The 55,510-nt window shown below is 45.0% G+C and carries 42 protein-coding genes, 1 tRNA gene and 5 pseudogenes; 14 read left to right on the forward strand and 34 right to left on the reverse strand.

Annotation, left to right across the window (positions count from 1 at the left end):
* The 5 genes and pseudogenes from JGK20_RS16510 to cynS form a co-directional block, all read right to left on the reverse strand.
* Positions 1-1,478: hypothetical protein (locus JGK20_RS16510; protein ID WP_293231411.1), on the reverse strand; the 1,478-nt coding region annotated here is incomplete at its 3' end.
* Positions 1,478-2,266, reverse strand: coding sequence for a hypothetical protein (locus tag JGK20_RS16515; RefSeq protein WP_293204955.1), 789 nt, complete (start codon positions 2,264-2,266; stop codon positions 1,478-1,480). The genes JGK20_RS16510 and JGK20_RS16515, both read right to left, overlap by 1 nt.
* Before the next feature lie 94 nt (positions 2,267-2,360).
* A pseudogene (gene clpX, locus JGK20_RS16520) lies at positions 2,361-3,607 on the reverse strand (ATP-dependent protease ATP-binding subunit ClpX).
* Between the two features lie 173 nt (positions 3,608-3,780).
* Positions 3,781-5,013 (reverse strand): transposase, encoded by a 1,233-nt coding sequence (locus tag JGK20_RS16525; protein WP_293181255.1) that lies wholly within the window; start codon positions 5,011-5,013, stop codon positions 3,781-3,783.
* 258 nt (positions 5,014-5,271) lie between these two features.
* Positions 5,272-5,715, reverse strand: coding sequence for a cyanase (cynS, locus tag JGK20_RS16530; RefSeq protein ID WP_293181252.1), 444 nt, complete (start codon positions 5,713-5,715; stop codon positions 5,272-5,274).
* Between the two features lie 32 nt (positions 5,716-5,747).
* Between cynS and JGK20_RS16535 the strand changes: the two genes are divergently transcribed.
* Positions 5,748-5,954, forward strand: a complete 207-nt coding sequence (locus JGK20_RS16535) for a hypothetical protein (protein ID WP_293231414.1) — start codon at positions 5,748-5,750, stop codon at positions 5,952-5,954.
* Positions 5,955-6,293: 339 nt separating this feature from the next.
* Here the strand turns inward: JGK20_RS16535 and JGK20_RS16540 are convergent.
* Positions 6,294-7,488 (reverse strand): annotated as a pseudogene (locus tag JGK20_RS16540) (transposase).
* Between the two features lie 223 nt (positions 7,489-7,711).
* On the opposite strand from JGK20_RS16540, the gene JGK20_RS16545 reads away from it, so the two are divergent.
* Positions 7,712-8,059 carry a hypothetical protein gene (locus JGK20_RS16545; RefSeq protein ID WP_293181249.1) on the forward strand — a complete coding sequence of 116 codons (348 nt, stop codon included), beginning with the start codon at positions 7,712-7,714 and terminating at the stop codon, positions 8,057-8,059.
* Positions 8,060-8,091: 32 nt separating this feature from the next.
* Here JGK20_RS16545 and JGK20_RS16550 read toward each other — a convergent pair.
* Positions 8,092-9,305 (reverse strand): annotated as a pseudogene (locus JGK20_RS16550) (transposase).
* 262 nt (positions 9,306-9,567) lie between these two features.
* Between JGK20_RS16550 and JGK20_RS16555 the strand changes: the two are divergent.
* Positions 9,568-11,703: an ATP-binding protein gene (locus JGK20_RS16555; RefSeq protein WP_293192290.1), complete on the forward strand. Its 2,136-nt coding sequence runs from the start codon at positions 9,568-9,570 to the stop codon at positions 11,701-11,703.
* 222 nt (positions 11,704-11,925) lie between these two features.
* Here the strand turns inward: JGK20_RS16555 and JGK20_RS16560 are convergent, their stop codons facing one another.
* On the reverse strand, positions 11,926-12,447 hold the full coding sequence (locus JGK20_RS16560; RefSeq protein WP_293204962.1) for a hypothetical protein: 522 nt from the start codon (positions 12,445-12,447) through the stop codon (positions 11,926-11,928).
* A 161-nt stretch (positions 12,448-12,608) separates the two neighbouring features.
* Between JGK20_RS16560 and JGK20_RS16565 the strand changes: the two genes are divergently transcribed.
* Positions 12,609-12,932: a hypothetical protein gene (locus JGK20_RS16565; protein ID WP_293181240.1), complete on the forward strand. Its 324-nt coding sequence runs from the start codon at positions 12,609-12,611 to the stop codon at positions 12,930-12,932.
* On the opposite strand, the gene JGK20_RS16570 is transcribed toward JGK20_RS16565, so the two are convergent.
* A complete protein-coding gene (locus JGK20_RS16570) occupies positions 12,929-13,183 on the reverse strand; it encodes a hypothetical protein (RefSeq protein WP_293204964.1) in 255 nt (84 codons plus the stop codon). The two genes, JGK20_RS16565 and JGK20_RS16570, sit on opposite strands and share 4 nt — an antisense overlap.
* Positions 13,184-13,206: 23 nt before the next feature.
* Here JGK20_RS16570 and JGK20_RS16575 point away from each other — a divergent pair, with 23 nt between their 5' ends.
* Entirely contained in the window at positions 13,207-15,792 is a 2,586-nt protein-coding gene (locus tag JGK20_RS16575; protein ID WP_293231417.1) for a PAS domain S-box protein, read from the forward strand.
* Between the two features lie 87 nt (positions 15,793-15,879).
* Here the strand turns inward: JGK20_RS16575 and JGK20_RS16580 are convergent, their stop codons facing one another.
* The 13 genes and pseudogenes from JGK20_RS16580 to JGK20_RS16640 form a co-directional block, all read right to left on the reverse strand.
* On the reverse strand, positions 15,880-16,389 hold the full coding sequence (locus JGK20_RS16580; protein ID WP_293204968.1) for a VOC family protein: 510 nt from the start codon (positions 16,387-16,389) through the stop codon (positions 15,880-15,882).
* Between the two features lie 152 nt (positions 16,390-16,541).
* Positions 16,542-16,685, reverse strand: coding sequence for a hypothetical protein (locus JGK20_RS16585; protein WP_293181231.1), 144 nt, complete (start codon positions 16,683-16,685; stop codon positions 16,542-16,544).
* Positions 16,686-16,874: 189 nt separating this feature from the next.
* Entirely contained in the window at positions 16,875-17,360 is a 486-nt protein-coding gene (locus JGK20_RS16590; protein WP_293197127.1) for a glutathione peroxidase, read from the reverse strand.
* A 476-nt stretch (positions 17,361-17,836) separates the two neighbouring features.
* Entirely contained in the window at positions 17,837-18,730 is an 894-nt protein-coding gene (locus JGK20_RS16595; protein WP_293231420.1) for a DUF2382 domain-containing protein, read from the reverse strand.
* A 538-nt stretch (positions 18,731-19,268) separates the two neighbouring features.
* Positions 19,269-20,135, reverse strand: a complete 867-nt coding sequence (locus tag JGK20_RS16600) for a DUF2382 domain-containing protein (RefSeq protein ID WP_293231423.1) — start codon at positions 20,133-20,135, stop codon at positions 19,269-19,271.
* A gap of 338 nt (positions 20,136-20,473) precedes the next feature.
* Positions 20,474-20,989, reverse strand: a complete 516-nt coding sequence (locus tag JGK20_RS16605; RefSeq protein WP_293216670.1) for a DUF1499 domain-containing protein — start codon at positions 20,987-20,989, stop codon at positions 20,474-20,476.
* A 68-nt stretch (positions 20,990-21,057) separates the two neighbouring features.
* Positions 21,058-22,716, reverse strand: a complete 1,659-nt coding sequence (locus JGK20_RS16610; protein WP_293181216.1) for an adenylate/guanylate cyclase domain-containing protein — start codon at positions 22,714-22,716, stop codon at positions 21,058-21,060.
* The gene (locus JGK20_RS16615; RefSeq protein WP_293192299.1) at positions 22,691-25,378 is read right to left on the reverse strand and encodes a response regulator; all 2,688 of its coding nucleotides are present in this window, start codon (positions 25,376-25,378) and stop codon (positions 22,691-22,693) included. Before JGK20_RS16615 ends, JGK20_RS16610 begins: the two co-directional genes overlap by 26 nt.
* A 555-nt stretch (positions 25,379-25,933) precedes the next feature.
* Entirely contained in the window at positions 25,934-28,573 is a 2,640-nt protein-coding gene (locus tag JGK20_RS16620) for a response regulator (protein WP_293192301.1), read from the reverse strand.
* A 209-nt stretch (positions 28,574-28,782) separates the two neighbouring features.
* Entirely contained in the window at positions 28,783-31,269 is a 2,487-nt protein-coding gene (locus JGK20_RS16625; protein WP_293216679.1) for a response regulator, read from the reverse strand.
* Positions 31,266-31,661 (reverse strand): response regulator, encoded by a 396-nt coding sequence (locus JGK20_RS16630; protein WP_293181203.1) that lies wholly within the window; start codon positions 31,659-31,661, stop codon positions 31,266-31,268. Before JGK20_RS16630 ends, JGK20_RS16625 begins: the two co-directional genes overlap by 4 nt.
* A gap of 314 nt (positions 31,662-31,975) precedes the next feature.
* A pseudogene (locus tag JGK20_RS16635) lies at positions 31,976-33,243 on the reverse strand (ATP-binding protein).
* A 6-nt stretch (positions 33,244-33,249) separates the two neighbouring features.
* Complete coding sequence (locus JGK20_RS16640; protein ID WP_366039060.1) at positions 33,250-37,200, reverse strand: PAS domain S-box protein; 3,951 nt, start codon at positions 37,198-37,200, stop codon at positions 33,250-33,252.
* A 69-nt stretch (positions 37,201-37,269) separates the two neighbouring features.
* Here JGK20_RS16640 and JGK20_RS16645 point away from each other — a divergent pair, with 69 nt between their 5' ends.
* Positions 37,270-37,470, forward strand: coding sequence for a hypothetical protein (locus tag JGK20_RS16645; protein ID WP_293192305.1), 201 nt, complete (start codon positions 37,270-37,272; stop codon positions 37,468-37,470).
* 313 nt (positions 37,471-37,783) lie between these two features.
* Here JGK20_RS16645 and JGK20_RS16650 read toward each other — a convergent pair whose 3' ends face one another.
* From JGK20_RS16650 to JGK20_RS16680, 7 genes are all read right to left on the reverse strand, one after another.
* Positions 37,784-40,549, reverse strand: coding sequence for a family 10 glycosylhydrolase (locus JGK20_RS16650; protein WP_293211273.1), 2,766 nt, complete (start codon positions 40,547-40,549; stop codon positions 37,784-37,786).
* 384 nt (positions 40,550-40,933) lie between these two features.
* Positions 40,934-43,675: a DEAD/DEAH box helicase gene (locus JGK20_RS16655; protein ID WP_293231426.1), complete on the reverse strand. Its 2,742-nt coding sequence runs from the start codon at positions 43,673-43,675 to the stop codon at positions 40,934-40,936.
* 236 nt (positions 43,676-43,911) lie between these two features.
* The gene (locus tag JGK20_RS16660; RefSeq protein ID WP_293181188.1) at positions 43,912-44,418 is read right to left on the reverse strand and encodes a GUN4 domain-containing protein; all 507 of its coding nucleotides are present in this window, start codon (positions 44,416-44,418) and stop codon (positions 43,912-43,914) included.
* Positions 44,419-44,423: 5 nt separating this feature from the next.
* Positions 44,424-44,552 carry a hypothetical protein gene (locus JGK20_RS16665; RefSeq protein ID WP_293181185.1) on the reverse strand — a complete coding sequence of 43 codons (129 nt, stop codon included), beginning with the start codon at positions 44,550-44,552 and terminating at the stop codon, positions 44,424-44,426.
* Positions 44,553-44,571: 19 nt separating this feature from the next.
* Positions 44,572-45,723 carry a glycine cleavage system aminomethyltransferase GcvT gene (gene gcvT, locus JGK20_RS16670; protein ID WP_293181182.1) on the reverse strand — a complete coding sequence of 384 codons (1,152 nt, stop codon included), beginning with the start codon at positions 45,721-45,723 and terminating at the stop codon, positions 44,572-44,574.
* Between the two features lie 240 nt (positions 45,724-45,963).
* Positions 45,964-46,036, reverse strand: a tRNA-Ala gene (locus JGK20_RS16675).
* A gap of 152 nt (positions 46,037-46,188) precedes the next feature.
* Positions 46,189-46,392, reverse strand: coding sequence for a hypothetical protein (locus tag JGK20_RS16680; protein WP_293146445.1), 204 nt, complete (start codon positions 46,390-46,392; stop codon positions 46,189-46,191).
* A 236-nt stretch (positions 46,393-46,628) separates the two neighbouring features.
* On the opposite strand from JGK20_RS16680, the gene JGK20_RS16685 reads away from it, so the two are divergent.
* The 3 genes and pseudogenes from JGK20_RS16685 to JGK20_RS16695 all read left to right on the forward strand — a co-directional run bounded on the left by JGK20_RS16685 (position 46,629) and on the right by JGK20_RS16695 (position 47,705).
* On the forward strand, positions 46,629-46,898 hold the full coding sequence (locus JGK20_RS16685) for a hypothetical protein (protein WP_293184503.1): 270 nt from the start codon (positions 46,629-46,631) through the stop codon (positions 46,896-46,898).
* Between the two features lie 204 nt (positions 46,899-47,102).
* On the forward strand, positions 47,103-47,348 hold the full coding sequence (locus tag JGK20_RS16690; protein WP_293193839.1) for a DUF433 domain-containing protein: 246 nt from the start codon (positions 47,103-47,105) through the stop codon (positions 47,346-47,348).
* A pseudogene (locus tag JGK20_RS16695) lies at positions 47,348-47,705 on the forward strand (DUF5615 family PIN-like protein). Before JGK20_RS16690 ends, JGK20_RS16695 begins: the two are co-directional and overlap by 1 nt.
* A 95-nt stretch (positions 47,706-47,800) precedes the next feature.
* Here JGK20_RS16695 and JGK20_RS16700 read toward each other — a convergent pair.
* A complete protein-coding gene (locus JGK20_RS16700) occupies positions 47,801-48,031 on the reverse strand; it encodes a hypothetical protein (protein ID WP_293231433.1) in 231 nt (76 codons plus the stop codon).
* A gap of 69 nt (positions 48,032-48,100) precedes the next feature.
* Between JGK20_RS16700 and JGK20_RS16705 the strand changes: the two genes are divergently transcribed.
* From JGK20_RS16705 to JGK20_RS16725, 5 genes are all read left to right on the forward strand, one after another.
* The gene (locus tag JGK20_RS16705) at positions 48,101-48,835 is read left to right on the forward strand and encodes an NB-ARC domain-containing protein (protein WP_293231436.1); all 735 of its coding nucleotides are present in this window, start codon (positions 48,101-48,103) and stop codon (positions 48,833-48,835) included.
* A 54-nt stretch (positions 48,836-48,889) separates the two neighbouring features.
* Positions 48,890-50,539 carry a tetratricopeptide repeat protein gene (locus tag JGK20_RS16710; protein WP_293231439.1) on the forward strand — a complete coding sequence of 550 codons (1,650 nt, stop codon included), beginning with the start codon at positions 48,890-48,892 and terminating at the stop codon, positions 50,537-50,539.
* A gap of 61 nt (positions 50,540-50,600) precedes the next feature.
* Complete coding sequence (locus JGK20_RS16715) at positions 50,601-50,936, forward strand: DUF6883 domain-containing protein (RefSeq protein ID WP_293193845.1); 336 nt, start codon at positions 50,601-50,603, stop codon at positions 50,934-50,936.
* Between the two features lie 7 nt (positions 50,937-50,943).
* The gene (locus tag JGK20_RS16720; protein ID WP_293231442.1) at positions 50,944-51,186 is read left to right on the forward strand and encodes a DUF4926 domain-containing protein; all 243 of its coding nucleotides are present in this window, start codon (positions 50,944-50,946) and stop codon (positions 51,184-51,186) included.
* Positions 51,161-51,418 (forward strand): type II toxin-antitoxin system HicB family antitoxin, encoded by a 258-nt coding sequence (locus JGK20_RS16725; protein ID WP_293193849.1) that lies wholly within the window; start codon positions 51,161-51,163, stop codon positions 51,416-51,418. Before JGK20_RS16720 ends, JGK20_RS16725 begins: the two co-directional genes overlap by 26 nt.
* Before the next feature lie 214 nt (positions 51,419-51,632).
* Here JGK20_RS16725 and JGK20_RS16730 read toward each other — a convergent pair whose 3' ends face one another.
* The 4 genes from JGK20_RS16730 to JGK20_RS16745 all read right to left on the reverse strand — a co-directional run.
* Complete coding sequence (locus JGK20_RS16730) at positions 51,633-52,067, reverse strand: hypothetical protein (RefSeq protein WP_293193851.1); 435 nt, start codon at positions 52,065-52,067, stop codon at positions 51,633-51,635.
* A 3-nt stretch (positions 52,068-52,070) separates the two neighbouring features.
* Positions 52,071-52,268, reverse strand: coding sequence for a hypothetical protein (locus JGK20_RS16735; RefSeq protein WP_293184477.1), 198 nt, complete (start codon positions 52,266-52,268; stop codon positions 52,071-52,073).
* Between the two features lie 48 nt (positions 52,269-52,316).
* Positions 52,317-52,523 carry a hypothetical protein gene (locus JGK20_RS16740; protein ID WP_293184475.1) on the reverse strand — a complete coding sequence of 69 codons (207 nt, stop codon included), beginning with the start codon at positions 52,521-52,523 and terminating at the stop codon, positions 52,317-52,319.
* A 220-nt stretch (positions 52,524-52,743) separates the two neighbouring features.
* The coding region (locus JGK20_RS16745; RefSeq protein ID WP_293231445.1) for a glutamate synthase-related protein at positions 52,744-55,510 on the reverse strand (2,767 nt) is incomplete at its 5' end.

The raw sequence follows: 55,510 nt of genomic DNA on the forward strand, positions 1-55,510 counted from the left end.
GTACTGCGGATTCGCTTTAAGTTTTCCATACCTATCTCTTTAAGATTTAACAAAGACTCGTCGCTGGCTTCTACCAATTCAGACACCGTGAGGTATCCAGCAGCTTTCAATATATCAATTTTGCGCTCTGTGAGTCCATAAGGATATGCGTGAGATTTTTTTAATTTGCTAATATCTTCATTTAATATTAGCATTTCACCATGCTCAGGTAATTCAGGCAATTGAATTTTAAACAATTTACTTGTTTTGTGTAATTCTAAGGGTTCATTTCTCTCATTTTGCTCATTTAACCACCTAGTATAAATTTCATTAGTGACCCGAGCTCCCGTAGTTTTTTCCAACAATGTGCATAGATTCAAGCTATATCTTGTTCCTCGTCCCCTGGATTTCATTGCCCGTGAAACATCTCGAATTGAAATAAATCCAGTATATTCAAGTAGTTCTAACGGCTTTGATAGACGTTGTGCAATTTCTCTTAAAATAAGTACATTCTGCTTATTTTGCTCACCAGCCTGCTGAAATATTGATTCTGCAATCTCCCTTGCAGGATCGAGCATTGGTGCATATATGCCAAGTTTGGGCTTAAGCTCTTCAATCAAGGGCCAATAGTAATTACTTGCAAGGTCTATCAGTGTCTTGGTTATATGGGCTAAACTAATCTTGTGTTCTCCACAGTTTTCCGACAGACTATTCCATGCAAATATAAATCCCCTCATGTTTCCAAGTACAGCCCGTCCCATAAACCCCGCAACATTTTCTAAACCAAATTGACCAGAGAAAGACTCTTCAGGAAGCTGCTGATAAAACCTTTTTCTAATTATCTCGGCAAAGTTAGTATTATAGTCTTTTAGTTCATCATTCCTTGAAACATCGATCACCGTAGCATCATTATATACATCAAACCTTGTTCCAAAATTAGTAACTCCCGGGTAAATAGCAGCTTTACATGATATTGTACTGCTCGATAAAGTCCGAAATATATCGAAAAATTCATGCAGCGGAGCTTCCCGACCAATGTGAGCCGCGTCATCAAATAAAATAACTATCCTTTTCCCAGATGCACTCGATAAACTAGATAATTCTCTCTGAAGTGATGTGATGTTTGGCAAAGCTTCAAAGTCAAAGAGATTACCTGCTTTAATAACTGTCTTATTTACGGCATCAATTATTAGCTGACATAACATTATTTCATACTTCTTACCGTCACTTCTGAGTAATTCAAGATGACGAAGACTGATGTATATGCCAAATGTAGAGCTTAAATTATTTTCAGGATACATTCTTCTTGATGCTTCTATCATAAGCGCACTTTTTCCACTACCACGCGCCCCTTTTAATAACACTGGGCCATGAGCAATCAAATTTGAAATAAAGCGCTGCTCTTGTTTTGAGAAATAATGCAGTTTCTCAAACTCTTCAGGCGAACAATCTTCTGCGGCTAAGATCAGTGATGAATTTTCAGAAATAGCATTAACCATTAGAAAACTCCCATTTCTTGAATTTCTTTATAAGCGGTGATCGCTACTTGAATATCGAGTTTATTCACTGCATGACTGACTACAGAAACAAATAACCCAAGGGTAGCGATATTACGAACTGTTTTCTCTATCAGTTGTTGAGTTGTGTCTCGATCCAAGGCTGAACTTAAAGGAATCACCAGTTCGTGATGTATTCCTTTTGAAAGTTCAGAGTAGAGACTTGAAAAATCATTTAAAGTTTCATTATAGAATCTTTCAAAAGATTTTGTTCTAAGATTGACTATCCATTCATCCCCGCTGACATCTCTGATTGCATCCAACAGCTTATCAAAGTTAGCAGACCATATTAGTGTCTTATAATAATCTCCAAGCAAAGCTCTAGTAGGGTTTTCCAGTGACTTATCCTCCCAAAGATTATTGACCTTTTTCGCTAAAACATCACCTTGCCAATGTATAGACGACTTATTAGGCTTATCTATTTGATAATGGGGGTGCCTTTGATATTCCCTAAGTAGGAGGACTCTAAAAGGATCGAGCCTCGCAATCAGTGCGGTACATCCCAATTCCAGTATACTTCTACCTAAAAATGGGGCAAATAATGAAATTTGGTTATCACTGAGGGATTCTAGTCTTACTAGCTCTTTAACAACATTATCAATTGACGCGGATAAATGACTTAGCACCTCATCAATTTCACCTCCATCAGGAACGACATTTCCACAGAGTAGTTTGGCTAATGCTGACTGATTAGTTACTGACTCATCGACACCTGATTCATTAGAACTCATTTTATTTTACTGTAACCCGATCGACAGCTCCCAAAATTTTCACACGCAATGCGCACCTTACGGCTTGTAGGGTGCGCACCTGAAAAACTACAAATTAAGCTGTTTCGTGCTGTTGCCGCCATGCGGGATGCCACAGCAATTCGGCAGTCGATCGCTTCTCGACCATTTCCTTCGTAATCGTACACTGAGCCACATCCTTGCGAGAAGGCAACTCGTACATCACATCCAGCATCAACTCCTCCAAAATGCTGCGGAGAGCTCTCGCGCCGGTTTTGCGACGGTAGGCCTCCTGGGCGATCGCCCGCAGCGCATCCGGCTCAAATTCCAACTCCACGCTATCCATCTTCAACAGCTTCTGATACTGCTTCACCAGCGCATTCCGGGGCTCAGTCAAAATCTGCATCAAAGCCGCCTCATCCAGCGGCGAAATCACCGTCACCACCGGAATCCGCCCCACAAACTCAGGAATTAAACCAAACTTAACCAAATCATCCGGCTGTACCTGCTGCAAAATATCAGCCGCCCGCTTATCCTTTGCCGGCAAAGTCGAGTTGCTTTCAGTTTCTGTTGGCTGAATAAAGCCCAAAGATTTTTTACCCAAACGCTGTTCTACTATTTTTTCTAAACCGACAAAAGCACCGCCACAAATAAATAGAATCTTGCTCGTGTCAACTTGAATAAAATCTTGGTAAGGATGTTTGCGACCGCCTTGCGGAGGCACATTAACCACCGTTCCTTCCAACATTTTTAGTAGCGCTTGCTGCACTCCTTCTCCCGATACATCCCGCGTGATCGAAGTGTTTTCGCTTTTGCGAGCAATCTTGTCAATTTCATCAATATAAATAATCCCGCGCTGTGCAGATTCCACATCAAAATCTGACATTTGCAACAGCCGCAGCAAAATATTTTCTACATCGTCGCCGACATATCCAGCTTCTGTCAGCGTCGTCGCGTCAGCTACCGCAAAGGGAACTTCGAGCATTTGTGCCAAACTTTGCGCTAACAAGGTTTTGCCGCAACCTGTCGGCCCGACTAGCATGATGTTGGATTTTTGCAGTTCGACATCGCTGTCGGGGGAAGACTTGCCGCTGTCTTTGGCTTGGTCTACGCTCAAGCGCTTGTAATGATTGTAAACTGCTACAGAAAGGACTTTTTTGGCTGAGTGCTGGCCGATGACGTGGTTGTCTAAATGCTGTTTAATTTCTGTGGGTTTGGGAATTTGAGCTAGAACAATTTTCGATTTGCTCGATCGACTCCGCCGGGCCCAGCTATTAACTTGCGGACGTACTCCTGCGACTTACCGCAAAAGGAGCATCTGAGATGGGAGTCATATTTTGACATATTTAGCCTCTTACTTTACGGTTGCGGTTGTTTGTTTTGACTGGGGAAGTTGCAGCGGGCTCGATCGAGTACTCAGCCCTAGAAAGGTTTCCCGATCTGACACCAAAACCAGTCAAGCTTCGCGGACTCTATTTCTAAGTTAACAGTTAGCAAAAACATGGACAAATATCCTGTCATGCTTTTTTAAATTCATTCGGTGTTATCCGAATCGGGCGAACTGCACACCCACTATCCCTATACACAAGTGCTGTTGGGAATACTTTCCTGAGTATGTTATAAGAACCATTTACGTCAGCATTGATTATTGTTCCGTCTGCTGACTTGTAGAGTCCTCTCTTTATCCTACGTCCACTGAACTTGAGTGCTGAGTCCTTCTTTCCATAAGTTGGGATTGGGTCATTATCTAAGAAACTTGATTTGCTAGTGTAGCTTTCTTCGGTGAGAATTACTTTAATTCCAACTAACTCAGCTTTGTAAGTCAGCATCTCCACAAACTTTGCATGAGGAATAGAAACAAATTGTTGATTGTTTCTTCTTCCCAGACTCGACTCCTGCTTCCATAAATCATTCTTACCGATAACCAGCGTTCCTATTTCATTCGGGAGCAGATAATTAATGATTAAGCGAGAAGCCTTATGCAAGTAACCATCAACTTGATTGTTTCTCTTAGCGGATAATTGCTGAATTCGCTTTGATGTTTGAGCTTTACCTTTGAGCAGAGATTGCAGCTTAGCTTTCTGCTTGTTGTAGTGCTGGTTGAGTGCTTTGAGTGGCTTGCCGTTAATCAATAAAGGATTAAACCCTTTCTGATTTGAAGTTACTGCCGCTAAGTTACTGACTCCAATATCAATTGCTGCAATATGCTGGAAGTTTAACTGGTTAAGCTTTGATGCTATTTCATAGACTACCTCGATGACATACTGACCTGATTGCGGGATGATTCTAATCTGTTGAACATTTTGACATTTAGTGGGAAATTCAATGCTTGTCTTGGAAAGCTTTACTAATCCCTTGACTAATGCAGGCTTGCTAATCGCTCCTTTCTCATAGACAACGCAGAAACGTCCTTTGAGCTTATCTTTGTACTTCGGCAATTTAGGTTTGCCCAAAAACTTGCCTGGATTTTGTTTCCATTCCTTCATAGCCTCAAAAAATGACTTCCAGTTTCGATGCAGACTAATCAGGACTTGATTGCTGACTTTGGCAGGAAGCGCCTTGTAGGATTCATGAGATTTAACTTCATGATAGATTTGGCAATTATCAAGATAAGTATTCTCTAAAACAAAAGACTGCCTCACTAAGTAATTACAATAGTTGTAGAGATTTTTGGAACGCCATGCTAAATCGTCGCACTCCTTAGAGAAACTGTGACTTTTATCAATAATGTGACGCTCTACCAATCTCATTCTTCTTCTCCTTTGCTAGCTGAACTCGACTGCAACTCTAAAATTCACTTCTCGGTTTTCCTTGCCGATCGCCCTCGCTCTGACCAGATTTCCACCATCTGCGAGCAGTATTATAGGAAACTCCTGCTTTCTTGGCATAGTCCGACCGCTTCATACCCCTATATTACCTTAGTCCTTGGGAATAATAAAAAATTCTGACGAAGGCAAGGCCTTCTACATAAGTCCCGAAAGCAAGCCTTCTGCCGAAACCAAACTGGCTTACCATTTTTTGTATTCCAAAAATTTTCCCGACATAATTATTTTCACTCGATCGCCTTTTGGGTCTATTTCTTTCTCGACATCCAAACTAAAGTCGATCGCGCTCATAATCCCGTCACCAAATTTTTCGTGGATCACTGCTTTGAGCGGCATCCCGTACACCTGCATAATTTCATAGAAGCGATAAATCAACGGGTCAACCGGAACTGCTGCATCCAAAGAACCTTTTAACGGAGGTTCGCAGAGCACCGCAGCCGTCTCGCCATCCAATCCCAAAGCCGAGACAATTTTTTCGGCTTCATCCAACGATGCGGTAGCTTGACGGTAAAAAACCGCCGCAATCCAAACTTCGTCGCGACCCAAAACTTTTTCCAACTCGGCAAAACTAATTCCCTTAGCTTTTTTAGCAGCCAAAAGCTTTTCTGTAATTTCTGAAGTTGCCATTAAATATTCTCCAACTCACTGCTGTACCAGATATGAAATATCTCTCACATTTTGGTGATTTTGTCAATGGCAACTCGATCGAAAAAACAGAAGCGATCGATCGCAGAGCTTCAGCAAAACCAGGTCTCATCAACCTTGACAAGCGAATTTCGACCTGTGGTACCCGCCACGTGATTTATCCGTGGAATCAATCCCAAATCGAAAATCGAAAATCCTCTCTTCCCCCGAATTTAGTATAGAAGATTTGAGATTGGGAATAATTGATGACTACCAGGGTTTAGAGCTGGTCTACAGTTGGATGATTTATTTCAAATTGCCTCGCAACAGATCAATCCCCAAAAACACTCCTAACTGCCCTCTGACAATGATACAGTTGGCAGTATATCCAGTGCAAGTTACACAAACAAAGGCAAACGGCCCAGTTTGGATCGTGCCAGCGTGCCCCCCGCCCAAACACGGATAGAATTCCCCGACAGGAGTCGCCAGTCGCCCCAAATTTTAGAATCAGGTTCCTCTGCTCCCAGATTCATCTGTGGAGTATTGACACTCCCCGGCGTGAACGCACGGGGATTCTTGGATCAATCAGTCAACTTGCTCGTTGATGCCACCACCAACGAGTAGAGGTCGGTCTGTCCCCAAGCGTTAATTCCGGTGTGCCCCACCGTATTTAAAATAATTCCTGATTGCTTTAATCCCTTCGCTAGGATATTCAAAGCTGCATTATGGTCGCGGTCTAACACCGTGCCACACAGGCAAATATGAGTTCTGACGGATAGCGACTTCTGGACACGATTTCCACAACTTGAGCAATCTTGGGAAGTGTACCCAGGTGCTACAGCAACTACTGTTTTACCATACACTTTTCCAAAGTATTGCAAATAATGATCAAGTCTGTGACCACGCTGCATCGCTAATTCCCAACGCAAGTTTATGGTTTTTCACCATATTTCTCACCTGAAGGTCTTCGTAAGCTACGAAATCGCTAGATTTCACCACGTACAACGCCGTCTTAATGGCGAAGTCTTTGCGCTGCCTACTAACTTTCAAGTGTTTTCTACCTAGCTTATTGATTGCTTTCTTTCGATTACCAGAACCTTTCTTTTTCCGTGAAACTCGTTTCTGCAACCGCTTTAAAGCTTTTTCACTTTTACGAAGATGCCGAGGATTTGTCATGGTCTCCCCACTACTATCGGTATAGAAATGGTTTAATCCCACATCTATCCCAATAGCTTTACCAGTCGGAATCACTGATTCTGTCCGCTCTACATTTATACAAAACTGAGTGTAGTAACCATCGGCACGACGAATTACCCTAACTCGTTTGATTTCCTTGGGTGAGTAGAAATGCAAGTCTCGACTACCGAGCAACCTGAATGTTCCCGCAGCAAAACCGTCCGTAAAAGTCAGACATCTTTTATCGGTAGAAAGCTTCCAACCTGATGTCTTATACTCTACGGAACGAGTGTGCTTTTTGAATTGCGGATATCCCTTTTTTCCTGGCTTCTTAGCTTTACAATTAGAGAAGAAACGTTGAATAGCAAAAATGGCACGTTGGGCCATCGCTTGACGCGCCATTGAGTTAAGTTTTCCTGCCCATTCAAACTCTTTCGCCATGATGGCGCATTGTTTGTAGAGGTCAAGTAGTTTGACTCCCTGATTGTCGATCCAATATCTAAGAGCTTTGTTTCGGACAAACTGAGCTGTGCGGATCATCTCGTCGATGACTCGGTATTGCTGTGGGTTGCCTTTCAACCTAAACTCTAGTACAATCATGGAACTATTTTATCATGTTTATAAACTATTGTGAGTATAAATAAACTGATTTATGAATCTTTACACCCGCAATTAAAGCCGTCCTATAAGGACGGGGCTTTAGACCCAATCTTTTGGTAAATCTCTCATTCTTCAATTTTTAAATCTAACATAGACTGACTCTCCATCCTCGCTCCCGCAGCCAAAGCCCCTTTACCGTTCATAACCGACAAGTGACAAAAGTATGGATATTGAGACCAAAGATTACAGCATTGAGTACGATCGCGCTACCCAAACAGTTACCTGCTGCGGCTCGTTTCGCATCAGCCAGATGGAAGAATACGCGCCGATCGTCGATCTGCTCAACGAAGTGACGGACTCCTCGCCTAATATGATTACTCTAGACTTGCGAAAACTAGAATTTTTAAATAGTTCAGGAATTAACATTATATCAAAATTTGTGATCAAAGTGCGCCAGCTAAAAAATATTCAAATCAGCATACAAGGCTCAAAACAGATACCATGGCAGGGAAAATCGCTCAAGAACTTGCAGCGGCTGATGCCTTCCTTACACTTAGAATTGGATTATTGACACTCCCCGGCCGTACCGCGGGATTCTTTAATCTACGATGTAGCTTGCTCGAGCAGGATTTCTCCAACAAGAGTAGAGGCTTCATCTCCTAAAGCGTTGCTTGCATCAAGTGCAAAGGTTCCGGTATGCCCTACCGTACCTAATCCTCGACTCAGGATGATTCTAGCTGCGTTTTCGTCTCTATCCATTACACAACCGCACTTACAGACGTGCGTCCTAGTAGATAGCGTTTTCTTCACAATTACACCGCAAAGGGAGCATTCTTGGCTGGTATATTGCGGACTTACCGCCACCGTTACCCTCTCAAATACTTTGCCAAAGTATTCAAGCCAGACACGAAATTGATACCAAGATGCGTCGTTAATAGACTTAGCCAGACAGTGATTCTTCACCATGTTTTTGATTCTCAAATCTGCCTTCGGCACGGCGAAGCGCCTACGTAAGCTATCAAGTCGTTGGACTGAACTACGCACCGCGCTAACTTTACAGCGTGGTCTTTACGTTGCCTACTTATTTTGAGGTGTCGCTTACCTAGAATCTGTCTAGCCTTGCCTCTATTTTTTGAATCTTTTGCCTTTCTAGAGACACGTCGCCCTGAACGTTTAAGAACTTTTTCACTCCGGAGGAGGAACTTAGGATTTCCAACCATCAATCCGTTAGAGTCGGTGTAGTATTCCTTTAAACCAACGTCTAGACCTATGGTATTTCCGGTTGGTTTTGTATTCTCCGTTCGGTTAAAATCAATACAGAACTGAACGTATATACCATCCGCCCTTTTTACCAATCTCACCCGTTTAATCTGGCTAATTTGATAGAAGTTTAGATCCCGCGTCCCTTTCATTTTTAACCTTCCAATTCCTTTTTTGTCACTAAAAGTTATGGATTTTCTGTCCGAAGCAAGTTGCCAACCAGATGTCTTGTATTCAACAGAACGACAATCTTTCTGAAATTGTGGAAACCCTTTTTTACCCGTAACTTTCCGTTTACAGTTATCGTAGAATCGGGAGATAGAAGACCATGCTCTCTCTGCGCTAGCTTGTCTAGCCATTGAGTTGAGTTCTGAAGCAAATGGGAATTCTTTAGCCAGTACAGCGCAGTATTTTTGTAGATAGTTCTGACCAACCTTTTGATTATCCATCCAATAGCGTATACAACTATTGCGAATGAATTTGGCAGTACGAATTGCTTCATCTACTGCCGCGAACTGACTGGATTTCCCATATGTTTTGAACTCAAAAACTAGCATTGTCTTACCTCCTATCTTATATTACACTTGCCTATATAAGATTTTCCGCAAGTTCACAAAACTTTGTAAAGCCGTCAAGCTTATGACGGGGCTTTAAACCCAGATTTTCGGTAAATCGCACAAGGTAAAGGTGTTCACCTATCCCGCCTTGGGGAACCAGGATGAGAGCACCTGAAGTTAATGCGAATAAGTCATAGTTAAGTTAGCACCAAACTGTAAAAAACTTCCCTCTCAGACTAAAAATTACCAATTTTCAATTGCTATGCAGGAAGAACCATCGAGAGAACAGCTACTTTTGGACGTTCAGCGACTGAGTGCGGAACTAGAAAACTTGAAACGCGAAAAGTCCGATCTAGAAATCTTGCTGGAGACTACTACCCAACATTCGGATACGATGGAAGCTCACTTGCTCTCTCAAGCTCAGTTGGCCGTGCGCGAAAGCGAACAGCAGTTTCGGGCGATCGCCTCGGCAACTCCCGTTCCGGTATTGGTTTCTCGTCTCTCGGACGGCTTGATTTTGTATGCAAACGCTCAATTGGCTTCTCTGCTAAACATACCCCTAGAAGAATTGATCGGCTGCTGTACCCCAGACTTTTACCTCAACCCCGCCGATCGCCCAAAGGTACTCGAAGCCCTCGCCCAAGACGGATACCTGCAAAACTACGAACTCCACTGCAAAAAATCAGACGGAACCCCTTTCTGGGCAATTCTCTCGGTTCAGTCCCTCCAGTTTAAGAGTCAGCCGACGGCATTGTGCGCCTTGTACGATCTCACTCAGCGCAAGCAAGCAGAAAACATTCTCCAAGAGAGCGAAAAGCGGCTCCGGCGGCAGAGTCTGGCCCTGTTGCAGCTAGGGCGGCAGAGGACTCTCAACAGCGGTGCGCTGACTGTGGGAATTCGCGAAATTACTGAGGCTGCTGCGCGCACTTTGGAGGTGGAAAAAGTCAGCGTCTGGCTTTACAACCACGACAGATTGGGAACTGGCTACCCGATCGATCCTCAGCTAAATTTTACCCACAGAGCGATCGCCCGCAACCAAAAAGAATCTCTCGATACAGAGGCGGCCCCCCGAAACGATAACGAGTCAGTCAATCATTCTCAATTTAAAATCCCCAACCTCAAATTAGTTTGTCTCGACTTGTACGATCGCACTCACGAGCATCATTTGAGCCGCCAGTGCATATCAGCAAGCGATTTAAAATTTTCAATTTTAGATATAGAAAACGACGCGCCGGGCGAAAATCTAGCTGAAGACAATGGTTTAGAACCGGCGCCGCACACTCAAAACTCGATCGAAACAAACTTGTGCCACTTATCATCGATCGCCGAACATTCCGGTGTGCTGCCGAATAAGAGCAAGCCAAATTCATCGATCTTAAATGTAGCAATTAGGCTCGGCGGCCAGATCGTGGGCATCCTCTCTCTAGAACATATCGGCGCGCCCCGCCAGTGGGCTCTGGAAGAGCGCACCTTCGCCGATTCTTTAGCAAATTTAGTCGCGCTGGCGATCGAAGGATTTGAACGCCAGCGAGCTCAGGAAGCACTCTCCAAAGCCAAAGCGCAGCTAGAAATGACCGTCGATCAGCGCACCGCTCAAATCACCGCCACCAATCAACTGCTCCGCAGCGAAATTGCCGATCGTAAAAGAGCCGAAATCGCCTTGCAAGAAGCCTTACACAAAGCAGAAGCAGCTTCCAGAGCTAAAAGCACTTTTTTAGCCAATATGAGCCACGAACTGCGAACGCCGCTCAACGCCATTATCGGTTACAGCGAAATGCTAGAAGAAGAAGCACTGGACTCCGGACTCGATGACTTCATCCCCGATACCCAAAAAATTCGTAACGCCGGCAAACACTTGCTGACTTTAATTAACGATATTCTCGACCTTTCTAAGATAGAAGCCGGTCGGATGGAGGTTTACTTAGAAGAATTTGACCTCGGCAATTTAATAGAAGAAGTTGTTGCAACTTTGCACCCTTTAGTTGAAAAAAATCACAATCAATTAGAAGTTTCTTGCTCTCCAAATTTGGGAGTAATGTATGCAGATTTAACTAAAGTCAGGCAAATTTTGTTTAATTTGCTCTCAAATGCCCTCAAGTTTACCGAAGGTGGAACGGTGCTGCTGGGCGCCACTCGCGAGCCAGCAGGCGATAGCGATTGGGTTTATTTGCAGGTATCTGATACGGGGATTGGAATGTCTGAACAACAGCAGCAGGGTTTGTTTCAACCTTTTATGCAAGGGGATGCTTCGACTACTCGCAAGTACGGAGGCACTGGTTTGGGATTGGCGATTAGCCGCTTGTTTTGCCAGATGATGGGCGGCGATATCACTCTTGAGAGTCAGTTAGGTGTTGGCTCTACTTTTATTGTTCAATTAAAGGTCAAAGTTGATAGTTGACAGTTGACAGTTGACAGTTGACAGTTGTCAGTTGACAGTTGACAGTTGACAGTTGTCAGTTGACAGTTGACAGTTGACAGTTGACAGTTGACAGTTGACAGTTGACAGTTGTCATTGGTCATAAGGAAGAAGAAAGAAGAAAGAAGGAAGGGAGAAGGGAGAAGGGAGAAGGGAGAAGGAAGAAGGCAACGAGCACGCGATGGAGAGCATCTCAGTTTTGCATTATTTATAGTGCGAGCGTCCCCGCTCGCGTGCGTGTATAAGCTTTGCTGTGCGGGGACAGCACGAAAGATAAAAAATGTTTCTTGCAAAACTGAGATGCTCCCCATGCGATGGGGATTTAACAGATTTAACGGATGGGTAAAAGATGCAATAATTCGCCATTACTAACAACCAATAACCAACAACCAATAACCAACAACCAATAACCAACAACCAATAACCAACAACCAATAACCAATAACCAACAACCAATAACCAATAACCAATAACCAACAACCAACAACCAATAACCAACAACCAATAACCAACAACCAATAACCAATAACCAATAACCAATTCCCTGTTAATTGTGATACCGATCGCGATCGACCTCTGTTGCCGATCACACAGTCGCATTTTTTCCCAGCCTAGAATACTTTTATTATCCCAAACTTGTGCCACAACCAGAATATAGCGCCTTCCTGCATTTAAAATCCGCACCTCAACCTGCCACAGGGGGGGGTGGGGGTATTGCTTATACAAAGGCAATTTGGTAAAAGTAATGCTATCGTCGCTAACCAGTAGAAGGCAAAAGTTAACAGGAAATCAGGAATTATCAAAGGCATAAGAACCCAGAAACACAATTCGGCTTTTTGCCTTCTCCCTTGAACCTTCAAACTGCGGCCTCTACTGCCGAGATAGCAATGCCACCGACAGCAGTGCACAAGTTCTCAAAATTAAAGGAGTGCATCGAGATGATTAAACCTTGCAGTCAACCGCTAAAAATAAATCCTTTCACTTCTTATCGCGATCCCACTACAGGCAAATGGACTGTAGTTCCAGCAGTTCAGAATGTTTGCGAAACAGACTCTAGTTTGAAACCCAAAGCCGAAAGCGAACAGGAAAGTAAAGTAGAAACAAGTGTTTCTGCTGTGCCTGCTATCTCGCTGCCGAAAAAACGCTTTTCCTTCTCCTTGCTTGGGCTTAAAAACCTTGCTAAAAAATCTTCTGTCACTGTCAGTAGCTAGCCATCGCCGGGGCATAATCTAGTTTCTACGGTTACGCCCGGGCGATCGCCAAACACAAAAAACGAGCTGTTGTATAGCATAAATTGCCCAAAAGTGATGTCAATTCCGGTAGCATCGGAATTATTAATATTACCGAAATCAGGAGACTCAAGATGCCGTTTCCCTACAATTAATCTGGGGTAGGAAAACGGCACTGCCGTCTCCTCGCTTGTCATTCCAACGCAGCCGGAATTGATATGATATACTATCACTAAACTTTCTCCTCACAATATCCGTGAAGTATTTGCTCGATCGCTTCGTCCACTTTGTATGGACAGACCGACCAATTCGCCAGCGGGGAACAGTCATCGTTGCTATCCCCGTGATTTGTCTGTTTGCTTCGCTGATCGCAATTGCAGGACTCCGGGATAGTGCAATACAGATAAGAAAGCGAGCAGATACTCATAAGGAAATACTTCACGGAACCAACCGCTTGTTAACCACTGTGGTGGATGCGGAAACGGGCATTCGGGGTTACGGGTTGACGAAGCGCCGCGATTTTCTAGCACCATATTTAGAAGCAAAGAAGAGTTTGCCTCCGCTGCTGGCTCAACTCGAAATTGCGGTGGCAGAAAATCAACTGCCAGATCAGGGATTTGCAGAAATTCAAAAAAGTACCGAACAGCAAATAATTTTATTGCAAAACACTCTGAATAAGCTCGATAGTGCGGCAACAAAAGTGCAGTCGCCGGAAATAATTCAGGTGTTAGCTCGAGATAAATTGAAGATGGATAAGCTGCGCGAAAAAATTGATGCGTTTGCTGATGCCAGCCAAGCCTACCAGAAGGCTTTAGAGGAACGAGTACGTGAATTGGTAGATTTAATTAATTTCCTGCAATTTGCTGGTTTGCTTGTCGGCTGTCTGGGTGGAGCAGCTTCCTGGTATTTATTTCATAGTTTAGACCAGGAATTGAGGAAGCGGCAAGCAGGCTTGCAAGAAAGTAAAACTCGCATTCAAGCTGTGGTAGACAATGCGGCTGATGGGATTATTACTTTAGATGAATCGGGCAATATTGAGTCTTTTAATGCGGCAGCAGAACGGATTTTTGGCGAAAAAGCCGATCGCACAATTGGCTCGAACCTGCGCCAACTGATAGCTCAACCGCAGCCAGACAGCAGCGCGGGAGATTATGCGATCGAATATTTTGTCTTAAATCCCGATGCTAAACTGAAGACTTACCAGCAAGAAACTGTCGGAATTCGCAGCGACGGCATCAAGTTTCCGATGGAGTTGGCCATCAGCGAAATGCGTCTGGCAAATCAATGCTTGTTTGTTGCGATTTGCCGCGATGTGGGAGGACGGAAACAAGCTGAGGAGACTCTCCGCAAGCAAGCGCAAATGCTGGATTTTGCGAACGATACGATCGCGGTACTCGACTTGAACGGGGTGATTTCTTATTGGAATTTGGGGGCGAAGTGGCTCTACGGGTGGCGGAATTCGCAAGCAATAGGAAAAAATATTCACGAGCTTTTGCATACAGAATGGAGGCAGCGTTTTGACGAAATTCAAAAAGTGTTTTTCGAGCGGGGATATTGGCAAGGGGAACTGGTGCGTACCAAGGAAGACGGCACAAAAATTACGGTGGCGAGTCGGTGGACTTTGCAGCGCGACGATCGAGATCGACCCCAGGCTATTTTGGAAATTAGCAACGATATTAGCGATCGCAAGCGCTCAGAAAGAGCTTTAGCCGAAAGCGCACAGCGGTTTCGCGATACTTTTGAACAAGCCGCAGTCGGCATGGCTCAAGCGAGTGTGGATGGCAAGTTGCTGTTAGTTAATCAAAAACTTTGCGAAATTGTCGGCTACAGCCGTCAAGAATTGATGGCTAAAAATTTTCAGGATATTACTTTTGGAGAAGATTTAGGAAACGAACTGGAATTATTGCGCCAATTATTAGCAGAAGAAATTGATAATTACTGTATAGAAAAGCGCTATGTCTGCAAAGACGGAGAGTTAGTGTGGGTCAACTTGACGGTTTCGCTGCTGCAAGAACAAAATGGCACTCAATTGCTGATGGGTGTGGTAGAAGATATTAGGGAACGCAAACAAGCTGAGGAATCGTTGCGGTTGCACGCTGAAGAATTGAGGTGGACTGCGAACTCGCTGGCTCAAACGACAAGTGTGTTGAGAAAGCGGAATCAAGAATTAGACCAGTTTGCTTATGTAGTTTCTCACGATTTGAAAGCGCCGCTTAGGGCGATCGCAAATCTCAGCAGTTGGATAGAAGAAGACCTCAGCGATTCGATGACAGAGGATACTCTGCACCAAATGAACCTGCTGCGCGGCAGAGCTCACCGTATGGAATCATTGATTGAGGGACTGCTGCAATATTCCCGCGTCGGACGCATTCAACTGGCTTCAGAAACTGTAAAAGTTGAGAAGTTATTAGCAGAAATTATTGATTCGTTGGCGCCGCCGTCAGGATTTGATGTAAAAGTTGAACCGGGAATGCCAACTTTTGTGACTGAAAGATTGCCGTTGCAGCAAGTTTTTTCTAATTTAATTAGCAACGCCATTAAACACAATAGAAATGAATCCGGCTACGTAAACATATCGTTTAAGGAGTTAGAGAATTTTTACGAGTTTGCTGTAGCTGATGACGGGCCGGGGATTGCTCCTCAATATCACGATAAAGTTTTTGTGATTTTTCAGACCTTGGAAGCTCGCGATAAAGTTGAAAATACTGGGATTGGTTTGTCGCTAGTGAAGAAGATTGTCGAATCTCAAGGCGGCACTATTTCTCTGGAATCTGCCGAAGGTGAGGGAGCAATTTTTCGGTTTACTTGGCCTAAGCAACCTATTAGCAAAGACGGCAAGTGAAACAACTCTAAATGTAGTAAATGTAGGGTGTGCACCGCGCACCTAAAAGCCAGTCTTGAACAGGCTTTCCTGCCTGTTCCACAATAATTATTGGAGAGTAAATGTAGGGGTCGTGCCCCCGTGCCGACCCTCCCCATCCACTGCATCGCAGCGGATTTCGATGATAAATCCGTCGGGATCGTAAAAGTAAATGCCGCGTCCTGTAGCGCGGGTGACGGGGCCGCTGTCGATCGCAATTTCATTAGACTTTAGCACTTCCAAAGCGCGATCGAACAAATCGCGATCGATGTCAAAGGCCAAGTGGTTAGCGCGAGTAAAAGCCTTTTGGGGATCTGGGTTTGGCGGTTCCAAATCTGGCTGCCAAAATAAGTCAATCACAGTCCCGTCTGGAGTGATGAAATTAGCGACTTTACCAGCAGCCACCATTTCGGTTAAACTTGCGGGAATTTCTGCACCTGTGAGTTCGTGTAAGCCGAGAATTGTACCGTAGAAGTGGCAGGAAGCTTTCATATCGCGCACGTTTAAAGCGATATGGTGAACCCGGCGCAAGTTCCCCGGCGCCAAGGCAATTTTGACGGTGCTTTCGGTAGTTTGCATGGTTGTCAATTGCTACTGTTAAAATTGGATGATGTTAAATTTCCTCAGAGTTCGATCGTTCGGACTTCAGTCCTCAGAGAAATTGGCGGACTGAAGTCCGAACGATCGAACCAATTTAAAGTTTGATCCTGAGGACATAATCTCAATTATTGTTACTTTTCTTTAGGGAACGATGCCATACCTACAAATAGCATGGCCAGCCCGCCTCCCAGAATCGCGAACGCCAGTAAACCTACGGCTAAATCTAATCCCGATGTATTTTCCATTAAATTAAAACGTTCTCCAATTAAATCCAATCACCGGTATTTGTTAATTGTTGATTGCTTCTCAACAATGAGGAAGAGAAGAAAAAACAAGCTAACTAACCGTAGGGTGCGTCAGGGAGAAAATTGTTAGTCTGTATTCAAAACATTTAGCCCTGACGCACCCTACAATAACTAAACATCCATCCGTTACATCGGTAAAAAAATCCGTTGCCGAACTGCTTATTTTGCCAATTCTCGATCGATCGCAGCGATCAATTCCGGCGAATCTGGGCCCACGCTGCTGCGGAATCTGGCAACCACTTCACCCTGTTTGCTAACTAAGAATTTTTCAAAATTCCAGGAAACCTCACCTTTGGGATCGACTGCATTCGTAAGCTTAGCGTACAGCGGGTGCTGCTGGCTGCCTTTAGCGCTTACTTTGTCAAATAATTCAAAGCTGACACCGTATTTTGTAGTGCAGAAATTGACGATTTCTGCGTTGCTTCCGGGTTCTTGAGCTCCGAAGTCGTTGCAGGGAAATCCTAAAACGCGGAGTCCGGCGGCGCCGTACTTCTGGCTCAATTCTTCGAGTCCTTTGTATTGAGGTGTATAGCCGCATTTGGAAGCTACGTTAACTATCAAGAGTACCTGGCCAGTGTACTCTCCTAGCTGCTTGTCTGCGCCTGCGATCGTTTTTACATTAATGTCGGAGATGGTGCTGGGCATTTTCAAATATTTCTAAATTTGACTAGCACAATTTTACCGCAATTTGGTAAGATTTTGTCGATTTGCCGATCGCTCAAAATTAAAAAATCCAGACCAGGGGGGTTTGCAGAGTTCCGGCGGATATTAGAGTAGAGATATTTGTGAACCCGATGAAATTTTTCAATAGGTACGTAGTTGCGCTTCAGCGCTCTTGCATATATATAGCGGATCAAGCGAAAGATTCGCGGACGTTGTTGGGAAGAAGGCCCTATACGTTTAAGGGTTATGTAAGCTGTCAGTTATACCTCATCTTTTTGAGAAAGGCTATATATAAGACAATACCGTTTGCTTAAGACAATAGGTACGTAGTTGCGCTTGAGCGCTCTTTATATATAACATTTATAACGAAAGATGAGGTATGACTGTAAATGGAGTTTTTGATGCGACCCCGTTTACTACACGATAAGTATAAGAGGGCTTAAGCCCAACAACGTACCTCACTTATCTGAGTGGCTTTCCGTCATCCATTTTTGGTACGTATCCTCAAGTTGCTTGTCTTCCAAAACTATTTCTAGGCGGACTTTGACACAACCGTGGCGGGGTTGAGAGGCGATCGCATTTAAGATCTTGCTAGCTTTCTGCACAGACGTAAATTCTGCCTTAACTGTCGGTTCCTGGCGATCGCTCTTAATCTCTGCCAAATCTATACCGGTGATGTTTCCCTCGCCCAAATCTATCTCTGCCAAAACCTTCGGATCGTCGCCGACTTGTTCGACAATCAACTTTTCCCACTGGATCGGCACTTGTACCATCCGAGTCTCAATTTCTTTGCGGACTATGACTTCGCCGACTTTGCGCTTGCTGCGATTGATTACCAATCGTTCTTCTAGCAGGCGAATTACTTCTCGATCGACAATATCCAAGTTTTCGTCATCCTCATCGGTCTCTAAATGTTCATTTTGGCGATCGGCATCTGTTAGATTTGACATAACTGTTGAGGGATTAGTTGACTCGCTATTGCTCACTTCATCAAGCTGTTCTGAGGATTTTCCTAAATACTCATACTCTGCCGTTCCCCCAATTCCGGGCAGCAGATCGACTGCATCGGACTTAATACTTACAAACAGAGTTTTTTGATGATAATCTACTTTTTTGAGCAGCTTGATACTTACTAAAAAAATGCGGGGGTTTTCGCGACCTAGCCCTGATACCACAAAGTTTAGCTGACCGTTAGGATCGAAATAGACATCTTTGATTTTGCCTACCAAGTGACCTTGATTGTCTTTGACTGTAAAACTTTTTAGCTTAGTCCTGACTTTTTCCGGCACCCGGTTGAGACGGGTATTTGATTTGGCTGTGGCTACTTTTTCGGTTGATGCTTGACCGTTCATTTTTAAAACTTTCCTACTTAGGGATTTTTATTATGAATTGGGGCGAATTGGTAAAGGCGGTTCAACAGTTGACAGTTGACAGTTGACAATTGACAGTTTGAGAGCGACCTCTACCTAGAAGGAAGAGAAATGGAGTAATGAATTGTCTGATTTTAATTTCTCCCGAAAAAGCTTGGGGCTTTCAACTAATTATTTCTGGGAAAGTGCATAAACTTTGCCAAAAACCGACAAATTTCGCACTCCACCCCCCGTTATAGCTGTGTTATCGTCGTCAGAAAAATTAGGTATGTAGTTGCGCTTGGGCGCTCTTTATAATATAAGCAAAGAGCGCTGAAGCGCAACTACGTACCTTGGCCCAAGTGCGAGCCGATCTTTGAGCGATACTTTTGGTAGTTTTATATCTCCTATCCTCAGAATAAAACCACCGTATTTCTTAAGGGGGAGCGCCAGGACGATCGGGCTTAACTGAAGCCTATCGCGTCATCTAGGAATTGCGCGATCGCCAAGTGCGAGCCTGTGCGGTGAGAGAATTATGTGATTAATGCGTAATTCCGATAGTTTTATTATCTACAACCGGAGTTCCGTCAGTCTGAATGTCTAATTCTTCACGGCGCAAGGTTTCTTCCCCGTCAACCGTGCTGCGAACAACTTCTTTTCTGACGTTGACTTCTTCGCGCACGTAGGCTTCCTTGTGAATGTCGGCCGTTTCTTCGTAGACTTCGATGCGTGCAACTTCCCCTGATTGGAAGTCAGCCTCGCCGACTGAAACTACTCTACCAGCTTCTACTGGTGTGACTCGCTCGATTACGACTCGTTCTTTTTCAATGGGTACTGAAGCTCTTGCTGTTTCAGTTTCCACCCGCTTACCAACTGCTACTTCACCTGTTTTGGCGCGGTTTTTGTTGGCAATCAAGCGTTCTTCATAAAGCTTGAGATTTTGGTGGTTCTGTTCGTTGGTTTCGTAGAGGGAGCGATCGATATCGTAGCTGTAGCTGCTGCGATCGTAGCTAGCAGGAGTTGCAGTGCTTGTCGCTGCTGTGCCTGGATTGCGGTAGACGCCTCTTACTTGTTCTTCGCGATCGTAATCTAGGGGTTCCATTTCATTGTAAGCGGGCAATTGTTCTGCTTGAGCTTTGCTGCGAAGGCCTGTGGCGTAGACGCGATGGGCTCCGTAGTCGAAGCGGGCCGAACCGATCGGCAGCAATACTTTTTTACCAAAAATCCAAATACCGGTATCAACTACCAGATAGCGAAAACGGCCAGTTTCATCAACCAATGCGTCATAAACAGTGCCTACTTTTTCGTCAGAGTCGCCGGCATAAACATCAAATCCCTTGATGTCGTCTCCAGCAAATATTTCTTCCTTATAATTAGGCTCAAAATCTGCAATTCTTTGAAGTGCCATGTGTTTTTTCCTCGTCGCTCTACTACTTAAATTAATAGTAGAAATTAATGGCTTAACTTCCCTCTCCCTAAAGTCTGAACTGCTCAATTTAGGGCGTTTAATACTATAGGAATACAGCGCGGTGTCGGTGCTAGCGCGCTCAGCTATTCAATACCTGATTGAGTCACAATACGGTTCAGTTAGGGCTAGTGTCATGGCGAGGAACGAAAAAAAATTAGGTACGTTGTTGGGCCCCGGCCCTCTTTATATATGTCTAAAGAGGGCTAAAGCCCAACAACGTACCTGTAGTTTCAGAATGTTGCAGGAGAGAGGCTTCAGGAAAGCTATAAATTTTAGGTTTAGAGTGGATTTAGTCGATCTCTGATGGTTTCTATGCGTTTGCGGTTGACTCCTAAATCCGACTGTCCCAGACGCGAAGCCGATCGCACGTGAATCACCTTTGCCCCATCATCTACCAAAAATTCCACATCATCCACAAAGCCCATCAAAGCACTGGTGAACTCCGCATACAGGTAATTATCGGTTGCGGTGATAATTTTAGTTTTGCCCGAGGACTCGATCGCCCCTTTGAGCTTAGCCATAGCCTCAGCAGGCGACGAAGTGTAAGCCAAAGGCTCAATTTGGTGCTCGGCATCTTGACTGAAGCTGCTGACGCAGTTGGGGGAAGCAGGGCACGCTGCCAGTTTTCCTGACACAATGCCGATATTGGTAGGTCTTTTTCCAGCAAACATGGTTTTTTCTCCGGGAATTAGGGTAAAAGTTGCGATCGCCAGTACCGCTACAGCTACCAGCGATATTAAAACAACTAGGACTCTTTTCAATGCTGTCGGCGATTTTGTTTCAACTGTTTGCAAAGGATGAGTCCTCCAGAAAGTGCGATTTAGATCTAATTTTAATATTAATTGAAATTGACATCTCAAACCTAAATAGATTGAGTTTGTTCTTCGAGCAACCAGTAAGTCAGCATTGTTCCTTTACCTTTAACCGTGATAGGCCCCCGTTCTTCAAAAATAAACTGCTCTTTCAAACGCTCGTAAGTCTTCGCCGTCACTTGAATTTTACCCGGCAATCCGTTCGACTCCATCCGCGAAGCAACATTCACAGTATCTCCCCACAAATCATAGCTAAATTTGCTAATCCCAATAATGCCCGCCACCACCGAACCGCTGTGAATTCCGATCCGCAATTGAAAACCTTCTCCAATTTTGAGATTAAACTTTCTCAAAGCTACCTGCATATCCAAAGCTAAAAGTGCGATCGCCTCAGAGTGATCCGGGCGCGCCGTCGGCAAACCCCCAACCACCATGTAAGCATCCCCAATCGTCTTAATCTTTTCCAACCCGTGCAACTCAGACAACCGATCGAACTCCGAGAAAATTCCATTCAAAATTTCTACCAACTGCGTCGGACTTTTGTGAGCCGAAAACTCTGTAAAACCAACCAAATCAGCAAACAATACCGTCACCTCATCAAAATGATCCGCAATCAGCTTTTGCTCTTTTTGCAAGCGCTCAGCAATAGGTTTAGGCAAAATATTCAGCAGCAATTTCTCTGTTTGCTTTTGCTGCAATTTCAGCGCTGCTTCAGCTTGTTTCCGCTGAATCAGCGAACCGAGCTGCGTAGCAACCGCACTCACCAATTCCAGCAAACGCGGCTGAGATTCCAGAACTTTTTCGCGATAAAAAATCAAAATAGCTAACACTTGGTTGTCCGCCAAAATTGGCAAACCAAAAGCCGCTCTCAATCCCACATTTACCGCAATTTCCGATCGCAGAAACACTTGTTCCGGTGCAGTAGAAACATCCTCGATCCATTCGGACTGCTGCGACTGCCAAATCCTCCCTGGGAGTCCCGCACCAGGAGCAAAAGTTAGCTGCCAACTTGTCTGTCTGAATTGGGCAAAACTCAAATCGCTGACGTACCTGCCTCTAGCACATCTTAAAACGCCGTCACTGTTAGGAATCCAAGCTTCGCCCAGATTCCATTCAATAGTTTGACAAATTAAACCTAAAATCACATCTATAGCCGACTCAAAATCGTCAGATTTGCTAATAGCTTGAGTTGCCTCCAGCAGCAATCTTGTTTCCATTTCAACCTGACGGCGATCGGCAATTTCCTGGTGCAACTGGACATTTTGATCGGTCAATTTTTGATTTTTTTCTTGCAGTTGCATTTGCAAAGAACGCACGGTCAGTTGATTGCTCACTCGCGCCAATACTTCTTTAACCTGAAAAGGTTTTGTGATATAATCTGCTCCGCCTACTTCAAAAGCTTTTGCCTTATCTATTCCTTCTTCTAACGCGCTGATAAAAATGATGGGAATTTCGCTAAATTGCGGTTGTACTTTTAGTTTTTGACATAATTCATAACCGTTAATATCCGGCATCATAATATCCAGCAAAATCAAATCTGGGACGCTAGACTGAATTGCATCTATAGCCGAAAAACCATTAGTAACAGGTCTAACTTTATAGCCATTTTTTTGCAAGATTCTAATCAACAAACGCAGATTGTCTGGCGTATCGTCAACTACTAAAATATCTGCTTGATAGTTTTCAGTTTGTTCCGCCTTCATCTCCACGATCAGATTCCTCCGCCTCGGCAACTAAATTGAGAATTTTCTGGTAATCAAAATTACCGAGATGACCCTGGAGGATTTCGGCAAATTCAGGATGAGCATCCCTTATTTCCTCGATTGTTATCCCAATTAAGTCAAAATCAGCACTGCGGATTACCTGCCTCATGTGATCTATCCATTGTGCGGGAAGTATGGGTAAATAAGCAAGCGCATCATTAGACTGGGAGTCAGATAGATTGTGGCGATCGCCCGCTGACATCAAATCCGTTGAGTTAGAGTATAGATACTTCACCCCTAAATGTTTGTGAAGGGTATCAAAGATATCATTTTTGCGGAAGGGTTTGTTAATAAAATCGTCGCAGCCGACGAATAAAGCAAACGATCGCCTCCCTTCAATGGTACTAGCTGTCAAAGCAATAATCTTCGGAATCAGAGGTTCGACACCAGAGACGTTGATTTCCTCCCCCATTGCTTGCTTGGACTGTCTCTGCTGTATCCTGAGTCTAATTTCCATCGTCGCTTCGCAGCCATCCATCACCGGCATTTGCAAATCCATCAAGATTAAGTGCGGCTGCCAGTTTTCCCAGATTTCTACCGCTTCACGGCCGTTGCTAGCCTGTTTCACTGCAAAACCCAAGGGAGAAAGCATTTTAACTAAAAGTTGGCGGTTGTCTTTGCGATCGTCCACAACTAAAATCCGGTAGGATGGCCCATCTGGTTCCACTCCCATCACCAGGCTGCTGATTTCCGGGGTAGGAATCGAAGCGGCATCAACTGCATCAACTTCAATCTCAAATCTAAAAATCGTACCTCGATTTTGCTCGCTTTCCACAGTAATATTGCCGCCCATTAGCCGTACAAATTGGCTGCTGATCGTCAAGCCTAAACCCGTCCCTTTTTGAGCTTTTTGACCGGATTCTGTTTGCACGAAGGCTTGAAAAACCTTGCCCAATTCTTCGGGAGAAATGCCACTTCCTGTATCTTCTACTTCAAATTGCAGAAACAACGAACCAGACAAATCTAAATTATTCTCCGTCAAATTTTCACTCTCAGGCAGACTGTAACTTGTCGAACCATCTAAATTTGTAGGATTTTCACCGGCAATGACAATTTCGCCTTCTGAATCATTTCCTCTTGCTTCTTCTCTATTACTTCTATCTGTTACATCCATGACATCCCCTACATCTGTCCCTGCCGAACTGCCTTGCCTAAGAGACCTCACTCTTACAGATACCCCGCCAACTCTGGTAAATTTCATGGCATTACTGAGGAGATTGATTAGCACTTGGCGCAGTTTTACCTCATCAGTTCGCACGTACTGCGGAACATCTGTATTTCGTTGAAAAACTAACTGCAAACCTTGAGTTTTCGCTCGTAGTTGAAACATATCTTCCATTTCGTCAAGCAAGTCGTAGAGATTGAAGTTTGTCGGAAAAACAATCATCCGGCCCGCTTCGATTTTTGCCAAGTCTAAAGCTTGATTGATTAAAGTCAGCAAGTGTTCGCCGCTGCGGTGAATAACTTTGATATTGTCTCGGTCTTCTGCTGTTAGATTTGGGCTAGATTCGACGATTTGAGTAAAACCGAGTATGGCATTGAGGGGGGTACGCAACTCGTGGCTCATGTTGGCGAGAAACGTACTTTTCGCTCTGTTTGCTGCTTGGGCAGCTAATGCAGCCTGTTGCAGTTGTTCTGTGCGTTCCACAATTTCAGCTTCTAAGGTACGCTGGTAATTTGCTAGGACTCTTTCTGCTTCTTTGCGCTCGCTGATGTCTTGAATAGCTGCGATCGCAAAAACAACATTTCCGCTGCTGTCAAAAATTGGCGTAGCAGTTACCTCTAAAGTAATTATCAAACCGTATTGAGTGATTTCAACATCATCAACTTTGACAGATTCCCCTCTCAGCGCCCGTAAAATCGGAAAATTTTCAGGAAAATATAGGCGATCGCTCTCGCCGTTATAAAATTGATCCATTCCACGCCATGTTTGGGCAGCCCTCGCGAGGACAGTTTGTGAATCAAGCAATTCCTGCGCTGCATGATTCAAATACGCGATCGAGCCATCGGGATTGTAAACAGATACCCCCACCGGCAAAGCTCCTAAAAATTGATTTAGCCGACTTTCACTCGCAGATAATTCCTCGTTGGCTAGCTTCAAGTCTGCGTTTACCACCTCTAACTCCGCATTGACTCTCTTTAACTCCTCGTTGGCTTGTTGTCGCTTGATAGTTTCAATTGTTAATTTTTGGTCTTGCAAATAACTGTGTACTGCTTCTACCACTGTTATTTGTAAATCTTCATCCTGCCAAGGTTTCTGGATGTATCTGTACAACTTAGCATACTTGATGCTGTTGCTCAGAGCTTGTAAATCGGCTTGTCCCGTCAGCATAATTGTCAGCGTATCGGGCGATTGTTCGTGAATTTGTTTGAGCAGCTCGTCCCCTTTAATATCCGGCATGATGTAATCGGAAAGCACCAAAGCTATTTCATGCTCCTCAGCCCGCAAATCTGCTAGCAATTCCAAAGCATCTTCTCCACCTTCTGCCGTTTCAATAATGCACTGATCGCCGATCGCCTTTTTGAGCTCAATCTTTAAGCTTTCCAAAACATCAGGCTCGTCATCTATACAAACAATCACAGGTTTCTTCATAAATTTATTTGCCATTTTTTTTGTTGAATATTTACTTATCCAAGGCAAAAAATAGTTGTTTGGTTTCGCTTTTTTGCCAGTTTCACTACCTTACCACCCCAGTCAATCGATTTTAGATTTTAGATTTTAGATTTTAGATTGACCCCACGGATAAATTCCGGGGAAGAGAGGATTTTAGATTTTCGATTTGGGATTGATTCCACGGATAAATCCGTGGGCTTGTACCATCAAGAAATTCTTGGTCAGCAAGTTGATTTGAGATTTACACCACAGATAAATTTGAGAGCTTTTGCATTGTTTGATTTACAGAGAAACTGGTAAGCGATGCAGATGATTTCAAGATTGTTTGTGAATGACTGCAATTCAAGTCTAGTCTAAAATTTTGATATTGCCACCACTAAAGTCGAGCACTTATATCTATTATTTTTAGCCATAAGTCATCCAGATATTTTTTTTTCAAACTTCACGCCTAAAGATTGGGTTTGAAGCCTTTCCTTTTAGGGGGAAATTAAACAAAATGATTCATTGTTCCAATCCTCTTCTATCGACGGAAGAGGTAGCTGTCAACTGTCAACTGTCAACTGTCAACTGATGAACCGTACTATTGAATTTCTCTGCTTCGAGAATTAAGTTGAGAATTTTTTGGTAATCAAAATTCTCTAGATGACCTTGAAGGATGTCGGCAAATTCAGGATGAGCAGCCCTTATTTCCTCGATTGTGATCCCAATTAAGTCAAAATCAGCACTGCGAATTACCTGCCTCATATTATCTATCCATTCTGCGGGAAGGTTGGGCAAAGAAGCACACAAAGTATTAGAAGAATTTGATAGGTTATTGCGATCGCCCATTGAATCAGAGCCTGTCAAGTCAGAATAAATATAACTCACCCCCAAATGTTTGCTCAGCATATCAAATATATCCATTTTGCGGAAAGGTTTTCTGATAAAGTCATCACAACCCATCAACAAAGAAAAAGAGCGTTTATCTTCATGGGTACTAGCTGTTAAAGCAACAATCTTCGGGTTCAGGAATTGAGGATTGGGAATATCCATCTTCCCCTCGCCTTGTTCCTCTTCCTTTCTCCGCTGTATCCTCGATCTAATTTCGATCGTCGCTTCGTAGCCGTCCATCACCGGCATTCGCAAATCCATCAAAATCAAGTGCGGCTGCCAATTTTCCCACATTTCTACCGCTTCACGGCCGTTGCTAGCCTCTTCGACTCCGAAACCCAAGCCAGAAAGCATTTTGACTAACAGTTTGCGGTTGTCTGTGCGATCGTCCACAACTAAAATTCGATAGTATTGCTGATCTGGTTCCAGTCCAATCACCTCACGGATGTTTTTTGGAACAGTAATTGCAGCGGAATCAACTGCACTAACTTCTATGTCAAATCTAAAAATAGTACCCCGTTCTAGCTGGCTTTCTACAGTTAGATCGCCACCCATTAACCGTACAAATTCGTTGCTAATTGTCAATCCCAAACCAGTACCTTGTTGAGCTTTTTGACCGGATGCTGTCTGCACAAATGCTTGAAAAAGATTGCCCATTTCTTCTGGGGCAATACCAACTCCCGTATCTTCTATTTCAAACTCCAAAAACAGAGAATTAGAAATATTTAAATTATCCGTTTTTGCCAATACTTTACTTTCAGACTGACGGGAAATTATAGAAATTTCTGGATAATTGCTTGCTTCTAAATCTGAATCTGTCGAATTTTTCAAGGGACTGACAATTTCCCCTTCCTCGCTTATTTTGGCTATATTTGCGATCGAATTCGCTGCTGAAATACCTTCTAACTTCCGGCGCACTCTTACTGACACCCCGCCGATTTGAGTGAATTTCATCGCATTACTCAGAAGATTGATTAGCACCTGGCGTAGCTTCACTTCATCGGTTCGCACGTACTGCGGAATGTCAGCATCGCGCTGGAAAATCAACTGCAAATCTTGATTTTTTGCTCGCAGGTCAAACATTTCTTGCAATTCGTCAAGCAAGCAGTAAAGGTCAAAGTTAGTCGGAAAAAGTGTCATCCGCCCCGCTTCGATTTTTGCCAAATCTAAAGCTTGATTAATTAAAGTCAGCAAGTGTTCGCCGCTGCGATAAATAATTCTGAGATTTTCTCTGTCGTCTACTGTCAAATTCGGGCTGGGTTCGACGATTTGAGTAAAGCCGAGTATGGCATTGAGAGGTGTACGCAACTCGTGACTCATGTTGGCAAGGAAGGTACTTTTCGCTCTGTTTGCTGCTTCGGCGGCGAAGGCAGCTTTTTGCAATTGTTCTGTGCGTTCTACAATTTCAGCTTCTAAGGTACGCTGGTAATTTGATAGGAAATTTTCTAATTCTTTGCGCTGGCTGATGTCTTGAATAACTGCGATCGCAAAAACAATATTTCCGTTGCTGTCAAAAATAGGTTTGGCACTTATTTCTAGAGTGATTGTCAGCCCGTATTGAAGGATTTCAACTTCATTCACCTTGACATATTCCCCTCTCAGCGCCCGCAAGATCGGAAAATTTTCAGGGAAATACAGCCGATCGTTTTCGGCGTCATAAAATTGAGAACTTGCAACTAATTGTTCAACACTGTTGCCTAGCATACTGTCTGCCAACCCAGTATCTGCATCCAGCAACTGCTCGGTGGTATGATTGATATAGGCGATCGAGCCGTCGGGATTGTAAACAGATACCCCCACAGGCAAAGCTGCTAAAAATTGATTCAATCGGCTTTCGCTTGCCGACAATTCCTGGTTGGCTATCTGCAACTGCTTGTTTGCTTCTCGCCCCTTAATAACTTCATCAGCCAACTTTTGGTCTTGCAAATAGCTGTGAACTGCTTCGACTACTGTTAACTTCAAATCTTCCTTTTGCCAAGGTTTGGGGATGTAGCGGTACAGCTTGGCATACTTGATAGCGTGACTGATTGCCTCCAAATCTGCTTGACCGGTCAGCATAATTTTCAGCGTATTGGGCGATCGTTCATGAATTATTTGGAGCAGTTCGTCTCCTTTGATATCCGGCATGATATAATCAGAAACAACTAAAGCTATTTCGTGTTCGTCAGCCTGTAAATCTGTTAATAACTCTAAAGCATCTTCTCCTCCTTGGGCTGTTTCAATAATACACCGATCGCCGATCGCCTTTTTTAGTTCAATCTTTAAACTGTTCAAAACATCAGCTTCGTCATCAATACAAACAATCACAGGTTTTTTCATGATTTTGCTTCCCGGAGTTTTTTTTGCTTCTCTCTTTGCTGCTACAATTTTGGTAAAAAATCAGATTTCAACCGATTTTTTTACCAACTTTTTTGGGTAACGGTAGAATGATTCATTGCTTCAATCCTCTTCTATCGACAGCTATGGGTAGCTGTCAACTGTCAACTGTCAACTGTCAACTGTCAACTGTCACCTCTACTATGCTATTTTTATGCCTCGGCAATTAAAGTGAGAATTTTTTGGTAGTCAAAATTATTGAGATGATCCTGGAGGATTTCGGTAAATTCAGGATGATCGTACCTTAATTCCTCGATCGTCCTCGCAATTAAGTCAAAATCAGCGCTACGTATTACCTGCCTCATGTTTTCTATCCATTCTGCGGGAAGTGCAGGCAAATAAGCAAGCGCAGCATTAGAGGGAGCGTCAGATTGATTGTGGCGATCGCCCGTTGGGATAAAATCAGTTGAGTAAGAGTAGAGGTACCTCACTCCCAAATGTTTGTGGAGCGTATCAAATATATCAGTTTTGCGGAAAGGTTTGCTAATAAAATCGTCGCAGCCTATAGATAAAGCAGACGATCGTTTTTCTTCAATAGTGCTAGCTGTCAAAGCAACAATCTTCGGAATCACAGAGCCCTTTTCTTGTCGCTCTTGCTGCTGTATTCTGTTCCTAATTTCTTTAGTAGCTTCATAGCCGTCCATCACTGGCATTCGCAGATCCATCAAAATTAAATGCGGCTGCCAATTTTCCCACATTTCTATTGCTTCGCAGCCATCGCTAGCCTCTCGCACTCCAAAACCCAAGGGAGAAAGAATTTTGACTAAAAGTTGGCGGTTGTCTTCGCGATCGTCTACAATTAAAATTCGATACCAGGGTTGATTTGGTTCCAACCCAGTAACTTCGCGGTTAATTTCTGGGGCGGGAATATCAGCAAAATTAACCACACCGACTGGAATCTCAAATTTAAAACTTGTGCCGCGTTCTAATTCACTTTCTACGACGATTTCTCCTCCCATCAGCCGGACAAATTGACGGGTAATCGTCAATCCCAAACCCGTACCTTTCTGAGTTCTTTGACCCGAAGATGTTTGCACAAATGCCTTGAAAATATTCCCCAATTCTTCCGAAGCAATGCCAACGCCTGTATCTTCTATTTCAAACTGAAGGAAAATTACCCGATCGTCAGTTAAATCATCAGGCTCATCTCTGGGCACAACAGTTGCCACATCACTTCTATCGGTGGCAAACTCTCTAATACTTTTTGTAGTATCAATGCAAGCTGTTGGACTGTTCAATAAGTCAACTATTCTCGATTTTTCTAATTGTGAAACCCTTAAAACGATTGAACCTTGTTCCGTAAACTTAATTGCATTGCTGAGAATATTTATCAGCACTTGCCGCAGTTTGACATCATCGGTTCGCACATACTGGGCAACGTCATTTTCTCGCTGAAAAAGCAACTGAACCTCTTGATTCTTTGCCCGCATTTGAAACATATCTTGTAAATCGTCAAGCAAGCGGTATAAGTCGAAGTCTTTAGGGTCAAGTATCATCCGCCCCGCTTCAATTTTTGACAAGTCTAAAACTTCATTGATCAGGGCCAGCAAGTGTTCGCCACTGCGACGAATAATACTCAGATTTTCGTGGTTTTCGACAGTAAAATTGGAGCTGCCTTCCATGATTTGTGCAAACCCCAGTATGGAATTGAGAGGAGTCCGCAATTCATGGCTCATATTGGCCAAAAACGTGCTTTTAGCTTTGTTTGCAGCTTCAGCAGCTAAGGCGGCTTGTTGCAGTTGTTCTGTGCGTTCGTCTATTTTGGTTTCTAAGGTGTGCTGGTAATCTGCTAGTATTCTTTCGGCTCGTTTGCGATCGGTAATATCTTGAAAAGCTGCGATCGCATAAACAATATTTCCCCTAGCGTCAAAAATTGGCGTAGTATTGATCTCGATCGCAATTATTTTGCCATCTTGACGGATTTCTACATCGTCAACCTTGACAAATTCTCCTTTGAGTGCGCGCAAAATTGGCAGATTGTCCGGCGGGTAAAGCTCATCAGTATTGGCAACATAAAGTTGATAAGTTGCAGCTAATTGTTCCGCAGTGCTTTCCGGGATAGTGTCTGCACCCAGCAAATCCCGCGCTGCTTGGTTGAAATAGGCGATCGAGCCGTCGGGATTGTAAACAGATACCCCCACGGGCAGAGCTGCTAAAAATTGGTTCAGGCGGCTTTCGCTCGCCGACAGCGCCGCATTTACTTCTTGCCGCTTCAGGATTTCATCTGTTAACTTTTGGTCTTGCAAGTAACTGTGAATTGCTTCTACTACCGTTAATTTTAAATCTTCATTATGCCAAGGTTTAGGGATGTAACGGTACAATTTAGCATACTTTATAGCATTGCTCAGAGCTTCCAGATCAGCTTGCCCAGTCAGCATAATAGTCAGCGTATCGGGCGATCGTTCGTGAATTTTTTTAAGCAGTTCATCCCCTTTAATATCCGGCATAATATAATCGGAAAGCACCAATGCAATCTCGTATTCATCCGCCTGCAAATCTTCCAGTAACTCTAAAGCATCTTCCCCGCCCTCAGCCGTTTCAATAATACACCGATCCCCGATCGCCTTTTTCAGTTCAATCTTTAAACTGTTCAAAACATCCGGTTCGTCATCAATACAAACAATCACAGGTTTTTTCATAATAACTTTGCCAGCCCAGATTTGATCGTATCTATTAACTCTTTACTTTTCCACGGTTTGTACAAACAGCAGTATAAATCGGCTTCTTTTACTGCCCGCTGAAGAGCCTCTTTATCCGCTTGCCCCGTCAACATCACCTTAACGATTTTAGGATATTTTTGGTGAACTCTAATTAACAGTTCATCACCTTTGATTCCCGGCATCAGCCAATCAGAAACAACCACAATCACCTCAGCTTCTGCTGGAAACTCCTCCAGTAAATCTAAAGCTTCATCACCACTTTCAGCTAATTCGTAAAAATAATCATCTTTAAATTCATTCTTGAGCTGCATCTTGAGAGTCTTCAAGATATCGGGTTCATCGTCAACGCAAAGAATTACAGGCTTATTCATCTTTTGCTCTCTGCTATTATTTTAATGGGTTTACCGACATGACTTGCTTCTGTGTTATTGATTTGGGGCGAGGATGCACTATCTATGTCCCCTATTTTATTTTAATAGAACTTCACAAAAGAAACCCGGTCAATCGCAATAAATCTTATGTTTGTCAGCGAGACAGCCCCTGTCGCTATCGGGAATCAGCCCCTGCGGATAATACCATTTTGGCATTGGAGGATTGGGGATGTTCGATTGGGTATCACTGATGACAATCGGGGTTTGGTGCTTGCTGACAGTGGCATTCTTTTTTTAACAGGTGTAAGTTTAGTTTAATAGATTGGGAGGGAGACTGTAAAGCTTGTCTGTCCAGGTACCGACTCTACAGCAATTGTACCTTCATGTTTGTCAACAATTTTTCTCACGATGTCCAATCCCAAACCGCTACCTTCCCCCGCAGATTTAGTCGTAAAAAATGGGTGAAAAATTTTGGGAATAACTTCTGGGGGAATACCTTTGCCGTCATCAGTAAATTTGAGGACAAGATTTGTCTCTTGCTGCTTAGTTTCAATCGTCAAAATACCTTTATAATCCATTGCTTGCAGGGCATTGTGAATTAGATTTGTCCAAACTTGATTTAAGTCATCCGGATAACACATGATTTTCGGTAAATCTCCATAGTTTTTGACTACTTCTATGCCGTGTTTCAGTTGATTTTGATAAAGAGTTAACACCATTTCAATGCCATCATGCAAGTTCGCCTGCACTTTTTCTTGCTTGCTATCGAAATGAGCGTAGCTTTTTAAGGCAAATACTACTTTTCCCGACTTGGCTGTCGCTCTTTGGATCAGGCTAATACTTTTCTTAAAGCTCGCAAACTGGTAAGCAGTATTGAAAACCACTTCCCAATCCGGCAATTTAAAAAATGGCAACAATTCTTCTATGCGATCGTAAATCTCCATGTCAACTAAACTATCCGCTATTTCTTCAGCATTTTCAATGCCTCCTGCCATCAACTCGTTACGCAACTGCTGCTTAATTTTGCGCTTTTCTCTGCTAGTAAATAGCGTTTCGTGATTTGTAGATCTGTGCAGCAAAGCTAAAAAACAAGCTTGGCTTTCTTCAGAAAGTTGTTGAAAAAATTGAGGCATTTTTTCTAAATTTTCGTCCCAAAAATTAGAAATATTATCAATAGATGAACCTATGATGCCTAGCGGAGTATTGATTTCGTGGGCAATGCCGGCAATCAGTTGTCCCAGTGCTGCCATTTTTTCCGATTGAATCAAATGCTCTTGTGTCGCTTGCAATTGGTAGATAGCAGTTGCTAAATCTTGATTTTTTTCTTGCAAACTTTGTTGCAAAGAACAAATTTTTAAATGAGTTTCAATCCGGGCTAAAACTTCTTCAACCTGAAACGGTTTGGTAATAAAGTCCACTCCCCCAACTGCAAAAGCTTTAACTTTATCCATCACCCGTTGGGAACCGGGCGAACTTGATAGCCTTTGTCGCTCAAAATTCCTGCCAGCAGCCGCAGGTTTTGTGGCGTGTCGTCCACTACTAAAATATTAGCTCGATTGGTGTTGGGTAAAGTTAAATTCATCGGTATTTACTGTTGTTCGCTGCGCTCGATTATGGTCAAAATTCTGTCATATTCAAAATTATTAATGCAATCTTGAAGCGCGGCTGCCAGAGAGGGGTTGATAGTGCCGATTTGTGCGATCGAACTGGCGATCGCCTCCATGTCTACACTCAAAATATTTTGCTTGAATTGAACCCTCCAGTCTGGAGAAAGAGAGGCGATCGCCTCTGGTGTCAGCACATCCTGACTAGACTCCCCCGCACCCCCCATACTGACCTCTGTTGGCTCTTCATAAATATAGCGTACTCCTAAATGTTTCCCCATGGCCGCAAAGATATCTTCCTCTCGGAACGGTTTCCGCATAAAATCATCGCAACCCGTCGAAAGAATCACCGCCCGTTCTTCCTCCAAAACACTAGCAGTCAGGGCAACAATCGCCGTTGCTTGCCCGCCAGTTGTAGTTTTAATCTGTTTCGTTGCCTCGTACCCGTCCATTACAGGCATTCTCATGTCCATCCAAATTAGATGCGGTTCCCAATCCCTAAAAATATCCACCGCTTCTTGACCGTTATTCGCTTCTCTCAACAGAAATCCCAACGGACTGAGAAGTTTTACTAACAGTTGGCGGTTCAAAGGTTTGTCGTCCACAATTAGCAAGCGGTAAGGTGGCTGATTCGGTTCGAGGGCAACAACTCGACGTAGAGCTTTTTTACTTTCAATATCACTAGCTTCCACCAGATGAACTTGGATATCAAACTGAAATAGCGCACCCTTGCCCACCTCGCTGCTAACAGTAATTTCACCTCCCATCAATTGCACGAACTGGCGGCTGATCGCTAAACCTAAACCCGTCCCTTCTTGAGAATCTTTACCCGTTGTTGTCTGCACAAATGCTTCAAACAACTGATGGATTTCTTCGGTGGCAATGCCTGCACCAGTATCTTGAACTTCAAAATGGAGCGAGTAGCGGCCGGGCATTTCATCAGCGCTGTTTTTGTGTAAATTCCGCTTTCCTCCTTTCACTTGCACCGACACTCCACCTTGTGAAGTAAATTTAATTGCATTGTTGAGCAAATTAATTAATACTTGGCGCAATTTCACTTCATCGGTGGAAATGTAATGGGGAACTTCTGCGTCTCGATCGAAGATTAATTGCAAGCCTTTTTCCTCAGCTTTGAGAGCAAACATATCTTCTAAATCATCGAGAATTCGATATAAATCGAAGCTTTTTTCATTAATGGTAGTGCGTCCAGCTTCAATTTTTGACAAGTCTAAAACTTGGTTAATTAACGTCAGCAAATGCTCGCCGCTCCGCAGGATAATCCCGACATCTTCTTGATTTTCGGGAGACAAATTTTTACTGCGGATCATGACTTGAGCAAAGCCGATGACTGCGTTCAGGGGCGATCGCAATTCGTGGCTCATATTGGCGAGAAACGTACTTTTAGCTTTGTTGGCTGCTTCGGCGGCTTCTTTCGCCTGCTCCATTTTGATTTGTGCTTCTTTGCTATCCGTAATATCTTTAATAAAACCTTCGTGATAAAGTAGATTTCCTGCGGGATCGCACACGGCCCGACAATTTTCGGAAATCCAGATGATGCTACCATCTTTGCGGTAAATTTCCGATTCAAAGTTAGACAGTATCCCGTACTCGTCGATCAGCGCTACAAATTCGCTGCGGCGGTTGGGTTTCACGTAAAGCTGGTTCTTGAAATTCGGCTGTGCTGCGATTAATTCTGCGGGCGATTCGTAACCGTAGAGTTCAGCTAAAGCGGGGTTGGCGCTGAGGTATGTCCCGTCAGCAGCAGTTTGAAAAATGCCATTCAAAGCATTTTCATAAATGTTGCGATATTTTTCTTCTGCTTCGCGGAGGGCGGTTTCTGCTTTTTGGCGATCGGTAATATCGCTCGAAATCGAGAGAAAACAAGCTTCTCCCTCAATATCGATGGTTTCAATAGACAGCAGGGCCGTTCTTTCTGTACCGTTTTTTTTGCGAAATCTCAGCTCGTAATTGTGAAGGGCTGTCTGGTTTCTTAACATTTGAATCATGCGATCGCGCTCTCCTAGACTCGCCCAAAAATTTAGATCTACGGCTGTTTTACCAATAATTTGGTCGTGCGTGTAGCCAATCATCCGGCAAAAGCTTTCATTAACTTCTATGTGGCGACCGTCACTGATTCTCGTGATCGTAATTGCATTTGGACTAGAACGAAAAGCTTTAGAAAACTTTTCTTTTGCCTTGGCAAGAGCGGCGGTACGTTCTGCAACTTGGACTGCTAAGTTTTGGTTGTATTCTTTTAACAGTTGCTCCGCTTGTTTGCGTTCCGTAATATCTTGAAAGGCGCACATCCCATAGATAATATGTCCTTGGGCGTCGTAAATAGGAGTTCCCCAAACTTGTAGGGGAACAGTTTTGTCACGGGAGCAGATTTCCATGTCATCGACAGTGACACTTTTGCCCTGCAAAGCATTTAAAATAGGGTCGTATTCCGCCGGGTAAATTTCCTGGGTTCCAGCTAAATAAACTTTGTAAGCTTGGCGCAAATTTTCGGCATCTGCTGCTATGATTCCTTGACCAAAAAGTTGCTCTCCTATAGGATTAATGTAGTGAGGTTTACCATTTTTTTCGACAATAAAAATGCCTAGCGGTACTGCATCGAGAAATTGTTTGACTCGGTTTTCGCTTTCCGAGAGCGAAGTAAATGAATGCTGCAATTGCTCTGCCATGCTGTTGAAAGCAGCGGCAAGTTCTCCGAGTTCATCTTCGCGATTCAAAGCGAGCTTTGTATCCCATTCATTGCGTGCCAAAGCTTTCGCCGCCGCATTCAATTTTAAAATCGGCCGCACCACCCATTTAGCAGTCAGAATCCCAAGAATGGTCGCCCCAATCAAAGCTGCAACGGACAGCAAAAAAGTGGTGCGGGTATTGGCATTAATTTGCTGCATAAAGTCTGACTCGGGTACAACTACCACAATCAGCCAATCCAACCCTCGATCGTCTTGAAAAGGAGTTACCTGAATAAAATTTCGCTGACCGTCAACATCAAAGGTAAGCTGTTGAGAATTATTGATTTTAGCTAAGCTTTGGTAGAATTTCTCTAAATGCTGTGCGGTTTGGCGAATTACCGGATTCTCGCTGGCTGAAGCTGTGATGCGTTTTGCTTCTTTACCTTGCACTGCAAATTCTTTACCCGGCTTTGAAGTGGCAATTAACATCCCCGATCGCTCCATCACAAAAGTTTGTCCCGACTTGCCAATTTTGAGGCTGACGAGAAATTCTTTGATTTTGGAAAACAGCAAATCGCTGCCAGCTACTCCTAACAGCTTACCATCATTGTCGTAGATAGGCAAAGAAGCAGTAATTGCCAGTTCTCTGGTCAAGAAGTCTGTATAAATTGGAGTCCAAACAGGCTTTTTGGCTAGCGCCGCTGCTATGTACCAAGGACGAACTCGCGGGTCGTATTTTTCGGGAGAAATTTCGATTAATTTAACGCGTTTTCCTTGAGGGTCAGCAGTATATCGAGCTAATTTATTGCCAGTCGAGCTGTCAGCAGCAGATATCAGAATCCGATCTTTAGTGCGGATTGCTCCTGAGTGGTCTCCATTTTCTTTGCCTGTATAAATGATGCTGATTGAATCAAAATATTGAATTTGTTCGAGGAAATGAAGTTCGAGTTTTTGTTTGTCTTCTAGGTTCAATTGCCCCAATTTTACGCCTTGAACGTTCAGGTGATTGACAATGTGGGGAATTGACATATAATTTTCAATGCGGTCTTTGATGCGAGCGCTAATTTCTCCCCGCAACTGAGCGGCCACATCGTTAACAGCCCGCTGACCGTTTTGGAACGACAGCCAACCTACAACTCCTACTGTGCCGACAATTTGCACTAAAAAAGGAAGCACGAGCACAGTTTGTAATGGAGCTTTGCCGATAATTTTGGTAGCAAAGCGATTCAGCGGTTTAGGAAACATATTCATCCTAAAAATAATTGAAATTGGTCGTGGAAATTAGTAGATCTTAAAGTCTTGGAGCGATACAGGAGGGAGTTGTCTCAAATCCGGTTCCTGACTCATCATAAAAGTGTTGGCGATCGCCTTTTGAGAGTTTTGAGGACTTCCCTCGTGACTGCACAATTAGAGTTTTTTAACCTGACTTGCGAGTGCGAAGCAATCCTGGGTGTTGGCGATCGCGATCGGATCGCTTGCCTTCCGGTCTTCGGACACGCAATAGAGATGTCCGCGGCATAAGTAGGTGGTTACAAATAAAGATTACATCAGTTGGGCGGGTGAAAGCGCTGCTCTACTAGCTTCTATCATAGAATTTTAACCGACACCAGCCCTGACAAGAGAATCAGGTTTTTTTTGATAACCTACTTACTTGTTGCGGGAAATGCAGATTGGTATAACTGTTATGCAGATATTGTCCGTACTGACAACTGTCCAGGGTATTAATTTAAATTAATCTAGCGTATTTCAAGAGAAAGTTTTTGGAGAACTATCGATGCAGGTGATTGGGTACGATCGCACTATCCGCAGCCACCGGCACCCGAAACACCTGTATTTACCTGCGATTCAACTCCACCCTTTCGCCGTAACGCAACAGCATATCCAAGCTTTCCAAACGATTTTGCCAAGTTTGCACCTGATAGCTATTTTGCCCAGAATGCAAGCGCATGGAAGACTGAAATTGAGCTTCAAAACTCGCCAACAATCTTTTAGCAGTTGTTAAGCTTTCGGCAGAAGGACTTGCAGCCAATCTGCTCAAGGCAACACCCAATTCCTCCGATCGACTTTTGAGAACTTTCAATTCAGATTCCGACACCCGCAACTGATTGTTAGCCAACAAAAAACTCCATTCCTGCTTGAGAGCAGTATAGCGCGAAGCTGCTGCTGCAAAGGGCTGGCGGTAAGGAATTGGTTCGGAAGCAGAAGTCGTTAGCGAAGCCCTCGTAGACGATCGCACTCTGACACCTTGAGTCCGGTTAAAAAAGCTCTGCATCCCGCTGCTGATACTTTCCACCGCAAAAATAGCATAGCCCCCAGTCGGCAAATCGCGCAAAGCTTGAATTTGGTCGATCGCCACAACTTCCGGGAGTGTCAACAACTTAACCGAGGGAGAAATTAAAGCTGAACCGAGCATTTGTTCCTTTGCTAGCGGTTCGGTAATGCGTTGAAGTCGGTTCGTATCCAAAGCATAAGTCATCGGCACAATCAAGTCTACAATCCCCTGACGGGCCCAAACTTCCCAATTTTGCTGAATTTTGTAAATCCGCTGACTTTCGGGGTGGGGAAACACCGCAACTGACAGAATAGTGCGAGGATAATTCGACCGCAAAAGCTGAGATACTTCAGCTACAAAACTATTAATTTGATTGGTTTTAAACTCAACCCACTGCCGCCACAAATTGCCAGAACTCGGCGAAATATTCACCGGATCGGTACCAGTTAACTGTTTAAATTGCTGCCTTGCTGCTGCACCGTAGCCGTAGACAAAACCTGCATTGTCATCTTGAAAAGGATAGCGAATGTAGTCTAATTGCACACCATCTACTTTGTATTTGCTGGTAATTTCGCTGATAATTCTTAGTAAATAATTCCGCGCTTCCGGGTTTGCAGGATCGAGATAAAATTTACCATCGTTAGGGTTTTGCGTGCGTCCTTTATTGTCAATATTTGCCCAATTTGGATAGGCCGAAAGTACCGGGCCTGGATAAGAACCAGGTTTGCCAATTAAAGTATTGTGGCGTTTATTGCCCGTGGCAAAAGTCCAAATCCAAGCGTGCAGTTCTATGCCTCGCTCGTGGGCTAATTTAACCGCAGATTCCAGAGGATCCCAGCCAACTGTGAGGGGGTTTTGTTGCGGTGCAACTTGACTGGGATAAATCGGATATCCGGCATTTAAAGTTTCAAAGAAAACGGTATTGATCCCGGCGGCGGCAAGTCGATCGAACACAGCGGCCAAACCCTGTTCCGATCGCGCTGCGACGATCGTACCGCGATCGAGCCAAACGGCGCGAATTTCCGCCCCAATGCGCTGCCCTTCCTGGGGGTAATTTTGCCAGAGCAACTGGCGCGCTTGCACCCACTGCTGCCTGATCTCAGCGTATTTTTGCTCTTGCAGGAGTTGGTCAAAATTTTGCAAAACCTGACGGGCCTTGGCGATCGCCCCTGTGGTTGCTGCTGGTAAAACCAACGGGCGACTCGCCTGCGGCCCACCGACACTGTTGCTTGACGCCACCAATTGAGGGGGGATAGCAGCATCGAGATTGACGGCGGTATTGCCTGAATTAGCTGCTGTCAGGGCGCTTTCAAACCTGCCGAGGAGGTTGGTGAGTTCTTGGCGCATCAAGTAGGCTTCAATGCTGACGATCGGCTTATTGGAATTTATCTGCACGTCCAAACCCGCCGGCGCCGACTGATCCGAAGGGTCTGTAAAAGTTGCAGGTACGGGATCTGGAAGGGGGGGAGAAGGAGAAAGTCGGCTCAGCGGAGTATTGCGCGGCGAACTGGGGGTATTTCTCGTGACCCTGGAGGGGGGATTTGGCAGCGGTGGTGCGGCTGCTGTTGGCGGCTCGACAGGCCTACCCACAGTTCCTCCCCAGCGGGCGATCGAGGCCCGCAGCCAAGCCGTGTCTATATTTGGGGAACCGTCGCTACCCCAGCGCCAGCCGAGATAGGTAGCGCGATCGGTGGCGATCGCAGCGGAGGAACCGGAACTATCTTTCCAGGTAGCGATGGTTTGACTGTTCGCGTCGGCGGGAATCAAGACGCCGCCTTGAACAGAGGCATTTTTTTGTTCTGGGGGAACCCAGTTGCTTGAACTGGTACAAGCGAGATCGCGGCAGCGGGTGCGCGGTTGCACCGCCCCCCGCTGAGTCAACGGAAAAGCCCAATAGGCCCCGAGGAGCGATCGTAAAGATTGACGTACTAAGGCTGGGGAACTGCGGCCGACTGGGCCCGAAGCAATCAAGCGGCCGCCCTGTTTTGTCCAAGCTTCTAAAACTTTAATTTGTGCCGGACTCAAAGTTTCAATATTGGGCAAAAATAGCACATTAACGCCTGCTAAATCTGCCAAATTTTTGATGTCTTCGAGATTGATTGGTTTGTAAGCAATGCCGCTTTCCCAGAGGCGCGTGGTAATCTTCACCCAGTCGGGGGAATTCTCGGAACTGCGAACAACTCCCAGAACTACTTCCGCAAAACTGGGAGAGGGAAATAGGATGGAGAGATTGAGTAATGTACTCGCTAGAGTGCCAATGAAGACTCTTTGCAAGAAAGTGAAAAAGCGAATTTTTGGATTTCTATCGGGCTTTTTGATTTGTTGCATTGACACGAGAATTACCCACCACACCACTTAGGAAAATTTCAATAACAATTTCGAGCAATTAACTCGCACAATACAATTTTTTATCAGGTCATGCAACCTAAATCAGGAAAATATGCGATCGCCCGCCTGCAATGGGATCGAATTCGAGCGAACCGATCTCGGGTGCGATCGAACGATCGCCATAAAAAAGGTTGGTAGTGAGGACTTTAGTCCGCATTTATGAAGGACTCGCATTCCGAACGATCGGGAGCATCTCATTTTTGTAAAAAGCATTTTTTCTTTGAGTGCGAGCGTCCCCGCTCGCGTATTGTACAATACGCGAGCGGGGACGCTCGCACTATAATAAATGCAAGACTGAGATGCTCCCGAACGATCGAACCTTACTTACTGAGTTGCCGCTTCATTTACCGGGAATCGATCGATCAACTGCATCGCCCGACAAGCATTCTTCCGCAAAGAATCCGACACGTGAGGAACATGAGGAATCTGAGACAAGAAATCCAAAGTCCGGCGCAAAATCCGCACCACATCCCCTTCATCCAAACTCGTGTGACTAATCAGTTCCAGCCATTCCACGCCCAGAGCCCACTGTTCCACCAAAGTCACGATATCCCGTTCCAGCCAAATCGGGATCGCAGCTTCGTGGCGGTACTGCACTTGAAACAACCGGCGGCGCAGGCCTTTTTGCAGATTGTCCAAAGGTGCCAAAACTTCCGGCGACAGCGAGTAATGAGTCCAACTGTCAGGCCGAGAAACTTCTGTAACCAAGGCCGCGCAAGCAGCAGCGAGGTGGTGGGGGTCAAGTTCGTCAAACTCAGCAGACATCAGGGACAAACCCAGCCACAGTTCATTATCACCGCGAATGGCGGCGCAGGCTTGACCCAAGATTGTGGGTACCAACCTGTCGGAGGAGTCATCTCGATTCCCATCTGCCGAAATTACTCTTTCCAAACATCCGAAATTTAGCAAGATGTCAATTAAGTTGAGAAATTGCTCCCAGTAGCGAGCTCGCTGCTTTTCTAAGTCTTGTTCGGCTTTGCGGATTTCTTTTTTCAATTCTTCGCGGCGGCGCTGGCGCTTGAGCAAAGTACCGGGATTGCCCCATTCGAGAACTGGGTGAATTTCTAGTTTATCTTCTAGGGCGACGATTTTCTGCTGTTGCTCGATCGCCTCTGGGCTCGGTTCCGGTGCGGGCAATTCTGGGATCGATTGAGCAATTTCCAAAGTTTCCTCGGTTCCCAAGCGACACTGGCCGAGTCTCAGGGTCAATTCCGGAGGCGGGTTTAAGCCATCTGCGACACTCAAGCGGGGCAGTTGGGCGTGGAGGGTGGCGACATCGCTAATCGCGACGATATACCAGCGGTTGTCTTTGCCCAAACATACCAAATTAGGTGCTTGGCCGGAACCTGGGATTTTGGCAACCAGTACGGCGGGGACTGGGGTTGTGTGCGATCGTTTGGCTGTCGGGACGTGTTTGCCCTTCAGACTCAGAACCGTCCCTAGCACTGCAAAAGCTACAGCTACCGACATCTCCTTAATTCGCGTTTCTTCTGCTTGCTGCAATAGAGTTTTCAGCAAACGTTTGTCTTCTTTGAGCCTTCCCTGCAATTTTTCGTAATGGGCGAGTTGTTTTTCCAGGGTAGAGACATTACCTCCGGCAGCCAGGGACTCTTCGAGCACCGCTAATTCTGTTTGCAACCGATCTAATTCTGATTGCTGCGGCTGCAAGTACAAGGTAGAAAGGTATTGACCAAAACTGCGTTCTACCAACTCTTGAGCTTCCTCAAGCGTGTGAGTTTGCAGCAAATTCAGCACCATGCCGTAGCTGGGCGTAAACTGACTGGCAAGGGGGTCGGCTTTGGCTGTTGCCAAATAGGAGGCTTCCTTTGCGCCTTCAAAGCGGGTCTGAACTGCGACCACGTGCCCCAGCTCATCCATGCCCCGGCGACCTGCCCGACCGGCCATTTGTAGGAATTCTGAAGCGTTTAGCAGTCGGTGTCCCTTGTCGGTGCGTTTGGACAGGGTGGAAATGACGGTGGTGCGGGCGGGCATATTGATCCCGGCTGCGAGGGTTTCGGTGGCAAATACGACTTTAATCAAACCTCTGCCAAAAAGTTCTTCTACTAAACCTTTCCAGGCGGGCAAAATGCCTGCGTGGTGGGCGGCGATGCCTTTTAAAAGTGCTTCTTTTTGACCGAAACGTTCTGCTTCTGGGTTGCGCTGTAAAAAATCGTCAATAATGCGTTTGAGTTCGGCTGTTTCGGCTGCGTTAACTAGGGAGAAATTGCCTACTTCTGCTACTGCTTGGTCGCACCCGCGACGGCTGAAGATGAAGTAAATTGCTGGTAGCATATCGCGATCGTCCAACCGAGACAAAACATCGGTCAAACTGGGAGTCGGAATGCTACCTCTTTCTGCTTTTTGCTGCTTCTTTTTGGGGACTAATCGCGGATTAGCTCTTTTGCCGGTTTCGTCTAGCAGGGGAAATATCCCTTTTTGATTGGCGAAGTGGAATTGTAGCGGCACTGGCCGAAAGTCTGAGTAGACAAGCTCTGTGGGCCCGTGGACTTTGTTAATCCAGTCTGTAAGTTGGTCGCTATTAGCAACGGTTGCTGAGAGGGCGAGGAGTTGAATTTCGCTGGAACAATAGATGATTGATTCTTCCCAGACTGTACCCCGCTGGCGATCGTTCATGTAGTGACACTCGTCGAGCACCACGGTTTCGACTCCGGTGAGGGAAGCACCGACAGCGCCGATCGGCGTACCGTAGAGCATATTCCGAAATATTTCGGTAGTCATCACCAAAATCGGCGCATCTCGATTGAAGGAGATGTCGCCCGTCAGCAAACCTACCATCTCGTCTCCAAATTGATGACGGAAGTCCCGCAGCTTTTGGTTGGAGAGAGCTTTGAGGGGAGTGGTGTAGAAGACGCGCCGCCCTCTGGATAGTGCTTGATGGATGGCGTATTCGCCGATTAAAGTTTTCCCTGAGCCCGTGGGAGCACACACGACAACGGATTTACCTGCATCGAGGGCGGCGATCGCGTCTCTCTGAAAGTTATCTAGCTCAAATGGAAATATGGTCTTCAGATCCAGCTCTTGGCGGTTCTGGGAAGCGTTAGGCACAAGGATTATTATGAGGTTGCAGGGTAAGTATGCTTAAATCTTGCCGAAAGCAAGGCAGCAGAGGACGACTGTATTGATTTTAGACCAACGCCCGCAAATCGGCACTCGAACAAAGAGGAGAGGGAGAGAATTCGGAGAGGGGGAGAGGGGGAGAGGGGAGAGTGGAAAAATATTTCTTGCGATGAATTTACCAATTCCCAATTCCCAATTACCCTGAAATGCCTAAATGCTAAACTCTACAAGTCTCGACGCGAGAGAATAGACACCCACTCCCTTCCCCTCTCTCCATCAAACCACCAACAAATCCCCCAAATATTCCAACAATCTAAAACTGGAAGCTGAGCTTCAGGTGCTTTCTCTGAAAAAGTGATGTCTTCGTAGTAGACCCATTGATTCTTTTGTCTCCAACCCACACGATCGCCAAACCTGCCCCAAACTTCGCTATTATATCCACTGGTTCCCCCCAGACTTTGATAAATAAGCTTCTGCACGCTAAAGCCGAAGTGACCTTTAGAATATTTTACCCAAAGTTGGTCAATGGTACGCAAGTCCTCGCAGGGGAATTTTTCAATACTTTCTGTATCCAGCCATTCTTGTTTCGTACCCGCCACCTTCAACATCACTCTCAGGGTTTCTCGATCGGCTTCTTCCCACTTGTTAGCTGCCACTAAATCTCGCAATTTGCTATAATCGATACCCACGGCAGAAACTAACTCAACTTCATTTTTTTCGGCTTGTGACATAGAATTCAACCTTTTTTGTAATCCTCGATCGCACTTGAGTGTGTCAAACAAATCAAATCAACCACCGAAGCATCCAATTTCGCCCTCGAAGCACTTAAAACCATCGGGTTGAGTCTATTTTTTGACTTTGACATTCACCCGATCGAACGTTATTTAATTTGGGCGATTTGGCGATCGATAAAATGGCTTTTTCACCACCGTAGCCGGGTAATTTTTCCCGCGAATCTCAACTTCTAACTGCTGGCCAATTTTACCTAATTTTGCCGGAACAACCGCGAGGGCTACCGCCCGATTCAAAGTAGGCGATAATGTACCGCTAGTAATTTCTCCTACTTTTTCCCCTGCAACTATTATCGGATAGCCATGACGCGCAATGTGCCGCCCCTGCATTTCCAAACCTACCAACCGCTTCGATACTCCCGTAGCTTTCTGCTGTTCCAAAACCTCGCGCCCAATAAAATCGCCTTTGCTATCGAGGTGAACTACCCAACCCAATCCAGCCTCTAAAGGTGTAGTATTGTCATCGATATCTTGACCGTAAAGTGCCATTGCTGCTTCTAAACGCAAAGTATCTCTCGCACCCAAACCGCAGGGAACAACGCCAGCATCTAGGAATTTTTGCCAGACTTGTTTTCCGGTTTCTGTATCCACCATGATTTCAAATCCATCTTCGCCAGTATAACCTGTTCTGGCGATAAAACTCGGCTGTCCCAACAACTTAGTTTCTAAGTGTCCGAAAGCTTTAATTGGTGCGAGGTTATCTTCGACAAAAGGCTGGAGACAGTTAACAGCTTCCGGGCCTTGAATTGCAATTAAAACTTGGTCTTCCGAGATGTCGGTAAAAATAAGTTCGCTTAAGTCTAAGTGGGTGAGAATCCAGGCTTTGTCTGTGATGCGAGTGGCGGCATTGACAATGATTGCTGCACGTTCTTCGCCCGTGGTTCCATCGGGTTCTTGGCAGTAGAAAATAATGTCGTCTAGGATGCAGCCTTTGTCATTTAATAAGACTGTATATTGAGCTTGTCCTGGTTGCAACCGACTTAAGTCTGACGGTACTAAGGGTTGAAATTTTTCTATTACCTGTTTCCCTCTCAAACAGAATTTTCCCATGTGGGAAATGTCGAACATTCCTGCTTGCTGGCGTACTGCTTGGTGTTCGCTGGTGATACCTGCGTACTGCACGGCCATCTCCCACCCGGAAAAGGGCACCATTCGACCTTTGAGCTGCAATGATAGTTCGTACAGAGGCGATCGCGCAAGCTGACTCGTTATCTCTGGATTGTTGGGTTCAGTTGAGTTTGCCACAGGTAGCGCTTTGTTGGTTGCGGGTAGACTGTTTTGATTTTAGGGGAAAGTTGGTTTTTGTGGTGTGTGGTGCGATCGAATTTAAGAATACGCTCGCGGTTGAAACCGCGTGTATACAGACAAAACCCACTCCAAGTGCGTTGAAGAATACGCTGTGAAGATTATGTTATTCTCTTCAGTCCGCGGAGGCGGACTTCGTTTGTGTAGACGCGGTTTCAACCGCCCTCTAATCTTGACTTATGGAGAATAGCGGGCTCGAACCGCTGACCCCTACAATGCCATTGTAGTGCTCTACCAACTGAGCTAATTCCCCTTTCTTTTCGCGCTCTCAATCATGCCTTAACTGACCGATATTTGTCAAGCCTTTTTGAAAAAATAGTTTGGAGCCTTGGACAGGCAAGGCTTTTGGCTTTTTTTTCAAAAAAATTCCTCGCTTTTTGACAATTTGTCGATCGCTACTACGATTTAGTAGGTGTGCTGGGATATTTCGGTTAAATGGCTCAAACAAGACCCCATGAGGAAGTAGACGACTACCAGGGCTGCGGCTGAAACCGCAACTAGGGTGCCGGCTAGGATTAGTGAAAATTCTCGTTGCGCGATCGCCTCTTGCATTAGATGCAATGACCAGGCAACGAGGGCAACGTCAATTATTAAAATAGAAACCAGCATAAGTTACGATTTGTAACAGCTTACATATTGTAACAAAAGTTTTCGCGGAGTGCAGATAAGCTCATATGTATTTAAGTATTGATGTTAAACGGATGGGGAGCAGCGCAAAGCCATCAAGAAAAAGTATAGGTTTTCTTGATAATTACGATATGCAAAGTAAATGAGAGCTAGCTCTGCTTTACAGTAGTTGGCTTGAGTTCGCTTCTCAAGCGGGATTGCATTTTTAAGGGTACAGATTGCTGGAGTTTCACAGCGCTGACGGTTCCGCTTCTAGCACCCACTACCGTACAGGAGACTGGGAAGTGGTGAGGGTGGAAGAGTACCCGACAGCAATACCTAATAACGAATTTGAGATGATTGTAGTTGGATACTGCAAATATGTCCCCGTCGAAACTCCGCTGATACCGATGCCAAACGCTCAGGTGTCGATCGACTCTTTTGGAGATGAATCGGCTTATCAAGAATTTTTAGCTCAAACAGCAGAAGTCTCACGTCATAATCTCTGATACCGTTGCTTCAGAACAACTCATGGAACTCGTTTATGAGACACTTCCTGCCTGCGCCTAGCCTACAAATAATACTTTAGAGAGTATTGAGCTGGAAGTGCCGATCGCACAATTCGATCGGGGCGTGAGTTTGAGACGATAAATGAAGTAAGCTAGAGAGAAACGTTTCAAAATAGATGCAGACTCCGTAGAGGCAAGCTGGCTATGAACTGGAAAACATACATTCACTCAAATCCTAAAATTCTGCTTGGAAAGCCTGTAATTAAGGGGACACGAATATCCGTGGAGTTCGTTTTAGGGCTATTTTCAGAAGGTTGGACTGAGCAACAAGTTCTAGAAAACTACCCAACGCTTAATCATGAATCTATCCAAGCTGTATTTGCCTTCGCTGCGGAATGCCTCAAAGAAGACGTATTTTACACGCCTCTACTCTTTGCTGAGGCAAGTTAATGCGGTTTCTGGCAAATGAAAACTTTCCTCTTCAGAGTGTACGACTGCTACGACAAGCGGATCTGGAAGTCGCTTCTGTTACCGAGGATTCTCGCCCGAATTGAGGATTCCGAGGTTTTGGTTCGTGCAGCGGATGAGCAACGGGTGATTTTGACGTTCGATCGCGATTACGGTGAACTCATTTATCGCTTGCGGCTGCGATCGCCAAAAGGTGTCATTTATTTGCGGTTTCGTCCTCACACGCCGGAAGAACCAGCATCAATATTGTTAAATTTATTACAGATCGAAGGATTGCAATTTGAGGAACGGTTTACGGTGGTTGATCGCGATCGAATTCGTCAGCGCCCGCTACCGTAGTTATTGAAACTGCGATTGTTACTTGTCTTTCTAATTTTTTTTAATTAAACTATGAGCGATCGCACTTTTCTAGAAATACGATCGCTCAATTCAGTCTAACGGCGAGGTTTCGCCATTAAAATGACGCGCACTAATCCGGTGATGCTGCCGATCAGTGTCGAACTCAGAATCGCGATCGACAGAATAATTGCCGTCGGTGATTCGCCATGCTCGATAATGGGCAGAGTGTCGATGGTCACAATGGAAGGAACGCTTTGGTTGGCACTATTGGATGAATGTTGATAAGACATTGCCTTGACTCCTGTATGTTTTGAGCTGTTATTCATACAGTTTCTGGGTTTGATATCTCATAATATGGGTAGTGAGAAAATTCTCAGTTTGGGGGGAAAGTTGTGATGAGACGAGAAAAATTCCTGGAAGTGTTTGATAATCTGCCAACAAAACGTAAACAAGTCCTCTTAGGAATTCTGAGAGGTGACACCCGCGAAAAAATCATGGCGGAGGTGGGAGTGAGTCCAGACGCTCTGACTCAGCACCGACGACAACTTTACAAGGATTTTAAAATTGAGGGATTGCAAAACGAAGCAGACGATCCGAGGAGTGGTGAGCGAAAGTTACCACTGCTTATCGCTCTCTGCGCTCAGTATCAGCCTGACCTAATTTCTCCAAATACCGATCGCCTTTCTCCTTCTTGTTCTGAATCTCTCCTCTTCCCTAATTTTTCGACGTACAATCCGCAAACTTGGGTGGGACGTGAATCGATCGTTGAAGAACTTCTGCCAAAATTGCAAGGACAGACTCGGTTGTTGTGGATTAAGGGTATTTCTGGGATTGGCAAAACGACGCTGGGAGAATGTCTAGCTAGTAAAACCTGGGAGAAAGAGCGATCGTTTCAATGGATTTATCTGGAAATTTTGGAGGGACAAAGCCCAGATTTTGCCTCTGTTGCTGCTGAATTGTTAGCTAAATTGGGCGATCGCGAACTCGATCCCCAGGAACGGAATAATCCCGATCGGTTATCGAAACGACTCTTGCAAAAGCTGCAATCTCATTCCTACTGGATTCAAATCGATTCGTTGGAACGCTTGCTAAATCCCGAACAGCCGACTGAATTTGTTGATGCTTATTGAGCAAATTTTCTTCAGCGTTTCCTTACCGATTCCAATGTTGTCAGCCGTTTGGTATTGACGGCGCAAGCGCTTCCCACGGAACTGGTTGAATTTAGCGATCGCTACCCGAATACTTGGGCAGAATACCGACTGAATGGGCTGTTGCAGCTAGAACAACTGGAATTCTTTGCCAAACGCGGGGTAATTGTTGAACCTTCTAACCAAGATATCCTCACCCGCATCGCCAAGATATATGAAGGTCATCCGCTGGTTTTGAAGGTGATTGCTGAAGATATTTTGCAGGAATTTGCAGGCAATGTTTCCGGCTATTGGCAAATTTATCAACCAGAATTTGAGCAAGTTGCGAGGGAACTACAAGCGACTCGCTTGGATGAAACGGAATACAACGAAGCCCTCGATCGCAAAGTCCGAGAACGCATCAAGAAATCCTTAGAACAACTCCCTGCGGATGCTCTGGATTTACTCTGTCGCAGTGCGGTGTTTCGTCGCCCGGTTCCGAAAAAGTTTTGGTTGGCGATGATTAGCGATCGATCTTCTCAACAGCAAAAAGTGGCTTATCGAGTTTTAGGCGATCGTACTCTGATTGAAAAAGAAGGCACCGATATTCGCCAACACAATTTGATTTGCTCCGTCGCCTACGAGCTGCTGAAAGCCGATACAGTGGTCTGGACATCTGCCGAACGTCAAGCAGCCGATCTATGGCTGACTGCCTACAAACCTTCACCTAATGCACCCAAATTGGAAACCGTGCGTGGTTATCTGGAAGCGTTTGACCATTACTGCGAAATCAGAAATTGGGAAGAGGCTAGAAAAATTCTCTTAACACCTTTAGAATTTTTTTCAAAAGTTCATATTCCTAGACAACTAGAGTTTTGGAGCTACTACAAAGATGGAGAAAAATCATGCCTGAAACTACTCAACAAAGTAACTCCTGACACAGATATAACTTGTTACCTAATGCTAGGAAATTACAATTTTCATATGTCTAAATACTCTCAGGCAATATATTTTTATCAACAAAGTCTAACAATAGCTCGTAAAGTTAACGATTTTTTGGGAGAAGGTAACGCCTTGGGTGGATTAGGACTCACTTGCCGTAGGTTGGGCGATTATCAACAAGCGATTGAGTATGCTCAACAATGGTTGACGATTTCCCGTAAGATTGGCGATTACCGAGGAGAAAGTAATGCCTTGGGCGGGCTAGGACTTGCTTATCATTGTCTAGGTAAGTATCAGCAAGCGATTGACCACACTGAGCAATCTTTGATGATCAAGCATAGCATCGGTGATCGTCGAGGAGAAGGTAATGCCCTGGGAAACTTAGGGCTTGTCTATCATGCTCTAGCCAAATATCAGCAGGCAGTTAACTACACTCAGCAATGGCTAACTATTGCTCATGATATTAGTGATCGTCGCGGAGAAGGTGGTGCCCTATGCAATTTGGGAAACTCTCAAATTAAACTAGAGCAGTATTCAGATGCGCTGAAAAATTTGCACGTGGCATTGGTAATTTTTTGTGAGATTTGTGATTTAGCAGGTAAAGCTGAAGTCCTGAAAAATTTGGCAGAACTGCATCAAGGCTTGGGCGAGGTTGAGATGGCGCGGCAGTATTGTCAGCAAGCGTTAGCGCTGGCGACAGAGTTGGGTATTTCGTTGGCGGTGGAATGTGAGGCGTTACAATTAAAAATTGAGAATGAAAAATGAAAAATGGAGGAGACGCCAGCTTGATTCATGTCCAGCCAAGTGACTTATACCATTTCAACAGATGAAACTACCCAACGGAGAGAAAGCACTGCTTGGCGACAAGCTTGAGCGATACTCACTAAATATGCAGCATCCCAAAGGAAAAGATAAAGCCATCCTGTTTAGAAATCGATTGGGAATTACACTAGAAAATAAAGCTATTTTAGAAGTCGCTTTATTAGAATGTGCGGTCAATCAGGAGGCAGAAATTTATAAAACAGACAACTATGGAACCCAGTATGATGTCAAATTTTTCATGACTACAGAAACTGGAAGCTCTTGGGTGCTGTCATGTTGGATGATTCGCACCGATGAAGACTTTCCTAGGTTAACTAATACCTATCCTGTCAATAAGTGAGGATACTATGATGACGTTACACGAGTATGATGTTGTTGCCTTAACCGAAGAAATTCAGGCAATCCATAAAGAAACCTCTGAGCCAATTTTGCTCCGACCTGGACAAGTTGGCACGATTCTGATGAGCTTTAACGATCGCGCTTATCTAGTAGATTTTGCGGATGCTCAAGGCAATACCTATGCAATGGAAACCGTTCCCTCAGAAAAACTCATGCAACTCGTTTATGAGCCACTTCCTGCCTACGCCTAACCTACATGAAGACAGTCATTACACCATTATTATTCAGTGGTCAGATGAGGATAGCTGCTATGTCGTTAGTTTTCCCGAATGGGGAGACTATTGTCATACCCACGGGGATACTTACGAAGACGCATTAAAAAATGCCCGCGAGGTTTTGGAACTTCTCACTGAATCGACCGTAGCTGATGGTAAACCCTTGCCACAGCCGCAATTATTCGGTCAATTTTTACAACACGCATAAGCATCTCTAAACATCATTAATAAAGATTGTCGCCTGTGGATTACAGACTTCTGCGATCGTGTAACTTTGCATGACAGATGTTATTTCATAGGTTATATCTATTCTAGGCAAAATTGGCACGAATTGGGAGATCGATCGCCACTTTTGTTTTAGCCAACCGCAAATAATCAAAAAAGGTATGAAAATTTCCATACCTTCCTAGTCGAGATTATTTCTAAACAAGTGCTGTTGCTTGCTTTGTTTGTTCGAGATACTGCCGATATTTTTCCTCGGAACCGAAGGAGTCAACTGAAACCGTAGATTTTGGCATCGGTATCAAGGGTGTTTGAACAGGGGAGTATTTGCAGTAGCAAACCACGATCGCCTCAAAGGCATTGTTCGGGATGGCTGTCTGGTATTCTTCTACTCTAATTACTTCCCAGTCGCCTACGCGGTAATGAGTATCAGCACCAGCTATTTGGGTGTCTTTAGATTCTGTCAGAGTTTGGAACTCTAGCGGCCGATAACCAGGTTCGGGAATCGGTGAATTTGATGAATCAAAATACTCTGCCAAAATGTCGGTTAGCCCTCCGGTGTGAGCTAAAAGTCTGTTCTCGGCACCTTCTTCTTCTGTCCAGTCAGCGCGAAAAATAATGTATTTTCTGCCCATTTGTTAATCCTCCTCGTCTTCATCCATGTAGTTAGGAAAACTGGTTTCACCTTCAAATATGCAGGAGTATTTGAGGGTTGAGTCTTTTGTCGGTTTGATTCGTAGCAGTCGCCAGCCGTATTTTTCCTGCATTGCGTAACACCGCCATCGTTCGGTGACGGAGTGGCTTGAGGTGACTTCCTCTGGTTGAGAATTGGTCACAACGATCGTATCTCCATAATGTTCATTTGAATGGTGTCAATGGCAAGGTCATTTAGATTTAGGTTGTTGAGTTCGATAGTCTGGGTGTTGCTGCTTGCGCTCTAAGAGCGTTTTCCGAACGAATGCCAGCACTAAGCTGGGCACACTTCTGAACTCGGAATCAGCCCATTCTTGCAAAACCTCATATTCTTCGGGGTTCACTCGGATGGTGATTACAGGCTTTTTGGAAGGCATTGCTTGTTTGCTCGCATACATTAATACCCATTATCTCTACTCTTTACCTTCAAACACTTGTCCTCGGGTAATACACCTGTCTTCATATAGCTTTAAAAGTTGCTTATGTTAACAGGTGTTACACCTGACATTTAGTATAACACCGCAGCGTTGCGATCGACTCTACAGCTCAAAAACCCAGAATAATTATCAAAAAAGGGGCAACTCGCGTCACCCCTCATCTATTTAACCAGCCGCAAAATTAAACTTCCACAGCAATCTTTTGCTCCGAAGCCTCCGGCGAATTCGCCTCACTTGGCGGCACAACTTGCCAGAACTTCGGCAAATATTCCGACCAATTTGCGAGAATCTTCGCGGCTTTTTTGCTGTTAGTTCGATCGCGCTGCATCTCAATTAACTCCTTCAATTGCGCCTCACCAGCGGCCGTAGAAACGCGCTGCATCTTCACAATCTCTCCGTTGACGTGCGCCGGGAAATTGCCATCTTCATCGAGGAAATAACCCAAGCCGCCAGTCATTCCAGCGCCGACGTTCCGGCCGACTTTTCCTAGGACGACGATGACGCCGCCAGTCATGTACTCGCAACAGTGATCGCCTGCACCTTCAATGACTGCTTTCGCCATTGAGTTACGCACCGCAAACCGTTCGCCCGCTTTACCCGCAGCTAACAGCGTTCCGCCCGTCGCGCCGTACAAGCAAGTGTTACCGACGATCGCATTTTCGGCTGCATCATACGTCGCACCAATCGGCGGTTTGATCGCAATTTCGCCACCGTGCATCCCCTTACCAACGTAGTCGTTAGCTTGGCCAGACAGTACCAGCGTCATCCCCGGCAAATTGAACGCGCCGAAGCTTTGGCCCGCGCTACCTGTGCAGTTGAGGGTGATTTCACCAGTAAAGCCGGTGTTGCCGTGTTGTAGCGCGATCGCACCTGATAAACGCGCTCCCACAGTGCGATCGGTATTTACCAATGTTAGATTCTTGCTGACAGTGCCGTGATTGGCGATCGCACTTTGAATCTCAACATCCGCCAACAAATCATCGTCTAACACAGGCCCGTTGGTGTGAACGTCACCGTGCACCAAGAAAGATCGATCGCCCTTAGTATCCGGTAACTTCGTCAAACAATCCAAATTAATCGCTTGAGTTTTAGTTAGTTTCACCCCATCGCGCATTTTCAGCAAATCCGCGCGGCCGATGATATCTGCGATCGACTTATAACCCAACTTCGCCAACAAACTCCGCACTTCTTCTGCTACGAAATAGAAGAAGTTAACCACGTGTTCCGGCGTTCCGGGGAACCGTTTTCGCAAGTGTTCCTGTTGAGTTGTGACGCCCACAGGACAACTATTCATGTGGCAAACGCGAGCCATAATGCAGCCTTCGGCAATCATTGCTACCGTCCCGAAACCGTACTCTTCGCCGCCCATTAAAGCGCCGATAATTACGTCCCAACCAGTTTTGAAGCCGCCGTCAACGCGCAGTAAAACTCGATCGCGCAACTTGTTCTCAATCAGCACTCGGTGAACTTCGGTCAATCCGAGTTCCCACGGAGAACCTGCGTGTTTAATCGAACTAAGTGGAGACGCACCGGTGCCGCCGTCGTGGCCGGAAATTTGAATCACATCAGCATTTGCCTTCGCAACGCCCGCTGCTACAGTGCCGATACCGACTTCCGATACCAACTTCACCGAAACACCCGCTTTCGGATTGATTTGATGCAAGTCAAAAATCAACTGCGCCAAATCCTCGATCGAATAAATGTCGTGGTGAGGAGGAGGCGAAATCAAAGTGACACCCGGTTTCGATCGGCGCAAATAGGCAATGTACTCGCTCACTTTCGGCCCCGGTAATTGACCGCCTTCACCCGGTTTCGCACCTTGTGCGACTTTAATTTCGATTTGTTGGGCGCTCATCAGATACTCAGGAGTTACCCCGAAACGCCCGGAAGCTACCTGTTTGATTGACGAACAGGCTGTATCGCCGTTCTGCAAACCTTTTAAGTGAGGTAGGGTTTGTGAGAAGCCGGCCGCGCTCACATCGTTCAGCACATTGTATCGAATCGGGTCTTCGCCGCCTTCGCCGGAGTTGGATTTGCCGCCGATGCGGTTCATTGCAATGGCGAGTGTTTCGTGGGCTTCCGGCGACAAAGCGCCGAGGGACATTCCGCCGGTGGCGAAGCGTTTGACAACATCTGCTACAGATTCGACTTCTTCGATGGGGATGGAAGGGCGATCGCTCGCAAAGTCGAGCAAATCTCGTAAAGCCGTAACCGGGCGGTTTTCTAGCTGTTTTTTGTAAACCTCGTAATGATCGTAAGCCGTTTTTGCTTCAGTGCGAGCGTCCCCGCTCGCGGCGGGAGAGACTTCGGCCCCGTTACCGTTACCGTTAGTATCAGCCTTAAATGTAGCCACAGCCTTGTGCAAAGCCTTGGCCATTTCCGGGCTGTTCATGTGATATTCGCCACCTCGGCGGTACTGCACGAAGCCGAAGTTTTCCAGCTTTTTCAGCAGTAATTCTGGGAAAGCCTGAGAGTGGAAAGACATTACCTCGTTAGCAAGTTCAGCGATACTCAAACCGCCGATTCGAGACACAGTGCCTTTGAATCCCAAATCGAGCAAATCGGCGCCAATCCCGATCGCCTCAAAGATTTGCGCGCCTTGATAGCTAGACAGCAGCGAAATCCCCATTTTCGACATGATTTTCAGCAAGCCGTTTTCTACCGCTGTGCGATATTTAGCTTGAGCTTCAGTCACCGTAATCTTGGGAACTTTGCCGTGTTCCATCAAGTTTTGAGTTTTGGTGTCAAACCACCAGCCGCGCACGCTTTCCAGTGCCAAGTAAGGGCAAACTGCGATCGCGCCGTAACCAATCAAACACGCGAAGTGGTGAGTGCTCCAGCACTGCGCGGTATCCACAACCAGCGAAGTTTGCATCCGCATCCCGACGCTAATTAAGTGGTGGTGAACTGCACCAACTGCTAGCAAGGGGGGAATGTAAGTGCATTCA

Source organism: Microcoleus sp. PH2017_05_CCC_O_A (assembly GCF_020738785.1).
Classification (GTDB): domain Bacteria; phylum Cyanobacteriota; class Cyanobacteriia; order Cyanobacteriales; family Microcoleaceae; genus Microcoleus.

Excerpts from the sequence above, each read along its gene's own strand:
- JGK20_RS16515 (WP_293204955.1), bottom strand. The coding sequence starts at position 2,266 with ATGAGTTCTAATGAATCAGGTGTCGATGAGTCAGTAACTAATCAGTCA.
- JGK20_RS16650 (WP_293211273.1), bottom strand. The coding sequence starts at position 40,549 with ATGCAACAAATCAAAAAGCCCGATAGAAATCCAAAAATTCGCTTTTTC.
- JGK20_RS16660 (WP_293181188.1), bottom strand. The coding sequence starts at position 44,418 with ATGTCACAAGCCGAAAAAAATGAAGTTGAGTTAGTTTCTGCCGTGGGT.
- JGK20_RS16630 (WP_293181203.1), bottom strand. The coding sequence starts at position 31,661 with ATGAATAAGCCTGTAATTCTTTGCGTTGACGATGAACCCGATATCTTG.
- JGK20_RS16665 (WP_293181185.1), bottom strand. The coding sequence starts at position 44,552 with ATGTCAAAGTCAAAAAATAGACTCAACCCGATGGTTTTAAGTGCTTCG.
- JGK20_RS16620 (WP_293192301.1), bottom strand. The coding sequence starts at position 28,573 with ATGAAAAAACCTGTGATTGTTTGTATTGATGACGAAGCTGATGTTTTG.
- JGK20_RS16740 (WP_293184475.1), bottom strand. The coding sequence starts at position 52,523 with ATGTATGCGAGCAAACAAGCAATGCCTTCCAAAAAGCCTGTAATCACC.
- JGK20_RS16555 (WP_293192290.1), top strand. The coding sequence starts at position 9,568 with ATGCAGGAAGAACCATCGAGAGAACAGCTACTTTTGGACGTTCAGCGA.
- JGK20_RS16535 (WP_293231414.1), top strand. The coding sequence starts at position 5,748 with ATGAAATATCTCTCACATTTTGGTGATTTTGTCAATGGCAACTCGATC.
- JGK20_RS16595 (WP_293231420.1), bottom strand. The coding sequence starts at position 18,730 with ATGAACGGTCAAGCATCAACCGAAAAAGTAGCCACAGCCAAATCAAAT.
- JGK20_RS16640 (WP_366039060.1), bottom strand. The coding sequence starts at position 37,200 with ATGAATATGTTTCCTAAACCGCTGAATCGCTTTGCTACCAAAATTATC.
- JGK20_RS16525 (WP_293181255.1), bottom strand. The coding sequence starts at position 5,013 with ATGAGATTGGTAGAGCGTCACATTATTGATAAAAGTCACAGTTTCTCT.
- JGK20_RS16715 (WP_293193845.1), top strand. The coding sequence starts at position 50,601 with ATGAAACTACCCAACGGAGAGAAAGCACTGCTTGGCGACAAGCTTGAG.
- JGK20_RS16725 (WP_293193849.1), top strand. The coding sequence starts at position 51,161 with ATGAGCCACTTCCTGCCTACGCCTAACCTACATGAAGACAGTCATTAC.
- JGK20_RS16705 (WP_293231436.1), top strand. The coding sequence starts at position 48,101 with ATGAGACGAGAAAAATTCCTGGAAGTGTTTGATAATCTGCCAACAAAA.
- JGK20_RS16545 (WP_293181249.1), top strand. The coding sequence starts at position 7,712 with ATGGATATTGAGACCAAAGATTACAGCATTGAGTACGATCGCGCTACC.
- JGK20_RS16720 (WP_293231442.1), top strand. The coding sequence starts at position 50,944 with ATGATGACGTTACACGAGTATGATGTTGTTGCCTTAACCGAAGAAATT.
- JGK20_RS16690 (WP_293193839.1), top strand. The coding sequence starts at position 47,103 with ATGAACTGGAAAACATACATTCACTCAAATCCTAAAATTCTGCTTGGA.
- JGK20_RS16600 (WP_293231423.1), bottom strand. The coding sequence starts at position 20,135 with ATGGCACTTCAAAGAATTGCAGATTTTGAGCCTAATTATAAGGAAGAA.
- JGK20_RS16730 (WP_293193851.1), bottom strand. The coding sequence starts at position 52,067 with ATGGGCAGAAAATACATTATTTTTCGCGCTGACTGGACAGAAGAAGAA.
- JGK20_RS16700 (WP_293231433.1), bottom strand. The coding sequence starts at position 48,031 with ATGAATAACAGCTCAAAACATACAGGAGTCAAGGCAATGTCTTATCAA.
- JGK20_RS16625 (WP_293216679.1), bottom strand. The coding sequence starts at position 31,269 with ATGAAAAAACCTGTGATTGTTTGTATTGATGACGAACCGGATGTTTTG.
- cynS (WP_293181252.1), bottom strand. The coding sequence starts at position 5,715 with ATGGCAACTTCAGAAATTACAGAAAAGCTTTTGGCTGCTAAAAAAGCT.
- JGK20_RS16680 (WP_293146445.1), bottom strand. The coding sequence starts at position 46,392 with ATGCTGGTTTCTATTTTAATAATTGACGTTGCCCTCGTTGCCTGGTCA.
- JGK20_RS16590 (WP_293197127.1), bottom strand. The coding sequence starts at position 17,360 with ATGCCCAGCACCATCTCCGACATTAATGTAAAAACGATCGCAGGCGCA.
- JGK20_RS16615 (WP_293192299.1), bottom strand. The coding sequence starts at position 25,378 with ATGGCAAATAAATTTATGAAGAAACCTGTGATTGTTTGTATAGATGAC.
- JGK20_RS16580 (WP_293204968.1), bottom strand. The coding sequence starts at position 16,389 with ATGCAAACTACCGAAAGCACCGTCAAAATTGCCTTGGCGCCGGGGAAC.
- JGK20_RS16565 (WP_293181240.1), top strand. The coding sequence starts at position 12,609 with ATGCCACCGACAGCAGTGCACAAGTTCTCAAAATTAAAGGAGTGCATC.